Source organism: Macrococcus lamae (assembly GCF_004359545.1).
Classification (GTDB): domain Bacteria; phylum Bacillota; class Bacilli; order Staphylococcales; family Staphylococcaceae; genus Macrococcus; species Macrococcus lamae.
Window position 1 is genome coordinate 1 of the sequence record NZ_SCWB01000006.1, and the last position, 57,473, is coordinate 57,473.

General features: G+C 41.4%; 60 protein-coding genes and 1 pseudogene (1 of these 61 running past the window's edge). 25 read left to right on the forward strand and 36 right to left on the reverse strand.

Going from position 1 to position 57,473, the window contains the following annotated elements:
- Positions 1-147: 147 nt before the first annotated feature.
- Entirely contained in the window at positions 148-702 is a 555-nt protein-coding gene (locus ERX29_RS04340; protein ID WP_133443476.1) for an HAAS signaling domain-containing protein, read from the reverse strand.
- Positions 695-1,021, reverse strand: coding sequence for a PadR family transcriptional regulator (locus ERX29_RS04345; RefSeq protein ID WP_133443477.1), 327 nt, complete (start codon positions 1,019-1,021; stop codon positions 695-697). Before ERX29_RS04345 ends, ERX29_RS04340 begins: the two co-directional genes overlap by 8 nt.
- A 241-nt stretch (positions 1,022-1,262) precedes the next feature.
- Between ERX29_RS04345 and ERX29_RS04350 the strand changes: the two genes are divergently transcribed.
- Positions 1,263-1,820 (forward strand): YdcF family protein, encoded by a 558-nt coding sequence (locus ERX29_RS04350; protein ID WP_207999159.1) that lies wholly within the window; start codon positions 1,263-1,265, stop codon positions 1,818-1,820.
- A gap of 226 nt (positions 1,821-2,046) precedes the next feature.
- On the opposite strand, the gene gatD is transcribed toward ERX29_RS04350, so the two are convergent.
- Together gatD and murT are read right to left on the reverse strand one after the other, a co-directional pair.
- A complete protein-coding gene (gene gatD, locus ERX29_RS04355; RefSeq protein ID WP_133443478.1) occupies positions 2,047-2,769 on the reverse strand; it encodes a lipid II isoglutaminyl synthase subunit GatD in 723 nt (240 codons plus the stop codon).
- Positions 2,769-4,079, reverse strand: a complete 1,311-nt coding sequence (gene murT, locus ERX29_RS04360; RefSeq protein ID WP_133443479.1) for a lipid II isoglutaminyl synthase subunit MurT — start codon at positions 4,077-4,079, stop codon at positions 2,769-2,771. The genes gatD and murT overlap by 1 nt, the downstream gene beginning before the upstream one ends.
- A 131-nt stretch (positions 4,080-4,210) precedes the next feature.
- Between murT and ERX29_RS11065 the strand changes: the two are divergent.
- Together ERX29_RS11065 and ERX29_RS11070 are read left to right on the forward strand one after the other, a co-directional pair.
- A pseudogene (locus ERX29_RS11065) lies at positions 4,211-4,726 on the forward strand (3'-5' exonuclease); the annotation flags it as partial.
- 111 nt (positions 4,727-4,837) lie between these two features.
- Positions 4,838-5,104, forward strand: a complete 267-nt coding sequence (locus tag ERX29_RS11070; RefSeq protein WP_279433909.1) for a BRCT domain-containing protein — start codon at positions 4,838-4,840, stop codon at positions 5,102-5,104.
- On the opposite strand, the gene ERX29_RS04370 is transcribed toward ERX29_RS11070, so the two are convergent.
- From ERX29_RS04370 to ERX29_RS04385, 4 genes are read right to left on the reverse strand one after another with little or no spacing between them, the layout of a single operon-like run.
- Positions 5,105-5,305, reverse strand: a complete 201-nt coding sequence (locus ERX29_RS04370; protein ID WP_133443480.1) for a hypothetical protein — start codon at positions 5,303-5,305, stop codon at positions 5,105-5,107. It lies immediately after the preceding gene.
- Positions 5,306-5,322: 17 nt separating this feature from the next.
- Entirely contained in the window at positions 5,323-6,390 is a 1,068-nt protein-coding gene (gene dinB / locus ERX29_RS04375) for a DNA polymerase IV (RefSeq protein ID WP_133443481.1), read from the reverse strand.
- 4 nt (positions 6,391-6,394) lie between these two features.
- Positions 6,395-7,741 (reverse strand): 23S rRNA (uracil(1939)-C(5))-methyltransferase RlmD, encoded by a 1,347-nt coding sequence (rlmD, locus tag ERX29_RS04380; protein ID WP_133443482.1) that lies wholly within the window; start codon positions 7,739-7,741, stop codon positions 6,395-6,397.
- Positions 7,741-9,510: a 5'-nucleotidase C-terminal domain-containing protein gene (locus tag ERX29_RS04385; RefSeq protein WP_133443483.1), complete on the reverse strand. Its 1,770-nt coding sequence runs from the start codon at positions 9,508-9,510 to the stop codon at positions 7,741-7,743. Before ERX29_RS04385 ends, rlmD begins: the two co-directional genes overlap by 1 nt.
- A 110-nt stretch (positions 9,511-9,620) precedes the next feature.
- Between ERX29_RS04385 and ERX29_RS04390 the strand changes: the two genes are divergently transcribed.
- A complete protein-coding gene (locus ERX29_RS04390; RefSeq protein WP_133443484.1) occupies positions 9,621-10,439 on the forward strand; it encodes a glucose 1-dehydrogenase in 819 nt (272 codons plus the stop codon).
- Between the two features lie 95 nt (positions 10,440-10,534).
- On the opposite strand, the gene ERX29_RS04395 is transcribed toward ERX29_RS04390, so the two are convergent.
- Genes ERX29_RS04395 through ERX29_RS04410 form a run of 4 tightly spaced genes read right to left on the reverse strand, consistent with a single transcriptional unit; the run spans position 10,535 to position 13,769 of the window.
- Positions 10,535-11,512 (reverse strand): diacylglycerol kinase, encoded by a 978-nt coding sequence (locus ERX29_RS04395; RefSeq protein WP_133443485.1) that lies wholly within the window; start codon positions 11,510-11,512, stop codon positions 10,535-10,537.
- Positions 11,509-11,703, reverse strand: a complete 195-nt coding sequence (locus ERX29_RS04400; protein ID WP_133443486.1) for a hypothetical protein — start codon at positions 11,701-11,703, stop codon at positions 11,509-11,511. The genes ERX29_RS04395 and ERX29_RS04400 overlap by 4 nt, the downstream gene beginning before the upstream one ends.
- 5 nt (positions 11,704-11,708) lie before the next feature.
- A complete protein-coding gene (locus ERX29_RS04405) occupies positions 11,709-13,184 on the reverse strand; it encodes a helicase HerA-like domain-containing protein (protein ID WP_341777605.1) in 1,476 nt (491 codons plus the stop codon).
- Between the two features lie 57 nt (positions 13,185-13,241).
- Complete coding sequence (locus ERX29_RS04410; RefSeq protein WP_133443488.1) at positions 13,242-13,769, reverse strand: GrpB family protein; 528 nt, start codon at positions 13,767-13,769, stop codon at positions 13,242-13,244.
- A gap of 262 nt (positions 13,770-14,031) precedes the next feature.
- On the opposite strand from ERX29_RS04410, the gene ERX29_RS04415 reads away from it, so the two are divergent.
- Complete coding sequence (locus tag ERX29_RS04415; protein ID WP_133443489.1) at positions 14,032-14,817, forward strand: substrate-binding domain-containing protein; 786 nt, start codon at positions 14,032-14,034, stop codon at positions 14,815-14,817.
- Positions 14,818-14,864: 47 nt separating this feature from the next.
- Here the strand turns inward: ERX29_RS04415 and ERX29_RS04420 are convergent, their stop codons facing one another.
- A complete protein-coding gene (locus ERX29_RS04420; protein ID WP_133443490.1) occupies positions 14,865-15,668 on the reverse strand; it encodes a tyrosine-protein phosphatase in 804 nt (267 codons plus the stop codon).
- A gap of 178 nt (positions 15,669-15,846) precedes the next feature.
- Here ERX29_RS04420 and ERX29_RS04425 point away from each other — a divergent pair, with 178 nt between their 5' ends.
- The gene (locus ERX29_RS04425; RefSeq protein ID WP_133443491.1) at positions 15,847-16,074 is read left to right on the forward strand and encodes a hypothetical protein; all 228 of its coding nucleotides are present in this window, start codon (positions 15,847-15,849) and stop codon (positions 16,072-16,074) included.
- Positions 16,075-16,208: 134 nt separating this feature from the next.
- On the opposite strand, the gene gatB is transcribed toward ERX29_RS04425, so the two are convergent.
- Genes gatB through gatC form a run of 3 tightly spaced genes read right to left on the reverse strand, consistent with a single transcriptional unit; the run spans position 16,209 to position 19,392 of the window.
- Entirely contained in the window at positions 16,209-17,636 is a 1,428-nt protein-coding gene (gatB, locus tag ERX29_RS04430) for an Asp-tRNA(Asn)/Glu-tRNA(Gln) amidotransferase subunit GatB (protein WP_133443492.1), read from the reverse strand.
- Positions 17,637-17,648: 12 nt separating this feature from the next.
- Positions 17,649-19,094, reverse strand: a complete 1,446-nt coding sequence (gatA, locus tag ERX29_RS04435; protein WP_133443493.1) for an Asp-tRNA(Asn)/Glu-tRNA(Gln) amidotransferase subunit GatA — start codon at positions 19,092-19,094, stop codon at positions 17,649-17,651.
- Between the two features lies 1 nt (position 19,095).
- On the reverse strand, positions 19,096-19,392 hold the full coding sequence (gene gatC / locus ERX29_RS04440) for an Asp-tRNA(Asn)/Glu-tRNA(Gln) amidotransferase subunit GatC (protein ID WP_133443494.1): 297 nt from the start codon (positions 19,390-19,392) through the stop codon (positions 19,096-19,098).
- Between the two features lie 154 nt (positions 19,393-19,546).
- Between gatC and putP the strand changes: the two genes are divergently transcribed.
- Positions 19,547-21,082 (forward strand): sodium/proline symporter PutP, encoded by a 1,536-nt coding sequence (gene putP / locus ERX29_RS04445; protein ID WP_133443495.1) that lies wholly within the window; start codon positions 19,547-19,549, stop codon positions 21,080-21,082.
- A 39-nt stretch (positions 21,083-21,121) separates the two neighbouring features.
- Here putP and ERX29_RS04450 read toward each other — a convergent pair whose 3' ends face one another.
- The 11 genes from ERX29_RS04450 to ERX29_RS04495 form a co-directional block, all read right to left on the reverse strand.
- The gene (locus tag ERX29_RS04450) at positions 21,122-22,294 is read right to left on the reverse strand and encodes a CamS family sex pheromone protein (RefSeq protein ID WP_133443496.1); all 1,173 of its coding nucleotides are present in this window, start codon (positions 22,292-22,294) and stop codon (positions 21,122-21,124) included.
- 10 nt (positions 22,295-22,304) lie between these two features.
- Positions 22,305-24,296: an NAD-dependent DNA ligase LigA gene (gene ligA, locus ERX29_RS10950; protein ID WP_165981069.1), complete on the reverse strand. Its 1,992-nt coding sequence runs from the start codon at positions 24,294-24,296 to the stop codon at positions 22,305-22,307.
- A 3-nt stretch (positions 24,297-24,299) separates the two neighbouring features.
- Positions 24,300-26,453: a DNA helicase PcrA gene (pcrA, locus tag ERX29_RS10955; RefSeq protein WP_165981070.1), complete on the reverse strand. Its 2,154-nt coding sequence runs from the start codon at positions 26,451-26,453 to the stop codon at positions 24,300-24,302.
- 6 nt (positions 26,454-26,459) lie between these two features.
- Positions 26,460-27,152: a heptaprenylglyceryl phosphate synthase gene (gene pcrB, locus ERX29_RS04460; protein ID WP_133443497.1), complete on the reverse strand. Its 693-nt coding sequence runs from the start codon at positions 27,150-27,152 to the stop codon at positions 26,460-26,462.
- A gap of 97 nt (positions 27,153-27,249) precedes the next feature.
- Positions 27,250-27,939: a M15 family metallopeptidase gene (locus tag ERX29_RS04465; RefSeq protein WP_133443498.1), complete on the reverse strand. Its 690-nt coding sequence runs from the start codon at positions 27,937-27,939 to the stop codon at positions 27,250-27,252.
- Between the two features lie 69 nt (positions 27,940-28,008).
- A complete protein-coding gene (locus ERX29_RS04470; protein ID WP_133443499.1) occupies positions 28,009-28,338 on the reverse strand; it encodes a YerC/YecD family TrpR-related protein in 330 nt (109 codons plus the stop codon).
- Positions 28,339-28,594: 256 nt separating this feature from the next.
- On the reverse strand, positions 28,595-29,890 hold the full coding sequence (gene purB / locus ERX29_RS04475; protein WP_133443500.1) for an adenylosuccinate lyase: 1,296 nt from the start codon (positions 29,888-29,890) through the stop codon (positions 28,595-28,597).
- A gap of 129 nt (positions 29,891-30,019) precedes the next feature.
- Entirely contained in the window at positions 30,020-30,196 is a 177-nt protein-coding gene (locus tag ERX29_RS04480; RefSeq protein ID WP_133443577.1) for an NETI motif-containing protein, read from the reverse strand.
- A complete protein-coding gene (locus tag ERX29_RS04485; RefSeq protein WP_133443576.1) occupies positions 30,186-30,725 on the reverse strand; it encodes a DUF2179 domain-containing protein in 540 nt (179 codons plus the stop codon). The genes ERX29_RS04480 and ERX29_RS04485 overlap by 11 nt, the downstream gene beginning before the upstream one ends.
- 78 nt (positions 30,726-30,803) lie before the next feature.
- On the reverse strand, positions 30,804-31,631 hold the full coding sequence (nadE, locus tag ERX29_RS04490; RefSeq protein WP_133443501.1) for an ammonia-dependent NAD(+) synthetase: 828 nt from the start codon (positions 31,629-31,631) through the stop codon (positions 30,804-30,806).
- On the reverse strand, positions 31,632-33,089 hold the full coding sequence (locus ERX29_RS04495) for a nicotinate phosphoribosyltransferase (protein ID WP_133443502.1): 1,458 nt from the start codon (positions 33,087-33,089) through the stop codon (positions 31,632-31,634). It abuts the gene before it with no gap.
- Positions 33,090-33,200: 111 nt separating this feature from the next.
- Between ERX29_RS04495 and ERX29_RS04500 the strand changes: the two genes are divergently transcribed.
- The 3 genes from ERX29_RS04500 (at position 33,201) to ERX29_RS04510 (ending at position 36,547) form a co-directional block, all read left to right on the forward strand.
- Positions 33,201-34,367 (forward strand): MFS transporter, encoded by a 1,167-nt coding sequence (locus ERX29_RS04500; protein ID WP_133443503.1) that lies wholly within the window; start codon positions 33,201-33,203, stop codon positions 34,365-34,367.
- Between the two features lie 57 nt (positions 34,368-34,424).
- The gene (locus ERX29_RS04505) at positions 34,425-35,441 is read left to right on the forward strand and encodes a pyridoxal phosphate-dependent aminotransferase (protein WP_133443504.1); all 1,017 of its coding nucleotides are present in this window, start codon (positions 34,425-34,427) and stop codon (positions 35,439-35,441) included.
- 62 nt (positions 35,442-35,503) lie between these two features.
- On the forward strand, positions 35,504-36,547 hold the full coding sequence (locus ERX29_RS04510; protein ID WP_133443505.1) for a nitric oxide synthase oxygenase: 1,044 nt from the start codon (positions 35,504-35,506) through the stop codon (positions 36,545-36,547).
- A 30-nt stretch (positions 36,548-36,577) separates the two neighbouring features.
- Here ERX29_RS04510 and ERX29_RS04515 read toward each other — a convergent pair whose 3' ends face one another.
- Entirely contained in the window at positions 36,578-37,717 is a 1,140-nt protein-coding gene (locus ERX29_RS04515) for a glycosyl hydrolase family 28-related protein (RefSeq protein WP_133443506.1), read from the reverse strand.
- 73 nt (positions 37,718-37,790) lie between these two features.
- Between ERX29_RS04515 and ERX29_RS04520 the strand changes: the two genes are divergently transcribed.
- Genes ERX29_RS04520 through ERX29_RS04530 form a run of 3 tightly spaced genes read left to right on the forward strand, consistent with a single transcriptional unit; the run spans position 37,791 to position 39,595 of the window.
- Positions 37,791-38,348, forward strand: a complete 558-nt coding sequence (locus ERX29_RS04520) for a cysteine hydrolase family protein (protein ID WP_133443507.1) — start codon at positions 37,791-37,793, stop codon at positions 38,346-38,348.
- A 40-nt stretch (positions 38,349-38,388) separates the two neighbouring features.
- Entirely contained in the window at positions 38,389-39,309 is a 921-nt protein-coding gene (locus ERX29_RS04525) for a manganese-dependent inorganic pyrophosphatase (RefSeq protein ID WP_133443508.1), read from the forward strand.
- 16 nt (positions 39,310-39,325) lie between these two features.
- Positions 39,326-39,595: a GNAT family N-acetyltransferase gene (locus ERX29_RS04530; RefSeq protein WP_133443509.1), complete on the forward strand. Its 270-nt coding sequence runs from the start codon at positions 39,326-39,328 to the stop codon at positions 39,593-39,595.
- Positions 39,596-39,653: 58 nt separating this feature from the next.
- Here the strand turns inward: ERX29_RS04530 and ERX29_RS04535 are convergent, their stop codons facing one another.
- From ERX29_RS04535 to ERX29_RS04545, 3 genes are read right to left on the reverse strand one after another with little or no spacing between them, the layout of a single operon-like run.
- On the reverse strand, positions 39,654-39,965 hold the full coding sequence (locus ERX29_RS04535; RefSeq protein WP_133443510.1) for a DMT family transporter: 312 nt from the start codon (positions 39,963-39,965) through the stop codon (positions 39,654-39,656).
- Positions 39,962-40,303, reverse strand: a complete 342-nt coding sequence (locus tag ERX29_RS04540) for a DMT family transporter (protein ID WP_279433908.1) — start codon at positions 40,301-40,303, stop codon at positions 39,962-39,964. Before ERX29_RS04540 ends, ERX29_RS04535 begins: the two co-directional genes overlap by 4 nt.
- Positions 40,304-40,317: 14 nt before the next feature.
- A complete protein-coding gene (locus ERX29_RS04545; protein ID WP_133443511.1) occupies positions 40,318-41,277 on the reverse strand; it encodes a Gfo/Idh/MocA family protein in 960 nt (319 codons plus the stop codon).
- Between the two features lie 85 nt (positions 41,278-41,362).
- Here ERX29_RS04545 and ERX29_RS04550 point away from each other — a divergent pair, with 85 nt between their 5' ends.
- Both ERX29_RS04550 and ERX29_RS04555 read left to right on the forward strand, forming a co-directional pair.
- On the forward strand, positions 41,363-42,736 hold the full coding sequence (locus ERX29_RS04550; protein ID WP_133443512.1) for an aldehyde dehydrogenase: 1,374 nt from the start codon (positions 41,363-41,365) through the stop codon (positions 42,734-42,736).
- A 430-nt stretch (positions 42,737-43,166) separates the two neighbouring features.
- Complete coding sequence (locus ERX29_RS04555) at positions 43,167-44,060, forward strand: nuclease-related domain-containing protein (protein WP_133443513.1); 894 nt, start codon at positions 43,167-43,169, stop codon at positions 44,058-44,060.
- A gap of 157 nt (positions 44,061-44,217) precedes the next feature.
- Here ERX29_RS04555 and ERX29_RS04560 read toward each other — a convergent pair whose 3' ends face one another.
- Entirely contained in the window at positions 44,218-44,991 is a 774-nt protein-coding gene (locus tag ERX29_RS04560; protein ID WP_133443514.1) for a carbon-nitrogen family hydrolase, read from the reverse strand.
- Positions 44,991-46,022: a 6-phosphogluconolactonase gene (gene pglS / locus ERX29_RS04565; RefSeq protein ID WP_133443515.1), complete on the reverse strand. Its 1,032-nt coding sequence runs from the start codon at positions 46,020-46,022 to the stop codon at positions 44,991-44,993. The genes ERX29_RS04560 and pglS overlap by 1 nt, the downstream gene beginning before the upstream one ends.
- A 197-nt stretch (positions 46,023-46,219) precedes the next feature.
- On the opposite strand from pglS, the gene ERX29_RS04570 reads away from it, so the two are divergent.
- From ERX29_RS04570 to ERX29_RS04595, 6 genes are all read left to right on the forward strand, one after another.
- On the forward strand, positions 46,220-47,725 hold the full coding sequence (locus tag ERX29_RS04570; protein ID WP_165981071.1) for an aminotransferase class I/II-fold pyridoxal phosphate-dependent enzyme: 1,506 nt from the start codon (positions 46,220-46,222) through the stop codon (positions 47,723-47,725).
- Between the two features lie 3 nt (positions 47,726-47,728).
- Positions 47,729-48,154 (forward strand): adenosylmethionine decarboxylase, encoded by a 426-nt coding sequence (speD, locus tag ERX29_RS04575; RefSeq protein ID WP_133443517.1) that lies wholly within the window; start codon positions 47,729-47,731, stop codon positions 48,152-48,154.
- Positions 48,155-48,164: 10 nt separating this feature from the next.
- Positions 48,165-49,025: a polyamine aminopropyltransferase gene (gene speE / locus ERX29_RS04580; RefSeq protein ID WP_133443518.1), complete on the forward strand. Its 861-nt coding sequence runs from the start codon at positions 48,165-48,167 to the stop codon at positions 49,023-49,025.
- Positions 49,009-49,860 carry an agmatinase gene (gene speB, locus ERX29_RS04585; protein ID WP_133443519.1) on the forward strand — a complete coding sequence of 284 codons (852 nt, stop codon included), beginning with the start codon at positions 49,009-49,011 and terminating at the stop codon, positions 49,858-49,860. Before speE ends, speB begins: the two co-directional genes overlap by 17 nt.
- A 128-nt stretch (positions 49,861-49,988) precedes the next feature.
- Positions 49,989-51,227, forward strand: coding sequence for an MDR family MFS transporter (locus tag ERX29_RS04590; protein ID WP_133443520.1), 1,239 nt, complete (start codon positions 49,989-49,991; stop codon positions 51,225-51,227).
- Between the two features lie 160 nt (positions 51,228-51,387).
- A complete protein-coding gene (locus ERX29_RS04595) occupies positions 51,388-51,789 on the forward strand; it encodes a YolD-like family protein (protein ID WP_133443521.1) in 402 nt (133 codons plus the stop codon).
- Between the two features lie 179 nt (positions 51,790-51,968).
- On the opposite strand, the gene ERX29_RS04600 is transcribed toward ERX29_RS04595, so the two are convergent.
- Positions 51,969-52,580 (reverse strand): response regulator transcription factor, encoded by a 612-nt coding sequence (locus ERX29_RS04600; RefSeq protein ID WP_133443522.1) that lies wholly within the window; start codon positions 52,578-52,580, stop codon positions 51,969-51,971.
- A 329-nt stretch (positions 52,581-52,909) separates the two neighbouring features.
- Between ERX29_RS04600 and ERX29_RS04605 the strand changes: the two genes are divergently transcribed.
- Positions 52,910-54,199 (forward strand): prealbumin-like fold domain-containing protein, encoded by a 1,290-nt coding sequence (locus ERX29_RS04605; RefSeq protein WP_133443523.1) that lies wholly within the window; start codon positions 52,910-52,912, stop codon positions 54,197-54,199.
- Between the two features lie 18 nt (positions 54,200-54,217).
- On the opposite strand, the gene ERX29_RS04610 is transcribed toward ERX29_RS04605, so the two are convergent.
- Positions 54,218-54,697, reverse strand: a complete 480-nt coding sequence (locus tag ERX29_RS04610; RefSeq protein WP_133443524.1) for a hypothetical protein — start codon at positions 54,695-54,697, stop codon at positions 54,218-54,220.
- A gap of 57 nt (positions 54,698-54,754) precedes the next feature.
- Entirely contained in the window at positions 54,755-54,916 is a 162-nt protein-coding gene (locus ERX29_RS10960) for a hypothetical protein (RefSeq protein ID WP_165981072.1), read from the reverse strand.
- A gap of 123 nt (positions 54,917-55,039) precedes the next feature.
- Here ERX29_RS10960 and ERX29_RS04615 point away from each other — a divergent pair, with 123 nt between their 5' ends.
- From ERX29_RS04615 to ERX29_RS04625, 3 genes are all read left to right on the forward strand, one after another.
- Entirely contained in the window at positions 55,040-55,414 is a 375-nt protein-coding gene (locus ERX29_RS04615) for a hypothetical protein (RefSeq protein ID WP_165981073.1), read from the forward strand.
- A 13-nt stretch (positions 55,415-55,427) separates the two neighbouring features.
- On the forward strand, positions 55,428-56,435 hold the full coding sequence (locus ERX29_RS04620; RefSeq protein WP_133443526.1) for an NAD(P)H-dependent flavin oxidoreductase: 1,008 nt from the start codon (positions 55,428-55,430) through the stop codon (positions 56,433-56,435).
- A gap of 315 nt (positions 56,436-56,750) precedes the next feature.
- On the forward strand, positions 56,751-57,473 hold the 5' portion of the coding sequence (locus ERX29_RS04625; protein ID WP_133443527.1) for a M4 family metallopeptidase. Its footprint extends 798 nt past the window's final position; the window shows 723 of its 1,521 coding nt (coding positions 1-723); the start codon lies at positions 56,751-56,753; its stop codon lies off the right edge, out of view.

The following is a 57,473-nucleotide window of genomic DNA, read 5'->3' on the forward strand; positions in this document are numbered from 1 at the left end:
AATTCACGAAATCATATAAGTAAAAAAATGGATGATTACTACCTCTGTTTAGGTGTTTTCAAATTTTAAATTTTCGAAGAAAAGTAAATATCAGAAATTTCAGTCTTTATTTATGCAACACTAGTGATCCATAATAACTTATTCATATTATTCGCCTCCTTTAACGGTTCTAATATTCCATCTTGCATAATTAACCAGTAATTTGTTTACGGCTTTAATGACGTAGAACAGTCCGATACTTAACAATATGCCGGCACCTACTGACGCAATAACCATGAATCCTTCAAACCAGCTGACTGCTGCGACACCATTGAACAGAAAATCTAATAACAGAAATAGCGGTGATAGAATAAACATGAGTGCTGCAAATGCTGCGCTGATGACCAGTGAAATATAAATCATTAGCGGGATCGATACAAAGAATATATTCAGTACGCTCAGTCCTATTGTGGCCATAACTGCCTGCATTGCATTGGATGTCGTTGGATGTTGTTCTGCTCTTACTACTGAATAGTCGGCTTTAAGCTCTCTCGCTACTCTATCAGGATGTCCAAGCTGATCCGCAATCTGCTGCTCGCTATGACCATCCATTAATCCCTCTTCAAAATGTGATTCATAATCGAACATAATAGATTCTCTTTCTTTTTCAGGCAAACCTTTTAAGTTACGGTACAGCTGATCCAAATAGTCTTTTCTAGACATAGCGATTTCCTCCTTTATTTAATAGTTTCTCAACAGATTGTTTAAGTTCTGACCATTCATCTTCTAAATATATTAAATGTTCTTTACCGCTGCCAGTGATAGAATAATATTTTCTGGCCGGCCCTCCCGAGTTTTGACCTATATAAGTATCCAGATGACCCTCGTTCACGAGCCTTCTCAACATGGGATATAATGTACCATCCGCAATGGATAACACGCCTGAAATATTCTGTGACAGCTCATAGCCATATTGATCCCTTACAGCAATTTCGTGTAGCACCACTAGTTCCAGTACACCTTTTTTCAGCTGAATATTCATTGATTTACTCCTGACTAGTATACATACCGATATAGTTATACAAAAAATATATTACTTTTTACAACTATATCGTAACATACACTAGTGAATATAACAATATAGATAAACTATTTTTATTATAAAAAATAAGGTATTCTAGTTATACATCTTTTTCAAATCTTGAAAAAATCTATATGTTCAAACTTCGCTACTTTTAAAGAAGCAGATTTAGAAGTAATTACTACTAATTAAGGAGCCCTTTATGAAACCTATTATTCCAAAAAGTCCTGACTGCCCTGATCTATCTCATGAAGAAATTGAATTTTTAACATCTACTGTTTTCGGTCTGAAAACAGCACCTCAGACGTGTGATGCCATATTCTTATTTTCCGGGACTCATCCAGGTCATTGGGAAAAAACAATTGAAGCTTTTGATAAAGGATATTCCAGTAAAATCATCGTTACCGGGGGAAGAAGCATTACAGGAGAAGTACATAAAGATTGGAATTATGCTGATATGACGGAAGCTGAAGTGATTATTCATCATTTATTAGAAGCAGGCATACCGGAGAGTTCTATCGTTTATGAGAACAAATCAACTAACACATTAGAAAATGTTATTTTCGCAAAAGACGTCTTTGATTTCAGTTCTATCAATACACTGATGTTCATCTGTAAGAGCCATGCCACTGGAAGACAATGGCGCACGCTTACTAAACATTTACCAGATCACATTTCTTATATCCCTTACACATTTGATACTGTTTATAAAGATGTCACTGTTTCAAGAGATAACTGGATGGATTCAGAAATCGGCTGATCAAGAGTCTGGGGAGAATACTTAAGAATTCTTCATTATGGGGATAAAGGAGATATTACAAAATTAAACTGAAGCCTTTAATCTCAAAAAGATTTTCATACGAAGTCATTCACTATAAGACGATAAATAAAAAAATGAGTCCTCATATCAAATGAGGTCTCATTTTTTGTTAAGATGATTTAATATCAGTTTATTGTTGTTAATCACTTTAAAAACGTTTATCACTCTACTTCTCCGCAAGCAACCGGTCTATAATGACTTTCTTCGCATTTTCTTCTACGATATTATCGCCGTCCATTGATCCAAACTCGATGTTTTTACGTTCACAGGCGGCTTTCAGAAGGTAGTCTGTGATTTCATGGTTTTTCGGCAGAATTGGTCCGTGCAGATAAGTTCCGAGCAGATTCTTATAATGCAGACCTTCTTTTTTGTCGGTATCATTGTTGCCGTAGCCTGAGATGACGTTACCGAGTGTGCCGTATGGATGATATGTTCTACCGCCGTGGTTCTCAAAGCCGACGATCTGGCCGAATGTCTCTGATTCAATGACAATGTTGCCTGTCAGTCGGTCTTTCTTTGACTCCGTGTAGAAGTCCAGGATATTCAGTCCTGGTAGTGACTGGCCGTCCGGTGTCACATATTTTTCGCCTAAAAACTGATAGCCACCGCAGATCGTAAGCGCAGGCACACCGTCTTCAATGGCTGCTTTGAAATCGTCTTTTATTCTGAACAGCTCCTGTGTCGCAATGGCCTGTTCACGGTCGCTGCCGCCGCCGATAAAGAGTATATCCGCTTCACTGAGTGATAGTCCCGTTGTCTCTTTGACGTCGGTGACTTTGACATCGATGCCGCGCCATTTCGCACGTTTTGTCAGAGCGATGATATTCCCGATATCGCCGTATAAGTTTAATTTGTCCGGCATAAAGTGATAAATATTAATCGAAGACATCAGTTGTCCTCCTTAAAGAAGTTTGTCAGTGTACGATGCATCGGTTCAAGCGATGTATAGTTTGGTATGCATACGGTATATGATGGATGATTAAGAGCGGCTTTCGTCGCTGTCGTGATGTCTCGGATGACTTCAACAGGCACTCCGATTTCTGCATATTTCAGTCTGACTGCCAGTTCTTCTGCGCGGTTACCCGCACAGTATATGGTGCTGATGGTCTGACGTTCGAGCTTCTCAAAATCTGCATCCCAGATCCACGAAATATCACGCCCGTCTGCGCCATTATCGTTCAAGCTGATCAAGTAACTCTTCTCACCATCGATTTTCTCACCGACAGAGAGACTCGCATTCAGCCCGGCCGGGTTTTTGGCAAGATTGATGATTGCTTCTTTCTCTCCGTTCGTGAAATACTGCATGCGACCGTTATCAGAAGCATAACTTTCAAATCCCATTCTTATCGCTTCATCAGTCAATTCTAGTTCTTTCAGTACACTGTATGCTGCAATAATGTTGAATACATTGAAGTCCCCCGCGAGCTTCATATTGAATGATTCGCCGTTGATGACCGGTACTAAATACGGGTTCTCAGCTAGTGCTTCTATTTCGTAGGTCGGTTCTGCACGGCTGAAGCCGCATTCGCATGTGTAATGACCGATCTGGTTATAATGGATGGCACTGTATTCCAGTAGTCTACCGCAGTTCGGACAGTATTTGCTTTCGATCATCGTACTTTCTTCGAACTGATGAATGCCTGCTTTCATACCATAGTAAACGACATCATCACTTGCGATTTTTAGCCGTGATACAAATGGATCATCAGCATTTAATATAAGTTTGATGCCCTTATCTTTAATATGTTCAGCAATACCGTCGACTAATATATCGATCTCACCGAAGCGGTCCATCTGGTCGCGGAAGAAGTTCGTAAACACCATCATAGTCGGCGTCATTTCATTTAGGACACGCGGAATCGAACCTTCGTCGATTTCTATGATGGCAAGCTTCGTATCTTTCTTCGTCTGTGCAATGAAACTTGATGTAATCCCCGCTGCCATATTGGCACCTTCTGTATTATGAACAATCTTAATATGATTTGTCTTTAACGTATGACCGATTAAATTTGACGTTGTTGTCTTACCATTTGTTCCGGAGATAAAGACGACGGCATCGACCGAAGATGCTAACTTCCTTAAAATCTGCGGGTCTATTTTACGGGCAAGCTGTCCTGGCAGGTCTGTGCCTCGTTTCCCTGCAGCAATACTCGCGCGTCTCGCTGCTTTTGCTATTAATTTCGCTGAAAAAGTTCTCATGGCAACCTCCTTGATTAACAATTTATTATAACATTTGAGACGATAACTATGCCTTTATTTTCTCTTAAATCTCATTTAAGGCACATATCTTTATTTTTCTGTAAAATAGAGAGAAATAAGGGGGAACGTTAATGAATGAATTTATAGCGCTGGATTTTGAAACAGCAAACGGGAAACCGGCAAGCGTCTGCAGTGTCGGAATGGTTAAAGTGAAGGACAATTTGATGACAGAGACATTCTATACGTTAGTGAACCCGGAAACCTATTTCTCGAAGGGAAATATCTCTGTTCACGGGATTAAAGCAGAAGATGTTGAAGAAGCCCCACTTTTCCCTGAAGTCTATCAGCATATGCTCGACTTCATCGGCGAGCTGCCAGTTGTGGCTCACTTTGCACGGTTCGACATGAATGTGCTGCATGCCTCAATAGAACGTTACGGTCTTGAGATGCCAACTTTAAGATATTTCTGCTCATGCAATATGGCTCGTAAAACTGTCAAAAATCATAGCTACAGTCTGAAAAATATGATGGCCTACTACAACCTTGATTTTCATGGACATCACCATGCATTGAATGATGCCAAGGCGAGCGCGATGATCACAGTCAGACTGCTGAAATCTTATCCATCGCTTGATGAGTATTTGAAGAAAAACCGCTACTATTTATCTTCCATGAAAAATAAATCATCTAAACGTGCACAGCTTGACCGCTACAACAAGGATCTCGCGAGTGTCAAATCATCTGTCAGCGAGTTCGATATGACGCACCCGTTTCATGGCAAATCAATTGCCATCACCGGCACGCTTCACATGAAACGTAAAGATATCGTACAATATATCGTCGATCACGGCGGCACTTTCGAGCCTGATATTAATGAACCGGTTGATGTGTTCATCTTCGGCAAACAGAAATCTGGCAAACCATCAAAAAAAGAGACAATCATCAAAAACAAGATTGCCTCGGGTCATGAGATATTACTATTAAGCGATGATAAGCTGCAGCAGCTGATTACATTTTATCAGTAATTACTTCCTATTTCGCATATTATCTTTAATGCTTGCTCTGGAAATAGGGCGTTCCAGCTTGTGGTCCACCCAAAACAGAAATGCTGCTATTAAAATAATAGCGATCAGTTTCAATGGCTCAAATCCATTTTCAATAGTATTCATGACGAACATTGCTATCAGTACTGCTGTAATTCCTATAATAGAAAACTTGAATTTCATAATAATCACTCGTTTCCTCAAATAAAATCATAAATGGTCATATTCATGAACTGACGTTCTTCTAGATTCCCGACTGAGACCCCGACTAAACGTATCGGACGGTCGGGATTTTTGAGAGACGTATACAAATCATAACATACATTGTAAATATCTGTAGCGTCTGAGATTCGGTACGGCAGCTTCAACTGTTTCGAAGTCGCACGGAAATCAAATTCCTTCATCTTCACAGTGATGACGTCTCCTGACAAATCATATCTGCTCAATTTGTCACTAACTTGCTGAGACAGCTGTCTAATGATAGCAAGTATTTCTTCATCATCATTTTTATCGACTTCAAAGGTGGTTTCCTTACCGATAGACTTTCTAATACGTTCTGATTTGACGACAGAATGGTCAATTCCTCTGGCGTATTGATAAAGTCTTGGTCCCCGCTTTCCGAACTTCTTGATTAATTCGTTCTCAGATAGCTTAAACAGATCCTGTCCATTATGGATACCGTCCTGCTTCATCTTCTCCTCTGTCACCTGCCCGACACCGGGAAATGCACCGATCGGGAGACTCATCAGCAGGTCATGAACATTTCCGTGATGAATAACTGTCAGCCCGTCCGGCTTGTTCATGCCTGAAGACAGCTTAGCAAGAAATTTATTGTAGGAGACGCCGGCTGAACACGTAAGACACGTCGCTTCCAGAATATCACGTTTAATGAATGCAGCTATTTGTGAGGCCGGCATATCGCGTCTGACGAGATGTGTGATATCCAAATACGCTTCGTCAAATGCTACAGGTTGGACATGTTCCGTGTAACTTCTGAAGATCGCCATAATCTTCTCTGATTCCGCGCGGTACACATCAAAACGTGGCCTGACGTAATAGCCATCGGGACAGAGCTGATGAGCCCGGTTTACTGGCATCGCTGAGTGGACACCGAATTTTCTTGCCTCGTAGCTTGCTGTCGCGACTACGCCTCTTGAACTTGATTTTCCTCCTACAATGACAGGCTTGCCTTTCAGTCTTGGATTATCACGTTGTTCAATCTGCGCATAGAAGGCATCCATATCAATATGGAGTATTCTTCTTTCCATAGCATCATCCCTTTAATGTCATCTTACAGACTGCTTCGACATGGGTCGTCTGCGGGAACATGTCGACTGGAGTGATTTCTTCTATCTCATACAGCTCTGACAGACTTTGAACATCACGCATCAACGTTGACGGATTACATGAGACATAGACAATACGGTCAGGTTTCAATTCTTTAAGCGTCTCTATAAAGACCGGGTCGCAACCTTTTCTTGGTGGATCGATCATTACAACGTGAGGCATCACACCTTGTGTCTTCCAATTGATAATGACATCTTCTGCTCTGCCTGCTTCGAAATGTGTATTGCTGAGCTGATTCAATGCAGCATTGTTTTTAGCATCCTCGATTGCTTTTTCTACTATTTCGACACCATAAACCCGCTCAGCATGCGATGCCATAAATAATCCAATTGTCCCTACACCGCAGTATGAATCAATGACATTCTGACGGCCGTTCAATTCAGCATAATCAAGTGCCTGCTGATACAACTTTTCCGTCTGTTCATGATTGACCTGGTAAAAGCTCATATCCGAAATTTCGAATTTAAGGTGTGTCAATTCATCCTGAATCGTATCTTTTCCTCTGATCGTCTTTGATTGTCTGCCCATAATTACATTCGTCCGTTCCTTGTTGACGTTCTGTCTGACACTGACAACTTCCGGAAACTTCTCCATCAGGCGTGCTGCTATTTCATCTGCCTGTTCAAGACGATTATTTTTAGTGACTAAGACGACCATTGTTTCTTCGATTCTCGTACCGCTTCTGATAATGATGTGTCTTAAATTGCCGGTATGCCGCTGTTCGTCATAGATACTGACGTTCAGTTCATTTAACAGGCGGCGCAGTTCATTCATGATAACATCGTGACTTTCCTTCTGAATGATGCATTCTTCAATCGGCACAATGTCGTGAGAACGCGGCTTATAGAATCCTGTCACAACCTCTTCTGCCTGCTTCACCGGCAGCTGACTCTTATTACGATAGCGCCATGGGTTTTCCATCCCGATGATCGGACGGACAGGAATATCAAGCTTTGTCATCTTGCGCACAAGATTTCTGACTTGTTCTTCTTTCATATTAAGCTGTGCTTCGTAGGATAAATGCTGAATATTGCATCCTCCGCACTGGTAATAGTAGACGCACGGAGGAATCACTCTGTCTCCGCTCTCTTCATCGATGGATATGAGTTTACCGATACCAAATCCCTTACTTTTCTTGATGACTTTAATAGTAACTGTTTCACCTTTGGCTGTATTCGGTACAAATACAGGATATCCGTCAAACTTAATAACACCATTACCTTCATGCGTGTAATCAATGACTTGCCCTGTCAATATATCGTTTTTGTTCATTAAATTCTCTCTTTCGTATTTACTTCTACCGCTATAAAATTATCTGCGAGTTCACTGATGATTTTTGCGGGATAGTGATTGATGACATGTTGTGCATGTGCACTTGTCTTCATGCGATACACACCTTCCTCAGTGAATCTGAACGGCCAGATGGGACTGAAATCAGTGCCTTCTTCTTTGATATAGTCTATCACAGTTTCTCTGACATCAGTATCTTCTACTACTGCCGGAAAATCTTTCAGAAAAGGCGTGAAGTTCACACGGTAATCATTTGTTAAGACAGTGAATACATCATTGTCATCGACTGTCCTTCCTTCAAATGAGAGCTCCTTAATCCGTTCGCTGTCACTCACTTGAATACCTGCGTGGTTATATCTTGCCTCTTCATTCAGGTCAATTAAGTAATCAAGCTCATAGAAGATGTCCATGTTGTAGCTCGGGAATCCGGGAGCAATGGACTGATTGTCTTTCAGAAGGTACTCATCATCATAGCAGTTGAACGCAGAGGCACTCCACTCGAGCCATTCTTTCAGTATGCGGCCGTTCACTTCCACGGCTGTCAGTTTATTTGGGAACCGGTAAATACTGATGGCATCTTTAATGGTCACGTCGCCTCGTGGCACCATGACGTAGTCATTCGCACCGTCGCGTCCTGCCTTCAGCGGTGCAGATGTAGATATCAGCTGCTTAGTCTCCCCGTACTTCTTAATGTACGCATGCTTACCACTTCTTGCGACAAGCTCGACAGCCATGCTCGGTGCAAGCTGGCTGAAGAAGCTGTCGATAAAACGCGGTGTTTCACCGATTTTCTTATTGATATAGCTGAATATAGCCTGATGGGTTTCCTCGTTCAGTTCAACAAGTGTGTCATCAATCGTCGTTTTGTCTTTAAGTTCTATGACTTCAGAGTGACCTGACTTAATTTCAAATCCCGCTGCTGTGCGTTTCAAGTTCAGTTCAATCTTACCGAGATGGCTCGCAAACGAAGCCGGCTGCACTGCATAAGTATGATGGATACGGCCGTAGTCTGCTGTCACATCTTCAGACGGAAACAGCTGGTGCGTATGACCAAAGATTATCGCATCTATGTCAGAAATAGAAGCGAGCAGATGAACTTGATTTTCAAGACCCGGCTCATTAGAAGCCGACGGATCAAAGCCTGTATGACATAGACAGATGACGACATCACATAGTGATCTTAGTTCTGCTGCACACGCTTTAGCTGCTGTATACATATCTTCAACTTGCACGTTATCGCGCAGCCATTTATCGTCCCACATCATGATTTGTTCTGGTACAACTCCTGTGACACCGACCTTGACTGTTGCGCCGTCGTCAAATGTCTTCTCGATAATGGTATACGGCTGGAACAAATAATTACCGTCCATTGTTTTGACATTGCAGTTCACGACAGGAAAATTGGCCTTTGACATCGTCGTTCGTAAATAATCTAATCCATAGTTGAACTCATGGTTACCAAGGGTCATCGCATCGTAGCCGATTGCATTCATCATTTGTATCATCGGATGCATTTCCGGCCGTTTATCTGCGGCATAATCAGCAATCAGACTGCCTTGCAGAATATCTCCGTTATCGAGCACGACTGTTGCAATATTTTCTTCCGCGTTCTTCTCTTGGATTTCTCTGATTTTACTGCCAGCGAGAATAAGACCATTCGTTTCCTGCGCTGTTTCCAAAAAATAGTCATACAGACTGATATGTGCATGAACATCTGTCGTTCCTAAAATCATTAATTGATAATCTTTCATCGGTCTCCACCTTTCTATTCTATTTTATTCCAACATGAATTCATTGTCACATAGATTACATACAGGTGATATGGGTATAGGGAAGCAAGACGATTAAAAGGAGTGTATGTATGTATAATGATTTAAAAGATAAAGTAGCACTTGTCACAGGCGGATCTTCCGGTATCGGCAAAGCCATTGTCGAACGGTTTGCTAAAGAAGGAATGAAAGTTGCAGTGAATTACCACTCTGATGCTGAGGAAGCAGAAAAAATCGTTAATAAAATCAAAGCACAAGGCGGCGAAGCCATCGCTATCAAGGCTGATACAACTAAAGAAGAAGAATTTCTGGCGATGTTTAAAACAACTATTGATACATTTGGTGCGCTACATGTCATGGTCAATAACGCCGGCATCCAGAAAGATATCGTCAGTCACGAAATGACAACTGAACAGTTCGATCAAGTGATGAACGTCAACCTCCGTGGAACATTTATCGGCTGCCGAGAAGCGCTTAAACAGTTCATGAAACAGAAATACAAAGGAAATATCATCAATATTTCAAGCGTTCATGAAATCATCCCATGGCCGCATTACGCACAGTACTGTGCCAGTAAAGGCGGCGTGAAGCTATTAACGCAAAGTCTTGCAATGGAATATGCACGCGTACAGATCCGCATCAACAATATCGCTCCGGGTTCAGTAGATACACCGATCAATGCTGAAAACTTTGAGACAGAAGAAAAGAAAAAAGGTGCGGAAGACTTTGTGCCGATGGGTTATGTGGCAGAGCCGGAAGAAATGGCGAATATCGCTGCATTTCTTGCCAGCAGGGAATCGAAATACATTACCGGTCAGACGATCGTCTCAGACGGCGGCTTGTCTCTATATCCGTCTCACCGAAACTGGGAATACGACGAACTCGCTGCAGAATTTACGGATGAAATCTAATATTTATGACATAGATACTATTATTTAATAATTAAAAACTGTCCAGCCGGCGGAAAATCGCCGGCTGGACAGTTTTACGTGCTATATTCGCATGATCAATCTTCCAGGCTGCTATCAAGTATTTCTTTCTGATACTGCCCATCAATCTCTTTTTTCTTCTGGATGTTGTTTTCCTTCTCCAGTCTTTCTAGTGGACTGAATACATTGATATGCCGCTCAAGGTTAATAAAGTGCGCAGGTAAAATCCCACCGAACTCGCCATCAACGTTCAGTTGAACTTTTTCAAATGACGATACTTTCACATCTTTTGCCTTCACATAATGGACTTTCGGATGTTTCAGATGCTCACCTCTTGTCGCCAGCGTAAAAATATGACCGAATTCAGCAATATTAACTTTCTCGAGGAACAGGACGGTGAAATAGCCGTCATTGATTGACGCTTCCGGCGCTAGTTTCTCAAACCCTCCAACTGAGTTAGTGAGTCCAATTAAAAACAGCATGACTTCTCCTGTGAACACTTCTCCGTCATATTCAATGCGAACATCTGATGCTTTGATCTCAGGAAGCATTTCAAGCCCTTTGACGTAGTAAGCAAGCGGACCAATCATCGTCTTCAGTTTGCTCGGTGCCTCATAGGAGATTTCGGTAATTTTACCGCCACCTGCAATATTGATGAAATAACGATTATTCATCTTTCCGATATCTACTGGTACTGTTTCCCCGTCAATGATAATATCGACCGCTTCCATAATATCTTTCGGAATAACGAGCGCACGTCCGAAGTCATTAACAGTCCCCATCGGAATAATACCAATATCAGGTCTTTTCTCTTGTTCAGCGACACCGTTGATGACTTCGTTCAATGTTCCGTCCCCACCAGCTGCAATAATCAGATCAAAGTTTTCTTTCAGCGCAGCTCTTGCAGCTGTTGTCGCATCACCGATAGCAGTTGTCGCATGCGCACTCGTTTCAAATCCTGCCTGTTCTAACTTAATCAATACATCGGGAAGAGCCTTTTTAAATAATTCTCGTCCGGATGTTGGATTATATATGATTCTTGCTTTTCTTCTCATGATCTTTCACCATCTTTTTTGTTTTTACCGATGAATTGTCGTTCTTTCACATATGTTCTAAACAAAGTAAATGTGATGATGACAATCAGCACTTGAAGAAGCTTGTGCGACCAGCCTTCAAGCGGCTGTATTAATAAAATCGTTATCAACACTAAATTAGCAATAATCAATGTGAAATAAAATATAGTCATTTTATTCATCTTCTGCGGCCGCCAAATATATTTCTGACGATTTCCCGGCCGATTTGTCTACCGACACTCGATAAGACAGAAGTAGCGACTTTCTGAAATTCAGAAGGCTTAGCTTTTTTTGGTTTCTCTTTTTCTTTAACAGCATTTTTTTGCTCTACCGCTTCAGCTGAGTCACTGAACTTTTTCTGCAGCAGTTCATAGGCACTTTCCCGGTCCAGTACTTTGTTATACGCTGCATGCATTGGGTTAGCATCAAGCAGAGAAGCAGCGACTGCAGGATCGATGACACCAATTTTACTTTCCGGCGGTCTGACAAACGCACGTTCAACAATTGACGGCTGTCCTTCTTCGTTCAAGAATGAAACTAGAGCTTCACCTGTCTTAAGCTCGCCTATTACTGTCGCTACATCAATGTCCGGATTCTGCCTGAATGTTTCTGCAGCACTTCTGACCGCTTTCTGATCACGCGGCGTAAATGCCCGCAGAGCATGCTGAACACGGTTGCCTAGCTGGCTGAGCACTTCATCAGGTAAATCGGTTGGATTCTGAGTGATAAAGTAGACGCCCACACCTTTTGAACGAATGAGACGCACGACTTGTTCTACTTGAGTGACAAACGATTTATTCGCATCCTTAAACAGCAGGTGAGCTTCGTCAAAGAAAAAGACAAGCTTCGGCTGTTCAGCATCTCCTACTTCCGGTAGTACTTCGAACAATTCCGTCAACAGCCATAACAGGAAGGTCGTATAGAGCAAGGACTGCATATAAAGTTCGTCAGCCTTTAATACATTGATAACTCCTTTGTTATCCACTTGCGCCATAAAATCTTCAAGCTTCAAAGCAGGCTCACCAAAAAACTGATCTCCACCTTGACTCTCAAGTTCCAGCAGCTTTCTTTGAATGGCACCGATAGATTGCTTGGAAATATTACCATACTGACTAATATATTCATTGTTATTGTCAGCCATATCTCGCAGTAATGCCTGGAGGTCTTTAAGATCAAGAAGTACAAGACCTCTATCATCACTGATCTTAAACGCCATGTTCATCAATCCGGCCTGTGTATCGTTCAGCAGTAACAGTCTTGATAATAATAAAGGTCCCATCTCAGTAATAGTAGCTCTGACAGGTGTAGCATTCTTTCCGAAAACATCCCATAATCTGACCGGAAAAGTCTGAGGATTGTAATCGCTGATCTGAAGATTGTCCAGTCGCTCCTGAATCTTGTCGTTGACAGTCATAGGTTCTGCAAGACTCGCCAGATCACCTTTGACATCAGCAAGGAAGACTGGTACTCCAGCTTTTGAAAACTGTTCTGCCATTACTTTCAGCGTAATCGTCTTACCTGTCCCTGTCGCTCCCGCTATCAGACCGTGTCGATTTGCCATCTTTAAATTTAACGCTATGTCGTTTGTATTCTTTGCTATATTCAGTACCGATGTCACATGCATCACTCTTTCACATTTTATCTTTACCATCATTGTACCGAATTTATTTAATTATGCAATTTTATAAAAAAAAAGACCCGCATGCGGGTTTTATCGTTTAGTCGTTTTATACCAGTTGACAGCATCCTGTTCCAGGAAAGAAACAAATTCATCTTTAGCATTTTTGTATCCTTGATAATCACCTGTAAACTGAAAAGCAAGCTTTTGCTTTAAGTCAGCGTATGATTTGCGAATTTCCGGATGCATTCTTAAATAATCTCTGACTGCAAGTCTTCTGTCTATAGCGTCAAAGTCTGTCCTTTCAACCATCAGTATGACTCGCGTCAGACCATTGATTTCTCTTATAAATACTTTACAGCGTTCATCCGCATATACTGAAAATGTCGTCATATGATATCCGACTGACATCATCGCCTCGACATACTGCTCGATTTTCTCAATATTTTTTACGACCGGCAATATATCCAAAGATTGATTTCCTGGCAGGCCTTTAACCGCTGTGCTGCCAAAATGGTGAATTTCCACAATTTCGTTTCTAAAAATTTCAATCAGCTGCTTTGATTCATCAATAAATATCTTCTGGTAATCGGTGACATTCCACGGGGTATAATCAATCATAAATATCCTCCACTTTTTGGTATGTCTCTATTTTCCTGCTATTCTAACACAATATTTGTAAATTTTCTATTAAGAATGCGTATAATTTAATTAATATTAATTACAGATTAAGACAATAACTATTAATACCTCGTAGAAAATTAGTTAAACATTAAATCCATTATTGTAATATATTTATAATAATTAATATTCTGCTATAAATTTTTTTTAATGTTTGTTAAAATTAAGTCATTGATACAGATGTCTGGAGGAAAAAGTAGTAATGAAAAATTTACTTTTCTGGCTTTATGCTGTAATTGCTATCGTACTTATTGCATTAGGTTACACTTACTGGGAATCAAAAGTGACTGACTCAGCTGCACAGGATAACGCTATTACTCAGTCAGTAGACGAAGACTCAAGCAGCTCAAGTAATACGAAGAAAGAAAAGAAAGAAGACAGTTCTGCAAAGCCTAATAAAAATTTGTTCAAGAACAAAGAACTGCAGGGAATCTATGACGACAAGACTAAAGACGGTAAGAAAATGAATATAACGCTAGTTTCAACCCCTTACCAGACATCTGAAGAAAATACAAACGTCAAAGACGAATTGAATTATGTTTCTGATGCCTACATCAAAGTCACCGATGTCGAAGTCCCGGGAGTGTCAACATCCTTTGACACTGAGAACATTTATAAGACTAACCCTGATATTATTTTAATGGATGCTTTGACATTGAATGATTTCTACGAGGAAATTCCTATCAATGATCACATCAACACGTTAGAAAGCATTTACAATAATGCTGAAAATCAAAATAATATCCCTGTTGTCATCATCGGAACAAGACCTGAGTATAATGATTCTGATTTCAACGAATATCAACGTGCTGAAGAAGAATATTTCAGTAACAAAGACAATAATTTCAAATACATTAACCAGTCAAGTAAATGGCCGAACAATAAAGCGATCGCTGATTACTATAATGTTGATGATGGGTTATTGACAGACCGCGGTGTTAATCGCTGGGTCACATCTATTACAGATTATCTATTTAACGAAGAATAAAATTAACCCCGGACGCCTAATCAGGCATCCGGGGTATTAAATTCCAATCAAAACAGACCAAGAAATTTTTTCTTTTTCTTTGCTTTCTGCTTCTCTACTCTTTCTTCTTTCTGTACTTCAACAGGACTGATATAACGAATATCTTCTCCCGCATATATTTTGAGAGCATTTTCTTTATAATAATCTGCCTGTTCACTTCCGTAGTGATCTTCTATAAATTCAAAACATTCTTTCATAAAGAAATTTCTACCTGAGACATTATGAGCATCACTCGCAATAAAATGAATCATCTTGTGCTTCATCATCATTTCAGCGATAGACTGAGAATAATCACCTAAACGACCAACAACTACACCAGAAGTCACTTGACATAATGCACCAAGTTCAATCAGTGCCGCCAGTTTATTTGGATTTTTCTGCAGTTCACTATTACGTTCAGGATGCGCAATAACTGGAACGTAGCCTTCAAGTGCCATCTTAGTAAATAGCTGTTCTGTATATATAGGAACTTCATGAGACGGGAATTCAATCAATACATACGGTGCATCTTTCATTAACGGTAGCGCTTTCCCATTTTTCAGATCATCAATCAAGTCACCGTATATCCTTATTTCCTGGCTGGGATGGACTGTTAATGGAATGTGATGTGATTGAATCAATTCATTTACTTGTGCAGTCAGTTCAATAATTTTAGGACCGTAATTTTCGTAAACACCAATCCTATGATGAGGCGTTGCAATGATATTTGTAATGCCTTCTGCTACAGCAGCTCTTGCCATGGCTAGTGTCTCTTCAGCATTTTGAGCACCATCGTCTATACCGAATAAAATATGATTATGTATATCTATCATTGAGTCTCCTCCTTTACTTGTGATTACTTTTACTATCAATATACATCGTGTGAAACAGAATATAAAGGAAATTAATTATCTGAATATTCTTTCTTTCATGGTTGCCATATTTAATCTTATCATATACAATTACATTTAATGATAGGGACGTCAAACGAACTTCAAAGGAGGACTACTCGTGACATCAACTGAAGTAATCTTCCGGGTCAGTCGAATGGAATGCTTATACAAAAGATATTTAACTGAATCCCGAGAAGAACTATTCCATCATTTAAAAAAATATTATTATTCTCAGTGGGCAGATGACCGGGATTTTATATTTGCAGAAACAGATTTATCATATAACATCTTTCAGCCACATCGATTAAATCAGCTGATTGAGCAGAAGGAACAAATCTCTCTTTAAAATTTTATATTAATTCCTTATCATATTATAAAAAATCTTCGATTTTATTGTACATGCTTAAAGTATCAGGCATGCTTTAAAATCGAAGGTTTTTATTTATATAGATTGCATTTATTGATTAGTAAGGTAACATATCAGCGTTTTTCAAGCTCCTGCTTAAGTATCCCGTTAACCATCTGAGGATTCGCCTGCCCTTTCGACAGCTTCATAATTTGTCCCACTAAGAAGCCCATTGCTTTGCCTTTACCGTTTTTAAAGTCTTCAATCGACTGTGGATTCTGGTCAAGTGCATCATTAACAAGTTTCGTTAACTGTGCCGGGTCAGAAATCTGCACTAATCCCTGCTCTTCCATAATCACTTTTGGGGCTTTACCTGATTCAACAGTTTCCTGGAAGACTTTCTTCGCAATCTTACTAGAAATCGTACCATCACTAAGCAGCTTGATCATCTCGGCCAGGTTTTCAGGCGTCAAAGCTGTTTCACTCAAATCTTTCTGCTGTTTGTTCAAGTATTCATTAACGCCGCCCATCAGCCAGTTAGATGTCAGTTTAGCATCCGCATCAAGTTTAATCGTCTCTTCAAAGAAGTCAGACATTTCTTTAGTCAGCGTCAGGACATGTGCGTCATAAGCCGGTAAACCAAATTCACTGACGTATTTTGCTTTACGTACGTCCGGCAGTTCAGGGATTGATGCACGTACGCGTTCTTTCCATGCCTCGTCAATAAACAATGGTACTAAGTCCGGCTCTGGGAAATAACGGTAATCATCTGAGCCTTCTTTAACACGCATCAAAATCGTTTTACCCGTCGACTCGTCAAAGCGACGCGTCTCCTGCAGAATTTCTCCGCCTGCTAACAGCACTTCTGCCTGGCGTTTTTCTTCGTGCTCAAGACCGCGCTTTACATAGTTAAATGAGTTCAAGTTTTTAAGTTCTGCTTTCGTACCAAATTCCTCGCGACCGACAGGACGTAATGAGATATTTGCGTCACATCGTAATGAGCCTTCTTCCATCTTACAGTCGGATACACCAGTGTACTGGATAATGGATTTAAGTTTTTCAAGATAAGCATAAGCTTCTTCAGGCGTACGAATATCGGGTTCAGATACAATCTCAACAAGAGGCGTACCTTGTCTGTTTAAATCAACTAAAGAATAACCGTCTTTATGCGAGAGCTTACCTGCATCTTCTTCCATGTGAAGACGCGTAATACCGATGCGCTTTGTTTCACCGTTCACTTCGATATCAATATAACCATTTTCACCGATCGGCTCATCAAATTGCGAGATTTGATAAGCTTTCGGGTTATCTGGATAGAAATAGTTCTTACGGTCAAACTTTGTCTCAGTTCTAATATCCATGTTCAGTGCCATCGCAGCACGCATTGCCCAGTCTACAGCCGTTTTGTTGACGACTGGCAGCACTCCTGGGTATCCGAGGTCAATGACGCTGACGTTTGTATTCGGTTCTGCACCGAAATGCGCAGGAGAACCGGAGAACATCTTAGATTCAGTTTTTAATTCAACGTGGACTTCTAGTCCGATTACTGTTTCGAAATGCATATCATCGTCTCCTTATAACGTTTGATAACGGTCGTGTAAGTTAAATTTTTGTTCGTATTGATAAGCAACATTGTAAATCTTCTGCTCATCGAATGGTTTACCGATGATTTGAAGCCCGATTGGTCGACCGTTATGCTCGCCGCATGGTACAGAGATGGAAGGCAGGCCAGCTAAATTCACTGGAATGGTCAAGATATCATTCGCATACATCGTCAGTGGGTCATCAATTTTTTCACCGATATTGAATGCAGTGGTCGGTGCTACAGGTCCGACAATGACATCATAGTCACTGAATACTTTTTCAAAATCCTGTTTAATTAACGTTCTCACTTTCTGTGCTTTTTTATAATAGGCGTCATAGAAACCTGAACTTAATGAATACGTTCCAAGCATAATCCGGCGTTTAACTTCATCACCGAATCCTTCCTGACGTGTTTTTTTATATAATTCTTCTAAGTTAGCTGCGCCTTCAACCTGATAGCCGTAACGGATACCATCAAATCGTGCTAAGTTAGCTGAAGCTTCTGATGAGGCAATAATATAATACGTTGCTACGCCGTATTGAGAATTAGGAAGCGATACTTCTTCAACGACTGCACCCATGGCACTTAATTCTTTAATTGCTGCTTCTACACTTGCTCTCACCTCAGGCTGTACACCTTCTCCTAAATATTCTTTAGGTACAGCAACGCGTAGACCTGTCAACTCTTGTTCAAGGCCTGATGTGAAATCAGTATTATTTACCGGTGCACTCGTAGAGTCCATTGGATCAACACCTGAAATAATTTCAAGCACTGTCGCATTGTCTTTAACGTTACGAGTAATCGGTCCAATCTGATCAAGTGACGAAGCAAATGCAACGAGGCCGTACCGTGAAACACGTCCGTATGTCGGTTTCATGCCGACAACACCGCAGTATGAAGCCGGCTGACGAATAGAACCACCTGTATCTGAACCGAGCGCGAACGGCACAAGACTTGCTGCAACTGCTGCTGCGCTGCCGCCTGAAGACCCGCCAGGTACCGCACTATGATCAAACGGATTGACAGTCTTTTTATAGAACGAATTTTCTGTAGAGCCGCCCATTGCGAATTCATCCATGTTTAGTTTACCGACAAGAATACCGTTTTCAGCATTCAACTTCTGCATGACAGTTGCATCGTATACAGGATTAAAACCAGTCAGAATTTTACTGGCACAAGTGGTCTCAACATTTTTAGTGACAATATTATCTTTAATACCCATAGGAATACCAAACAGCCGGCCGGATGGTGTCTGGTGATCAAGCTCCGCCGCTTTAGTCAGTGCCTGTTCTTTATCAAGTGTCAGGAATGACTGTATCTTATCATCATCTTGTTCAATATTTTTAAATGTATCAGCAATGAGCTCTGACGGTTTGATTTCTTTGTTATGAATCATCTGTGATAATGATTCAATCGATTCGTATCTTAACGACATATTATTCTCCTCCTAAAATTGAAGGCACGCGGAACTGACCGTCTTCTTTGACAGGTGCATTCTTCAGTACTTCTTCTTGTGTCAGGCTGTTATGTGCCACATCGTCACGTAATACATTTTGCAGGTCTAGCACATGGAAAGTCGGCTCAACGCCTGTTGTATCTACTTCTTCCAACTGATCCGCAAAATTAAGAATGGCTTCTAACTGTGTGCTGAACTTTTCCGCTTCTTCTTCGTTGATCGCAAGACGCGCAAGGTGTGCTACGTGTTTAACTTGTTCATTTGAAATCGTCGTCATGTTAATCCTCCTAAACGTATATAACATCTATAAATTTTATCAAACTTCGAAATAAAAATCTAAAGAAACTGAAAATAGTTATATGAAAACGCTTTAACGCAGTATATAATAAACAAATAAATATTATGATTTAAAATATTAAGGAGGATCTTTTATGATACTTGCTTCAACCTTTCAAAACATCAAGATCGAAGCGACCTGGATGACATATGTCATGATTGCCTTTTACTTTCTTATTTTACTTGGCATCGGTTACTATGCTTACAAGCAGTCAACCAGTACACTTGATGAATATATGCTTGGCGGCAGAAGTCTAGGACCACTTGTCACTGCACTATCAGCCGGTGCTGCCGACATGAGTGGCTGGATGCTGATGGGATTACCGGGTTCCGTATACTCGACAGGCCTTTCAGCGACATGGATTGCGATCGGACTTACAATCGGGGCATGGCTGAACTATATTTTAGTAGCGCCGCGTCTTCGCGTTTATACAGAACTTGCAGATAATGCCATTACGATTCCTGATTTCTTTGAAAAGCGAGTCAGCGATCACACAAGAATTTTAAAAATCGTGTCAGGATTGATCATTGTTATTTTCTTTACGCTTTATACACAAGCCGGTATGGTTTCAGGGGGCGTATTGTTCGAAAGCGCATTTGGTCTTAACTATCACTGGGGTCTTATTCTAACAGCAGGCATTGTCATTCTGTATACGTTATTCGGTGGTTATCTTGCTGTATCCCTGACAGACTTCTTCCAAGGGGTCATCATGTTGATTGCGCTTGTCATCGTTCCTATCGTCGCACTGCTTAAATTAAACGGTCTTGATACATTCGATACAGTCGTTGACTTAAAACCGACAAACCTCGACTGGTTCAAAGGTACGACGACAGTCGGCATCATATCACTACTCGCCTGGGGACTCGGTTATTTCGGTCAACCGCATATTATCGTCAGATTTATGTCTATTAGATCACATAAACTATTACCAGCTGCTCGTCGCATCGGTATTTCATGGATGGCGATCTCTTTACTCGGTGCATGTATGACAGGATTAATCGGTATCGCATTTGTCCATGAAACAGGACAGAAACTGGATAACCCTGAAACGATCTTCGTTGTCATGAGCCAGATTCTGTTTCACCCGTTAATCGCCGGCTTCTTCCTGGCAGCCATACTCGCAGCTATTATGAGTACAATTTCTTCACAGCTGCTCGTGACATCAAGTTCATTAACACAGGACTTCTATATGTTATTCCGTAAGACGAATCTTCAGGATAAGTCCCGCGAGAAAGAATTCGTGTTAGTCGGTCGTCTATCAGTACTGCTCGTTGCACTTATTGCAGGAGCAATCGCCTGGACACCGAACGATACGATTCTGAACCTGGTCGGTAATGCATGGGCTGGATTCGGTGCTGCATTTGGCCCGTTAGTCCTGTTATCATTATTCTGGAAAGGTCTGACAAAAGAAGGGGCTATTACGGGAATGATTCTCGGTGCCTTAACAGTCATCTTCTGGATTGTGATGAAGTCACCGAAAGATCACGCAGATATTTTCAACTGGTATGAAATCATTCCTGGTTTCCTTATTAGTCTACTCGCTACTATTATAGTGAGCATGATGACTAAAAAACCAGAACAGCGCGTTCTCGATGAATTCGATGAAATGGAACGTATTGTAAAAAGCTAAAAAAATGAGCTGTAGACGATTTCGTCTGCAGCTCATTTTTTATTGCTGATAAATATGAATCACGGGCTCTTTATCTTTCTTCTTTTTAGTAATCAATGCGAGTGGTTTATTATTGTCGACAATCGAAATTTCAAGGCTGGGTACGCTACTGAAGTATTTCATGGATAGGTCACTGATATACTGAGTGACACCGATGACTTCTGCTTTACCATTGTAATCGAGTGGTACATTAATTGTGACTTCCTGCATTTTGTCATCGACAAAGTAGCCTGTACCGATTGCCTGTGTGAAGTTCGGGAAGAAGCTCTGCAGCGAATCATTGAACTGTTTGAAATCACTATTTAATTTCTTGTTCAGTTTTTCTGCATCACTTGACGGCAGCAATGCATATTCCTCGTTGATTTTCTTCCACTTGTCAATCGATTTACTGCCTTTATCACTGACCGTATAGGACACAAATTCACCAGGAACAATACTTTCTTCTGAGCTCTGCAAGAAAATCGCAAAAGTAATCGGTATATCTTTCAGCTCTGTTTTTACTCTCAGTCTTGATAAGATCTCCTCAGCCATTTCCTTACCTTTTTTCTCACTCGTTTTAGGATCCAGATTTTTGCTGTATGTCTCTCCGTACTGTTCTTTTTGGTAGTAGTAGACGCTGTTCATCGCAAGTCCGATGGTCATACCGGAGATTTTCTCTTTCTTCGCGTCTCTTTCCGTATAATAATCCTGCTCCAGAATATGAGATAAGTAGGCAGGAGAATTATCGGCAATTTTCTCTGGATTCGTTTCTCCTTTATGAGAAGGATTCAGTCCGAAGTTAGCGTAGGCGTTTCTTTCAATACGCGTATCTTCATCCATTGCGTCAATTTCCTGCTTTGTGAATTGCGGCTCAAGATAGCTTTCCACCGCATTTTTAGTCAATAGCTGACCGTCTCTGAATAAATAGTCATCCGGTGAAAATACTTTTCTGCTGATTCTAAGCAGTCCTGATTCAAATGCTTCACCGTTATAAGCATTAGCCATGTTTGAACTGGTGAGACCGCGCGCCTGACTTTCTTTGAAAGGAAGCAGCGTACGGTAGTAGTCTCCAGATATCTGCACATCTGTGGCAATCTGCTTTTCATCTGTTTTCTGTTGTGACGCTGTATTATCATTGGAACCGCAAGCTGTGAGCAGTAGTGCTGACAGCAGGACAATTGATACTTTCTTCATAATTGTCTCCTTAATTCATTTCCTGTAGTTTACTGACCAGTTCTTCTTCGGTCCAGACTTCTATACCAAGACTCTCTGCCTTCTCAAGCTTACTTCCTGCATCTTCCCCGGCTATCAGCAGATCAGTTTTCTTCGTTACGCTGCTCGTTACTTTAGCCCCGAGCTTTGTCAGCTGTTCAGTCGCTTCAGTACGGGTCATGATAGATAATTTACCTGTCAGAACGATCGTCTTGTCCTGAAACTCCGGGTTGAATGCTGTTTCATCTATCACAGCACCAGTATACGTCATATTGACACCTGCTGCATTCAGTTTTTCAATCAGCGCTTTGATATCTTCATTGCTTAAATAGGTCATAAGCGATTGCGCCATTTTATGCCCGATATCATGAATCATTGTCAGCTCTTCTTCTGAAGCGGAAACGAGCTGTTCCATTGTTCTATATTCAGCTGCAAGGATGCTGCTTGCCTTTGTGCCAAGATGTCTGATACCTAGACCGAACAACAGCCGCTCAAGCGAGTTTTTCTTAGATTCACTGATTGCAGTAAGTAGTTTATCGACTTTTTTATCTGCCATACGCTCAAGCGGAAGTAAATCTTCACGCTTTAAATAATAGATGTCAGCCACGTCTTTAATCAATCCTGCTTCAAATAACTGCGCAACGATTTTCTCACCTAATCCTTCGATGTTCATCGCCTGTCTTGACACAAAGTGAATCACACCTTCAATGAGCTGAGCCTGACACGTCGGATTGATACATCGCAGAGCGACTTCATCTTCAAGACGTACCAGTTCATGGCCGCATGCCGGACAGTTGTCTGGCATGTGATAGGGCTCTGCGTTATCAGGGCGTCTGTCAAGAATCGGACGGACCACTTCTGGAATGATGTCTCCTGCTTTACGAACGACAACTGCATCGCCAATTCGGATGTCCTTATCACGAATTAAATCTTCATTATGCAGTGATGCCCGTCCGACTGTTGTGCCCGCTACTTTGACTGGCTCAAGTATGGCAGTCGGTGTGACGACCCCTGTTCTACCGACCGATAGTTCGATATCATTCAGTTTCGTAATGACTTCTTCTGCCGGGAACTTATAGGCAATAGCCCAGCGCGGAGATTTCGCTGTGAATCCGAGTTCTTCCTGTGTCGTCAGATCATTGACTTTAATCACAATACCATCAATATCATAAGCAAGTTTGTTACGCTCTTTCGTCCAGTGATTGATGTAGTCAAGCACTTCATCAATAGATGCACATAGTCGACGTTCATGATTCGTCTTGAAGCCAATTTTATCAAGCGTATCCAGCGCCTCACTTTGCGATGCGGCGTTCAGTTCTCTTAAATCATTGACACTGTATAAGAAAATATCCAGTTTTCTCTTTGCGGCAAGCTTGGAATCCAGCTGTCTCAGAGAACCTGCAGCAGCGTTTCTTGGATTCGCAGCGAGCTGCTCACCATTACGTTCTTTCTCTTCATTGAGCTTAAGAAATGATTGACGCGGCATATACGCTTCACCGCGTACTTCGACAGTCAGTGGTTCCTTAATGACAAGCGGGATCGCATAGATGGTCTTTAAGTTTTCAGTAATGTTCTCACCAGTCGTCCCATCGCCGCGTGTCAATCCTTGAACAAATCTGCCATCCTCATATTTAAGCGATACAGCAAGACCGTCGATTTTCAGTTCGACCATATATTCGATCTGTCCGACATTGTCAGTGACCCGTTTATCAAACGCTCTTAAATCCGCTTCGTTGAAAGCATTGCCAAGACTAAGCATCGGTGTATCATGACGTACTTTGTCAAATGCAGAAACTGGTGTGCCACCGACGCGTACAGTCGGAGAATCCACTGTCTTCAAGTCTGGATACTGTTCTTCTATCGCGATGAGTTCGTGAAGCATTTTATCGTACTCACTATCGGGAACGGATGGTTGATCTAGCACGTGATATTCATAGTTATATTGATGCAGTAACTTATGTAATTCATCGACTCTCTGCTGCATAACCTACTCCTTCTTCTCGATAGGTGCAAACTGACTGAGCAGTCGTTTCATTCCTACCGATTTAAAAATGATATCCAGCTCAAGTGAACCGGATTTTTCTGTAACATTGCTGACAAGGCCTTCACCCCACGACTTATGAATGACTTTATCACCAACTTTATAGGACGTCTGATTGCCGGCAGCTGATGTTGTTCTATGTGACGGCTTTCTTTTCGTACCGAAGACTGGACGTGGTTTAACACCATCTAACAGATCAGCCGGGATTTCGTCAAGAAAGCGGGATTTACGGTTAGCCTGACTGCGACCGAACAGCGTTCTTGAATCAGCATGCGTCATGTGCAGATGTTCTTCCGCTCTTGTAATGGCCACATACATCAAGCGTCGCTCTTCTTCCATTTCGCTTTCGTCCGCGAGACTTCTTGAATGCGGGAAGATAGTTTCTTCAAGCCCTGCAATGAAGACCACTTTAAATTCCAGTCCTTTTGCTGAATGCATCGTCATCAAGGTAATGCCTGTTCCTAAATCTGCTTTATCTACGTCACTGACAAGCGACAGATCTGTCAGAAAGTTGACGAGAGACTGCTCTTCAATCGGTGTCATCTTCTCATAATCTGTCGGTACACTTAAAAACTCTTCCAGGTTCTCAAGTCTCGACTGGGCTTCAAGTGAACGGTCAGCCTTCAGCATATCAGTGTAGCCTGTCTTCTCCATAATCTGTTCGACAAGTTCAGTGATCGAAAGAAATTCCTGCTGTTTCATAAAGCCGTCCATCATGTCGTAAAATTGTACGAGCGTTTCAGTCGTCTTACGCGGCAGACCGATAAAATCCACTTCTGCCAATGCATCAAAATAGCTGAGCTCGTTAGCTGTTGCATAGGCTGCGATCTTATCAAGAGCTCCAGGACCAACCCCACGTTTCGGTGTATTAATGACACGTGTGAAACTGATATCCTCATTACTATTTGCGACAAGTCTGAGATAGCTCAAAATATCTTTAATCTCTTTACGGTCGTAGAACTTTGTTCCTCCAACCATCGTATAGTTGATGTTAGATTTCAGCAGTGTCTCCTCGAGCACACGGGACTGTGCATTCGTCCGGTAAAGAATCGCCATATCACTCAGCTTATAGTCATCTCTCTGCTTCTTCTGGATTTCAGAGACAATATATTCTGCTTCGTGACGCTCTGACTGAGCTTTAAAATACTGAATCTTACTGCCGTCATCGTTATCGGTCCAAAGCGCTTTCGGTTTACGTTCTGTATTGTTTCTGATGACCTCATTCGCTGCATGCAGGATGTTTTTAGTTGAGCGGTAGTTCCGTTCAAGAAAAATAGTACGGGCGTTCTTATAATCTTCTTCAAAACTTAAAATATTGTAAATATCCGCACCGCGCCAGCCGTAGATGGACTGATCAGAGTCACCGACGACACACAGGTTCTCAAACTTCTCTGCAAGCATTTTAACGAGCAGATACTGCGCTCTATTCGTATCCTGGTACTCATCCACGTGAATATACTGAAATTTATTCTGATAATATTCCAGTGCTTCCGGCACGCGTTCGAACAGTTGAATCGTGGTCATAATCAAATCGTCAAAATCCAGCGCGTGGTTTTTAAGTAAGATGTTCTGATAGCGCTTATATGCTTTGGCGACAGTTAGTGACATGAAATCATTGGCTTCACGGTCGGCATCGTCCGCTGACTTTAATTCATTCTTCAAGTTCGAAATCTGCGCCAATATAGACCGGGGCTCATATTTCTTCGGATCCAGATTTTCCTGTTTCAGCACTTCCTTCATGACAGAGCGCTGGTCAGTCGGATCAAGTATAGTGAAGTTACGTTCAATGCCGATACGGTCAATATCACGTCTTAGTATTCTAACGCACATAGAGTGAAACGTTGAAATCCATACTGCTTCTGCCTCAGCACCAATCAACTGTTCAACCCGCTCCTTCATTTCCTTTGCTGCTTTGTTGGTAAATGTAATAGCCAGGATATTATAGGGATTGACTGATTTTTCTCTGATTAAGTAGGCGATTCGGTGCGTCAGCACACGTGTTTTACCAGAACCGGCACCTGCCATAATCAAGAGCGGTCCTTCTGTCGCCTGAACAGCTGCTCGCTGTTCATCATTCATTCTGTTCAATAATTCATTCACTATAAGTTATCCTTTCTGTGCTTTGATTTTCACTGTTTCAAGTGCGCGCTTCAAGTCTTTATAAATAACATTTCCTACTACGATAGTATCCGCATATTGCTTCATTTCCAGTGCCTGACTCAAGTTCTCAATGCCTCCACCGTAAATCAACCGGGTATCAGGACATGCAGCCTTTAAGGTCTTGAGCATAGTCACATCGCCATATGTTCCACTGTATTCTAAGTAACAGACCGGAAATTTATAAAAATGATTAACCATCTGTCCATACGCATACATATCATCTTCACTCAAAGTCGTATCTGCTGCTGTCAGCTTCGCGACTTTACTATCCGGATTCATAACGATATAGCCTTCCATCGTAAACTCCTCAAAATCAATCATATGCCCATACTGCTTGAGTGCTTCAATCAACAGACCGTTATGAAACGTAACGTTCGAACTGTTAAGCACCGCTGGCACTAAATAACGGTCAAATCCGGGAATAACACTCTCAAGGTTCGAAATTTCAAGCGCACAAGGCACGGTATAGCGTCTGACACGGGACATTAAATCGAGCACATTATCTAGGGTGACATTATCTGTTCCACCGATAATGATGGCATCTGTACCTGACTCACACACTTGTTGAAGCGTGCTGTCATCAATTTCATTCGCAGGATCCAGTTTAAAAACATGTTCCCAATCTTTCACTTCATACATGGAAATACTCCTTTGCAGACATATTTATAATTATAACATTTTTATCGCTGATCTTTGCCTGTGAAACAAAAAAGCCAGTGATGCCTCACTGACTTCCTTACTTATATAGACCTAAGTATTCTTCGAGCGTCTTATTATTTTTATAGAATTCTGAAGCAAGACGTTTTCCAACATATCTCACATGCCACGGTTCATACTGGTAACCTGTAATATGTTCTTTTCCTTCCGGATAGCGAATGATAAATCCGTATTCATGAGCATGATTTTTAAGCCATGCACCTTCTGGCGTATCACCAAATGATATTCTAAAGTCATTCGCTGATGCAACGCTCCCGATATCATACGTCAAACCGGTCTGATGTTCAGAATGGCCAGGCTTTGCGCTGTATTTATCTGCTGCCTGCTCGCCATCCCGCGCAACATATTCCCGATATAAGTTCTGCTGATAATCATATGTACGATAGCCACTGCGGATAACGAACTGCATACCTTCCTTATCCCCATCAGCAATCAACCATTCCACTGCCTGACGGGCAACTTTATTTTCTCCTGGTGCATAATCAGCAGGTAAAGCAATTGTTTTATTTACGATTAGAATTCCATCGATATAAGTGACGCCATCTTTAACTTCTTTTTCGTGTTCGTGTGTAAATATTTTCTTCAGAGGCTTAGTTTTTAAAGCCGTATTCAATGACTTAACAGATGATTCAGAAACAGTCGAATCATCAGCTGCACTGCAACCAGTTAAAACCATTACAGATATGGCAGAAATCAGTAATTTTTTCATCATAACCCTCGTTTCACTGTTATTATATGACAAAAAAAGTGCTGAATCAAATTGATTCAGCACTCTCGTTCACTTATCCTGATTGTCTGACTTAACGTCATCGACAGCCGTATCATTCATCCTCTGAATGACCATTGTATAAGCATCATTTCCCCACTGCAGTGAACGCTTGACACGGGAAATCGTCGCTGTAGAAGCACCAGATTCCTTCTCAATCGCTGCATATGTATGACCTTGCTTGATCATCATAGCCACTTGAAGACGCTGTGACAGTGAATGAATTTCATTAACTGTACATAAATCATCGAAAAATTCGTAGCATTCCTCACGATTTTCAAGCGTAAGAATCGCATCGAATAAATCATCAAGACGCTTACCCTTTAACTTTTCAATCTGCATCCTTTCAACCCCTTGACTTAATATAAGTTAATATTAACGCATTAAATTACTAAAGTACAGTTTAACATCATATTCCATATTGATTCGTATATCGACATATTATTTTCTCATGAATTTAATTAATTGTCGAATTAAATAGCTTAAGTCTTATATGTTTTATTATTTTAATTATTTGAAGAATCATTTGAGTATGTGTACTTAAATACAATAAAAAAAGCACACTTTTAAAAGTGTACTTTAACTCTTAAGAGCATAATTACTCGAGCCCTGCTCTTCTAAACAACGTATTTACCTGGTTCAGATGGTGCGTTTCATCAAAGCAACTGTCCAAATCTTCTGCTGTTAATAATGATGTGACTCGTTCGTCCTGTTCAAGCAGAGTTCTGAACGGCGTTTCTGTTTCCCATGATTCCATCGCTTTCGGCTGCACTAGGTCATATGCTTCTTCACGGACCATTCCTTTGTCAATCAGCGTCAGTAAGACACGCTGTGAATAAATGAGGCCGAACGTCTTATCCATATTGCGTTTCATATTGTTCTCATATACAGTCAGATTTTCAATGATGTTCGAAAAACGGTTCAGTGCATAATCCAGTGCAATGGTCACGTCAGGCAGCATAATTCGCTCTGCTGATGAATGTGAAATGTCACGTTCATGCCATAACGGTACGTTCTCATAAGCGGTTGTCACGTATCCACGGATCACACGTGACAGTCCTGTGATGTTCTCTGAACCGATCGGATTACGTTTATGCGGCATCGCTGAAGAGCCTTTCTGACCTTTCGCAAATGCTTCTTCGACTTCCCGCGTTTCTGTCTTCTGCAGATTTCTTACTTCTACAGCGAACTTCTCAAGAGAAGTTGCGATTAATGCAAGCGTCGCGACGTAATACGCATGACGGTCACGCTGCAATGTCTGCGTTGAAATTTCAGCGAATCCGAGACCGAGTTCCTTGCACACGTATTCTTCGATTTCAGGTGGAATGTTCGCAAACGTTCCGACTGCACCGCTCATCTTACCGACTTCAATTTCCGTTCGTACTTCTTTAAAGCGTTTCATATTACGCTGCATCTCCATATACCAGAGCGCCATCTTAAGACCAAATGTCGTGGGTTCTGCATGGACACCGTGCGTGCGGCCCATCATCAATGTTGTTTTATATTTCAGTGCTTTCTGCTTCAGTACTTCAAGGAATCGTTCAATGTCTTGTTCAATGATGTCATTCGCCTGTTTGATCACATAGCTGAGAGCCGTATCAACAACATCTGTACTTGTCAGACCGTAGTGCACCCATTTGCGTTCTTCGCCTAATGTCTCGCTGACTTGACGAGTAAAGGCAACAACATCATGACGTGTCTCCTGCTCAATTTCTTTTGCGCGCTCAACATCGACACGTGCATTCTGACGAATTAACTTCACATCTTCTTCCGGAATCACGCCTAACTTGCTCCATGCTTCACATGCCAGGATCTCTACCTCAAGCCATGCTTCAAATCTGTTCTGCTCACTCCATATAGCGGCCATCTCTTTGCGGGAATAACGCTCGATCATCAATTTAACTCCTTTATATTTAATTTCTCTTTTATTATAACAAAAACCGTACATTAAATACATGAAATTCTAAAATGTACGTTATTAAAACAAAGAGGCTCAGCATTAAAAGTTTGCTGAGCCTGTTGATTATTCTTCTATCTTTTTACCGACAAACACAATCTGCTGCTGCAATACTTCAACCTTACCGTCTTTCGTTTCGTGAAAAATAGGTTTTTCCATCCGTCTGACAGGCGTATAACCTGCTTCTTTCATACGGTTCAGACAGTCTACAATTGTTTCATTTGCTTCGACTTCAAATTTCATCTGTATCATACGCTTTCAGTTGTTTACTCCGTACACCTTTGACCCAGAAGCCGCCATGAATATTTTTAGGTTCATAAGCAATGATAAACGCCTTTGGATCAAGCTGTTTAACTGTGTCCATCAGTTTCAGTTCGTATTTACGCGGTGTTAAAATCTGCATGATCATCCGTTGACCGTCACGACCATTTGCTGCATAGTGAGTGACGCCATAACCAAGATCGCGCAGCTTTCTCGGTATGTCTTTCTCATAATCCGCTGTGGTCACATTGACTACTATATAACCTAATGCAATCCATTCTTCCAGTTTCATTCCGATAATAATTCCGACACCAAAGCCTAATGCATAAGCCAGAACATTCTCTATTTTGTCGAGACTGTTCAGCACAAGTCCAAGCCCTACTACGTAAATCATCGTTTCAATGACTGACACTCCTGCTGCATAATAGCGGTAACCTTTAAGCGTCAGAATCATTCTCATCGTCAGACATGTAACATAAATGACGTTGATCAAAAAAATGACGGCTATCATAATGATTGGATTTTCTATCAAAGGTGCACCTCCTCAATTCTTTAGGAATTCTACCAAAGAATAAGGAAGTATGCAATATTACTTAATCAAATCGTTAAAAGAATAACGTGAAATAGGCATCATTCGCTTATGCTGTGTCTTCAGATAATGTTTTTCGATCGTTTCTTTTGCTTCTGTACTAACCTGCTTACCTTCAAGATAATCGTCAATCGCTTCATAGGAGACACCGAGCGCTGTTTCGTCAGGCAGCTGCGGCTTGTCTTCTTCAAGATCTGCTGTCGGTTTCTTATTGTATAAGTGTTCTGGACAGTCTAAATGTTTTAAAATTGCACGTCCTTGACGTTTGTTCAGACCGAATAAAGGCAGAATATCCGCCCCTCCGTCACCGAACTTCGTATAGAATCCGGTGATGCTTTCAGCAGCGTGATCTGTGCCGAGTACAATACCATTGTTTGCTGCTGCGACAGAATATTGAACTTTCATTCGTTCCCGTGCTTTTTCGTTTCCTTTTTGGAAATCAGTCAGTTCAATCCCCGCATCTTTCAATGCTTTGATACTTTCATCAACACTCGCTTTGATGTTCACTGTCAGTTCTTTAGATGCTTCAATATAATCAAGCGCATCCTGACAGTCCTGTTCGTCTTTTTGGATGCCGTGAGGGAGACGGATAGCAATAAATGAATAGCCGCCATCAGTTTCTTCATTCAGTTCATTGACTGCCAGCTGAGCAAGTTTACCGGCAAGCGTTGAGTCTTGACCGCCAGATATCCCGAGCACCATTGACTTCAGGAAACCATACTGCTTCATATAAGTTTTTAAAAAGTCGATAATAGCGCGTGATTCCTGTTCAGGGTCGATTTCGGGCTTAACATGCATTTCCTGGATAATCGTTTCCTGTAATGTCATTTATTCCACGTCCTCTACTTTGCTAGATACTTCGTGTATCTTATCATTTTTATTGTTCCAGCAAGCTGTACTTAAATCGACAGGGTACTCCTGAGGATTTAAATAACGCTTCGTCTCTTCCCAGATTAATTCCAGGTTGTCCTGATGATATGCTGCTATTTCTTCAAGGTCCGGTGTCGTGTAGACAAGTTCACCTTCTTTAAAGATATCAACGTGCAAATCTTTTGCTGTAAAATTCTTTACCCGTTTTTTCTTGTAAGTAAAGATAGGATGGAACATGTTTAATTCTTTTTCTGAAGCAGGGTCTTCGTGGTCAAGTGTGATGTAGTCTCCTTCAGATTTCCCGGTTTTATTGTTAATAATCCGGTAGACATTCTTCTTGCCAGGCGTTGTCACTTTTTCTGCGTTATTGGAAATTTTGATGCGGTCCTGAAGTACACCATTTTCATCAGCAATGGCAACGAGTTTGTATACGGCTCCAAGTGCAGGCTGGTCGTAAGCAGTAATCAGTTTCGTTCCGATTCCCCATGCCGTTACTTTGCTGCCCTGCTGTTTCAGACTGATGATGGTTTCTTCGTCCAGATCATTCGATGCAAAGATTTTAGCGTCCGGAAATCCCGCTTCGTCGAGCATTTTACGTGCCTCTTTTGACAGGTAGCTTAAGTCTCCTGAATCAAGACGGATACCGACAAAGTTAATCGTGTCTCCTAATTCTTTCGCGACACGTATGGCATTAGGAACACCGCTTTTTAACGTATGGAATGTGTCAACAAGGAATACGCAGTCTTTATGACGTTCCGCATACTTTTTAAAAGCGATATACTCATCATCATATGCTTGGACCATCGCATGGGCATGAGTTCCTGAGATTGGAATACCGAATAACTTTCCTGCGCGGACATTGCTTGTTGAATCGAACCCGGCAATATAGGCTGCACGGGCTCCCCAGATTGCCGCGTCCATTTCCTGAGCGCGTCTCGTTCCGAATTCCATTAGAATTTCGTCTTTTACCACTTGTTTGATGCGACTTGCTTTAGTGGCAATCAACGTCTGGAAATTGACGATATTCAAAACGGCAGTTTCAATCAGCTGCGCCTGTATAAGCGGTGCTTCCACACGTAGCAGTGGTTCGTTATTGAAACAGATCTCTCCTTCACGCATGGACCGGATATTACCAGTAAAACGAAGTTCTTTCAAGTAAGACAGGTAATCTTCCTGGTAACCCTGCTCTCTCAAATAATCAATATCTGATTCTGAGAACTTCAGACGTTTGATGTATTCAATAATACGTTCAAGACCAGCAAATACAGCGTAACCTGAATCAAACGGCATACTGCGGAAATACACGTCAAATACTGCTGTATTTTCATGTATGCCATCAAACCAGTAAGTCTCTCCCATATTAATCTGATATAAATCGGTGTGAAGCATTAAACTATCGTCTTCTCTTAGAAACATTCCAATCCCTCATTTACATTTGATGTATTTAGTTTATCATAACTCAATTATATTCAAAATCTAGTGAAATCAATGCTAAACTATAGCTAATAATAGAAAATGGAGCACTATATGGAACAGAAAAAACTAATTACCATACTCACAATCATTGTTTCTATTTCCGGATTATCTCAAGGAATGCTGTTACCATTGATTGCTTATATATTTGAACAGAACAACGTACCAAGCCACATCAACGGGCTGCATGCGACATCTCTCTATATTGGAATCTTTGCTTCTTCTTTGTTTCTGGAGCAGGTTCTCAGGAAGATTGGCTATAGAACATTGATTGTCTGCGGCGGATTACTCGTCTTCCTGTCTCTCGTTCTATTTCCTGTTTCCGATTCGATGACGCTTTGGTTTATTCTGCGGCTGATCGTCGGAATCGGGGATAATGCCCTGCACTTTTCCACTCAGTCCTGGCTGACAGAAATCATTCCTAGACAGAAGCTCGGTAAAACAATGGCTGTCTATGGCCTTAGTTTTTCGCTGGGTTTTATGCTTGGACCTGTACTTGCCAAGCTAATTGAATACAATGCGGCATTACCGTTTTTGGTCAGTGCAGCGATGACGTTATGCGCTTTCCTGCTCGTTCTGACATTGAAAAACAGTTTCCCACTATCAGATCAGCAGACCATCTCCTTGAAATCAACCGTCAGTAATTTCGGCCGGGTCATTAAAATATCATGGATTGCTTTGATGTTTCCTTTGACGTTCGGCGTCATCGAAAGTACACTGAACAGCAATTTCCCTGTCTTCGCTCTCAAGAATCAGCTTGAGCTTGATGATATTACGTGGATTCTACCAGCCTTCAGCTTAGGATCCATTCTGTTCCAGGTACCGATTGGCGGGCTGACGGACAGATATAAGCGGAGTCATGTCATGGCTGGGTTAACACTTCTTGGAGGATTAGCGTTTATGTCCGCGGATTTTTTCGTTACCAGCAGATGGAGCTTGATGCTGATATTCTTTATCACCGGTATATTTGTAGGTTCCCTCTATTCATTAGGCGTCAGCTATATGGCAGATATTACACCAGGCGCACTGCTGCCTGCCGGTAATCTGATGTGCGGCATCTCCTTCAGCATTGGTAGTATCGCAGGACCAGTTATCGGCGGAATGACGATTCATTACTCGCATAACCATTTTTATTTTATTTTTATCAGCTTATTGATTCTGTTGACCAGTTTAGCGACATTCATTTATATCAGTAAAGCACCAGACGAGATTGCACCGTGATAATTCACATGGTATATTAATTTTCAAATCATTTTGTACGCTGAAAGGGTGGCCGCGATGATCAGAATCAATAAAAATGAAAGTCCAATCCGTGCATTTTCAGACGATACTTTAAAGGAGATCGTTCTGAAATCCAGATTTTTTGAATATCCGGATGAAGAATATGATGAATTCATACAGGCTTATGCAGACTATAACGGTTTTAATAAAAATCAGCTGTCCGCGGCGAATGGCTCTGATGAGTGGATACAAAAATGCATGATTGCACTTGGCAGTGGATCCGTGCTCACAATCAATCCTGATTTTTTTATGTATACTGACTATGCGGCTCAAATAAAACGGTCGATTCATTACGTCAACTGTAAAGAAGATTTCACTTTTAATCTGACTGACATTTTATCAGCAATGGATGAACTGCAGCCGTCATTTTTCATACTGAGTCAGCCTAACAATCCGACAGGTGTACTGTTCAGCGATGAATTTATCCAGCAGTGCAGTGATAAAATGCAATCAATCGGTGGTTATATTGTACTCGACGAAGCTTATATTGAATTCAGCGAATCTTACAAAGTGCCAAAAGGCAGACATGTCATTCAAATGCGTACGATGAGTAAGATTTATGGTTTTGCCGGACTCCGCATTGGTATTGTTATTTCTCACCCTGACACTATTAAGCTGCTGAACAGCATCCAGCACCCTTATCCAATCAATACACTTAGTCTGCAGCTAGCGACACATTTGTTAAAAGATAAGCCGCATCTTGACGAGTTCTTCAGTTATCAGCGCGCGCGGGCAGCACAACTTCATGCTATATTTCTGCAGCAGTCAGATGTGATTAACGTCATTCCGTCCCATACTAATTTCATCATGACGTATGGTAAGAATGCGTTGTCGCTCGGACGCTATATTGAGGCACGAGGGTTTCTGCCGAGAACTTATCCAAATAATGACACCTTGAAGGAAGTCGTCCGTTATTCCATTGCTACAGAAGATAACCTCAATCATCTGGCAGAGATCACCGCAGACTGGCGTGCTGAATATGACCATTCAATCCAGTCAAAGTTAAAAAAATAGTAACAAATCTCAAGTCCCTCTCAGTTTTCTTCATGCTATGATGAAAAAAGAGGTGATTTTTTTTGTACGAAGAAGCTGTCGAATTCATTAATGTGATGCATCATGAACTGGGTATCAGCGAGGAGATTACAGCAGAGCGATTAAGCCGCATCAAGACCGCAATCGATACAACTGGAACGTATCACCATACATCTGAAGAGCTGGAATATGGTGCGAAAGTCGCATGGCGTAACAGCAATCGATGCATTGGGAGACTGTTCTGGGATAAGCTCCACGTACTGGACAGAAGACATCTGACTAATGAAGATGAACTGCTGGGCGCAGTGGTTCATCACATTAAATATGCGACTAACAACGGAAAAATTAGACCAACCATTACGATATTTCCTCAAGGAACATCAATCGAGGCACCATTCATTATCGTCAATGATCAGCTTGTAAGATACACTGACGATCCAATTGCAGCTAAGTTAAAGCAGCAAATTGAACAAGTGTCATCTATTCGCTCAAAGATTTTGCCGCTCCTCTATCAATTCAATCAGCAAATAAAAACATTTCACATCCCGGAAGAACTTATTATGGAAGTGCCGCTTATTCATCCGTCATGTCCTGCATTCTCAAATCTCGGATTAACATGGTATGCCGTACCGATGATTTCCTCGATGAACCTTAAAATCGGTGGCATTACTTATTCGTGTGCACCTTTCAACGGCTGGTACATGGAGTCAGAAATTGCGAGCCGTAATATGCTAGACAGCTACAGATATGACTTGCTGGAACCTATAGCTGATGCGTTCAATTTCGACCGTTCGTCGACGACGACATACTGGCGTGACAGAACACTGATCGAACTGAACTATGTCGTCTACCATTCTTTTAAAGCAGCAGGCGTGTCGATTGTCGATCATCACACAGCAAGCAGACAATTTGAGAAGTTCGAGCAGAATGAAAGAGAAGCTGGACGCTCTGTCACTGGTGACTGGACATGGCTCATCCCTCCGATATCACCGTCCCTTGTTCATAACTTCCATAAAGGATATGACAACACGTATAACAATCCGAATTTCTACCATCGAAAGTGTCCGTTTCTCAGCAATAAGCAGTAAATGCCTGTCCGATATTGGACAGGCATTTCGCTATTTCTCACCCTTATTTTCTTCCTTGGTCATCAGTTCATCATAAAAATTCTCTACTTCTTCTCTTTTCACTTTCTTCAGATGGCTGTTCTTTGCACAGACGACTCCGCTTGCAGACCCTATCTTCACGCGACAGCTTTCGTCTTCGCTGAAAGTATTATTGATGATATAAATATCTTTGTTCTTCACACCTTCAAAGCTCTGGAACAAAATTGAATACTTTGAATTGATGGAATGAAAATGATTGTTATCAATCATCGTCATCTCTCCCGCCTGCACGCCGCGGTCAATACCTGACAAGTCATACGAATACTTTCCCTGCTTGACCGCAAGGTATCTTACACCACCTTCGCAGTCGTTAAACGTATTACCAGTAATGCGCAGCACTTTGCTTTTCAGAAATGTCAGTGCATAGTCTCCCATCCGGTCAAATGTATTATTTTCAATGAAAATGTTTTCGTAATAGATTTCATAGCTGCTCGCATGTGAGCCGATTGCTCTGTTCCATGGCTTCATCATCGGTTCATCAGAATTTCCGAAGTAACAGCCTGAGATAATAACATTTTTCGTCGGTGTACCATCGTATTCACCGAACTTAGGAAATGAATCTTTCAGCTGCAAATCTATTTGCACTGCTTCAGAAAATGCTCGCATGCCAGTGTCATCACGGAACCCAAGAAATTTACAATCCCGCACTTCAAAGCCATCGATTCCACATGCATCAATCGCATGACCCTGGACGACATTTTTAAAAGTGACATTTTCAATCATAATTTCTCTCGCATGACCGAGTGACATGATACTATTATTAAAGTTCAACACATGCCCGTACTGATCAAATGTTCCGCCTCTGATGGTGATATGACCGTTACCGTCGTAGCCTTTATAGCCCGGTTTTGTGCCATTTTTCAGCATCGCAAACGGACTCATGCGACGGAGCACAGCTTGTTCATGAAGTACTAGTGTCGTATGAGCATAGATAACCAGCTCTTTACCGATATAGTAAGTACCCGCCGGCACATAAACTTCTACCGGTCCTTTTTTTGCTTCATTCAGCGCATGCTGTATTCCTATTGTATCGAATAAGACATTCCGTCCTTGCGCACCATAATTTTTTACGTTGATTTGATTTTTTGTCACGTTTTACACCTACATATCCTCTATAATGAAATTAACACGATTGTTATATTATACCCTGTTGGAGGCTGATTAGATGAAAAAAGCTCTGCTTATCATTGATTATTCTTATGACTTTGTTGCTGATGATGGCAGACTGACCTGCGGAAAGCCGGGTCAGTCTATTGAAGATGCCATTGCTGCTAAGTTCAATGATTACATTGCAGCAAAGCTACCGGTTTTCATTATGATGGACTTGCATCATAATGATGATTACTATCACCCTGAGACAAAATTGTTCCCACCCCATAACATTGAAGGGACACATGGCCGTGAGCTTTATGGAAAAGTAAAACAAGTTTATGCCCTAAATGAAGATAATCCTCTTGTCATATGGATTGATAAAACTCGCTACAGTGCATTTGCTGGTACTAATCTGCATCAATTGCTTGCTGAACGGCATATTCAATCGATTGAACTTACGGGGGTATGTACTGATATTTGTGTTTTCCACACTGCTGTTGACGGCTATAACTTGGGTTATGATATGACCGTCGATGCATCCGCTGTACAGTCATTCAACAGTGAAGGACACCGCTACGCGCTCTCTCACTTCAAGAACACACTCGGCATGACGGTTCATAGTGAATCATGATAAACTATAATTATCTTTTTAAAGGAGTAGGAGAAGAACTATGACTAAAATTTTGACTTTCGGACATCAAAATCCCGATACAGATACGATTACATCGGCTCTTGTCATGCAGGACCTGCAGCAGCAGGCTGGTAAAGACGTTGAGGCGGTAAGGCTCGGTGAAATCAATGGAGAAACTGCATTCGCTTTGGAACAGTTTAAAGTAGCAGCACCTCGTTTAATCGATAAAATTGACGGTGAACAGGTGATTTTAGTTGATCATAACGAATTTCAGCAATCTGCCCCGGGTATTGAAACAGCGACAGTACTGATGGTTGTTGACCATCACCGTATCTCAAACTTCGAAACGTCTGCACCATTATACTACCGTGCAGAACCAGTCGGCTGTACAGCAACGATTCTAAACAAAATGTACAAAGAGAATAATCTTGAGGTTAAACCTGAAATTGCCGGGTTGATGTTATCAGCGATTATTTCTGATACGCTGCTGTTTAAATCACCGACCTGTACAGAAGAAGATATTCAGGCAGCAGAGGAGCTTGAACAGATTGCCGGCATCAATAAAGAATCCTATGGTCTCGACATGTTAAAAGCCGGTGCTTCTACTGCAGATAAATCTGCTGAAGAACTGTTGAACATCGATGCAAAATCCTTCTCTATGGGAGAAAAAGAGGTTCGTGTCGCGCAGGTCAATACAGTTGATATTGACGAAGTGTTCGCTCGTCAGGAAGAAATTGAAAATGCCATCAATGCAGAAACAGCTCAAAACGGCTATGACTTATTTGTGTTAGTCGTGACAGACATCATCAATTCAGACTCAAAAGTATTGGCACTCGGTCAGCATCAGGCGGCAGTTGAGAAAGCATTCAACGTTGCTCTTGATAAAAATACTGCGATTCTTAAAGGTGTTGTTTCCCGTAAGAAGCAGGTCGTTCCGCAGCTGACTGACGTATTGTCATAATCAGGAGGTCATCTTAATGGAAATCAAACAAGGCGAAAATCGCTTCTTTATCGGTGAAGGTTCGGCATTTAAAGCAGAAATTACTTTTATCCAGCAGAATGATACATTAGTGATCGACCATACATTTGTTGATCCGTCTCTACGCGGTGAAGGAATTGCCAAGCAGCTCGTCAACAAAGTTGTAGATTACGCACGTCAGGAAAACAAGAAGATTCTTCCTGTATGTTCTTATGCCCGTGTGGTAATGGAACGCGATAAATCAATGCATGACGTACTAAAAAAATAATTACACATAAAGAGGACCGGCTGATGTCGGTCCTCTTTGTCTGTAACTTTTAGAATTTTTATACTAGCTTCAGGCCAGCAATTGAAATAATGATTAATGTGATTAATATGATTTTCTGTATGCTGACCTTCTCCCCGAAGAAGAGCATGCCGATGACCACACTGCCCATCGCGCCAATTCCGGTCCACACACCATAGGCAGTGCCCAGTGGAATATCCTTAATAGCAAGCGATAATAGAAACAGACTTGCGAGACTCAGCAGAAACCAGATGACACTCCACTTCTTGTTTTTAAAGCTTTCACTGTTCTTAAGTGCAATGACCATCAGCACTTCCATTATACCGGCACCAATTAATATGACCCAGCTCATTCTGCCTCAGCTCCTTCCACCAGCTTCAGTCCGATGATGGAACCGATTAATGTTATAAGGAACAATGCTTTTAACACGCTCATTCCTTCTGCCAGAAAGAAGTAGCCGTATAATACTGTACCTATTGCACCAATTCCCGTATAGATAGCATAAGCTGTACCGATTTCAAGACGTGATAGACTATAAGCAAAAAAGTAGAACGACACGGCCATTACGACCAGCGTAAAAACTGTCCATGGTATATTCGTAAATCCATGCGCATATTTCAGTCCGACTGCCCACACTACTTCCATCAGCCCGCCAATGACTAAAAATAGCCATGCTTTATTGTTTCCCAACCTGTGACCTCCTGTTAAAATGACAGACCAAGCTGCTGTTTCACTGCTTCCACTACTCGTAATGTATCGAGACTTGTCTGTTCATTATTATTATTCAGCTGCATTGTACTGCATGCTTCAATAAAATTCGCTACTTCATATGACATAGGAGGAGCAGTATGTGTAAACTCATCCATACGCTCTCCCGCTCTGTTCAGCTTAACGATATGACTCGGTGCTGAAATCTTATCAATCGTGATAATTCCATTTTCTCCGATGATTTCTGACGGCAGATGGCTGTCTGCAATTTTACTGAAGCTGAGCACTGCTGTCATATCAGCATACTGACAGAGCACCGTCCCTTGTCCGTCCGCTCCTGTTGATAACTTTTCAGCGACTGCATGCAGCGTGTCCGGCATACCGAACAGTTTGACGAGCGGCGCAATGGTGTAGACACCGAGATCCATCAATGCACCGTTACCAAGCTCAGGTTTGAAGGCATTTTCAATAATACCGTCCTTCAGCTTGTCATAGCGCGAGGAATACTGATTATAATGGAAGTTGACACGGCGGATTTTACCGATTTCACCAATCCATTGTTCCAGTCTTTTAAAGGCTTTAGATTCTGTTGACTTCATCGCTTCCATTAAGATGACACGGTTGTCACGTGCTGCCTGAAACATTAATTCTGCTGTTTCCACTGTCAATGTCAGCGGCTTTTCGCATAATACATGCTTGCCATGATTCATTGCATCCATTGACTGCTGTGCATGAAGCAAATTCGGTGTTGCAATGTAGACCGCTTCATATGAGTCGCTTTCCAGAAAAGCGCTCCAGTCATCAAAACGATGTTCAATGTTGTGTCTATCAGCGAACTGATCAGCTGTCGTGATTGCTCTTGAATACACTGCTGTCACTTCAAATCCTTGTACTGTCTGACCTGCCTCTATCATCCTGTCAGTAATCCAGTTCGTCCCTACTATTCCAAACTTCATATCGTCACCTCTTCTTAAGCTGTATTAATTTTAACATGTTTTAGTTTGATGTAAACTTAAGACAAACTTGAATGGAGTGAAGAAGATGTCCTATAAATCTCAAATTGACGCAATGAATACCTTTTTTTATACAGATGCTACAAAAGAAATCAAGTTCCGGAAGAAACAGCTGAAATCTTTGCGAAAAGAAATCAAAAGACGAGAAGCTGATATTTTACATGCGCTCAAACTTGATCTTGGAAAAGGGAAAGTAGAAGGCTATGCTTCTGAAATAGGCATTATATTGAAATCCATCGGTATGTTCATCAAAGAAATGAAAACATACAGCAAAGTAGAATCCATCAGTACACCGATGATGCAGTTTCCTGGTAAAAGTTATGTCATGCGTGAACCTCTTGGTACTGTTTTGATTATCGGACCGTTCAACTATCCATTTCAACTGGTCATGGAGCCACTGGTCGGCGCAATCGCTGCCGGCAACTGTGCTATTGTCAAACCATCTGAGTTGACGCCACATACGAGCCAGGTCATCAGTGAAATCATCGCAGCTACGTTTGAAACGAATTATGTAACGACCGTACTCGGTGAGAAAGAAGTGACGTCTGACCTCTTGAAAGAAAAATTTGATTTCATCTTCTTTACGGGCAGCACTAAAGTCGGCCAGATTGTATACGAGGCAGCGAGTAAACATTTGACACCTGTCGCTCTTGAACTCGGAGGTAAAAGTCCAACCATCATCGATGCAACAGCGAATATTAAAGTCGCAGCAGAACGCATTACATTCGGTAAATTCATCAATGCCGGCCAGACTTGTGTCGCACCGGACTATATTTTAATCGACCGGCAAGTGAAAGATAAATTTATCCGGGCGATGCAGACTACTATTAAAGAATTTTATGGTGAAGATCCAGAGCGGAGCGATGACTTCGGCCGCATTGTCAACGACAATCACTTTAAACGTCTAAGCGGTCTGCTGGAAGCTTCTCTTGACCGTGTAATAGTCGGTGGTAAAACAAACATCGAAACACGATATATCGAGCCGACAATCTTAGATCACGTCACACTTGACGACGAAGTAATGAAAGAAGAAATCTTCGGCCCTATTCTACCGATTATTACATTTGACTCAAGCGATGAAGTGTTTGATATCATCCGCAGTTTTGAAAAGCCGCTTGCATTATACGTCTTCAGTGAAGACAGCGACTACGTTAAAACAGTGTTCAAACGACTGTCATTTGGCGGTGGCTGCATTAATGATACATTGATGCATGTCTCTAACCCATATTTACCGTTCGGCGGTGTCGGAGCATCAGGCATCGGAACGTATCACGGCAAATATTCATTCGACTTGTTTAGTCATCAGAAAGCCTATATGACAAAAGGCACGAAGCTTGAGACAGGATTGATGTTTCCGCCTTATAAAGGGAAATTCAAGTACATCAGACAGATATATAAATAGGTTTAAGATGAACTGCTGAGCAATCAGCGGTCTTTTTTTGTAAATTTTTAGAATAGCATTTTTTTATTAATAAAAATAAAAACTTTCCAATTTGGAAAGTTTCCACAAATCGATTTCTATTTGTGATATAATAAAGGATTTAAAATCTATTATATTATAAATCATATTTAAAATTTTTAATTTATCATGAAAACATTCATAAAATAAAAAAGTTTCCAAGTTGGGAATTTTCCGCAATTTCAAACAAAACTATGATATAATAAACGATTTTATTAAATAACTGATTTTCGTAAAATTAATTAAATTTTATACTGAATCTGATGAAATGATAGTTTTTTATCATTTTCTGCAGAATTTTCGAGGTTTTTTATCTTTTTCTGTTATTTGATTTCCTTTAGCTCTGTCGTTATATTTATTCCGAGGTGAATCCATGTTCGTCAAACTACACGAGCCGAATGACTATCAGAAATTTCTGCTTGCTGCAGAACATCGTATGAATCTAAATGATCATGATTATCACAAATTATTTACTTATATCAAAGGCTTTGAGGGAGAATCTTATTTTTATAAGCTGATCAATGACACTGAATGCGTGAAACTCTGGGATATCAGTCTGGATTATCGTAAAGGCAGTCAGTACGATTTCCTTATTTTTGATAAAGGGACGCTCTATCATTTTGATGTAAAAAACTTTACCGGATCTTATCAACTAGTAGACCGGCAGTTTGTTTCCGAGAAAGGAAATGTGCATACAGACGTTGTCTCACAATTAAGTAAAGCCCATCATAAGCTGGAATCGTTTTTGAAAAGTCAACAGATTAAATATCAGTTAGTGAGCAGGGTGCTGTTTGTAAATCACGATTACAGACTATCAACTGACACTATCCCTAAAAGTGTGTTGCTGCCTCATCAAGTTGACGAAGTTGTGCACTATATTCAATCTATTGAACCTTTACAGGAGCATCGGGCTGCCGCCGAAAAAATTTTGGCTTATCATAATAATGAACTAGTTCAAGAACGCATTCATTATTATCCTTTTGATAATTTTAAAGGAGGCATACGATGTGGTAAATGCAGGCGATTGTCGATGATACCTGATTTAAAGAAAAAATATATTTGTTGTACCAATTGCCATCACCGAGTGAATAATAAAACGGCTTTATGTTCATTAATATTAGAAATGTCTTTACTTAAAAATGATTCATTATCAGCGGCAGAAGTGAGGAAATGGAGCGGCATGCCTCTTAGAACAGTCCAGCGAATGATGTCTGACAGTTGCCATAAGCAAGGTCAATATAAAAATATGAGATATCATTTGAAGTAGCTGTTTCGTTGTGGCGCGTATTTCGCTGTTACGCGCCACTTCTCGTGCCTCCGCCCACTTTCCTCTCCGTTGTGGCGCGTATTTCACTGTTACACGCCACTTCTCGTGCGCCTGCCAAAAAACCGTTCCTCATTTGAGGAACGGTTCCAGTTACTACTTAATATAAGTCAGTTCTTCGTGATTCAAATACAGGAATTGCCTGACGAATCACTTCAGACTCTTCGATATCAATTTCTACAACAACTGTTTCTTCACTTACCGCTGCTTCCACTGCTACTTCTCCCGATGGATCAATCACCATCGACCGGCCGCCGAATACTGTGCCGCCGCACTCACCTACTGCGTTACATGCAACGATATAACATTGGTTCTCTATCGCGCGGGCTTTCAGAAGCGCCAAAAAATGATCGATGCGCACATGCGGCCATTCCGCCACAACATAAATTATCTCTGCACCTTCGAGCGCAAGTTTTCTTGTCATCTCAGGAAACCTGAGATCATAGCAGATGATAATACCCATCTTGCTATCAGCAAGCTCAAAGGTTCCAAAGTGATCGCCCGATTCCAGAAACAATGGTTCATCCAGCATCGGCACTAAATGAACTTTGTCATAGTGATAAATCACCTGTCCATTACAGTCGATGATTATCGCTCGGTTTCTGAATTTCTCACCGGACTTTACCGCAATAGAACCTGCAACGATATTTAAATTTCTCAACCGCGCAATTTCCTTAAGTGCCCTAAGTTCTCTATGGCCTTCATCATCAATAATCTCATTCAACATATCCAGCGTATACGACGTGTTCCACATTTCCGGAAGGGCGGCGATGTCTATACCTTCAGGAAGCTGATTGAGCCAGTTTGTCACTTTTTTCAAGTTTTTCGCCGGCTCGCCAGGTATAACTGCCATCTGATAAAGTGCTAATTTCATTACAGAAACTGCACACAGACACCTTCTGCTGCCTGCTTATCATTTTCCAGCAACGTCAGTTTACCCGTTTGTACATCTCTTTCAAATAACGACACATTGCCGCTTACTTCATGTGCACATACTAAAAACTTGTCACTCGGCGTAATGTTGAAATCACGCGGCCAGTCTCCGCCGCAGTCCGTGATTTCTACAAGCGACAGCTTGCTGCCATCGTCCTCCACTTTGAACACGGCAATGCTTTGATGCCCGCGGTTGGATGCATAGACGAACTTATTGTCGTGGCTCATACGAATCGCTGCGCCTTGTGTGTTCTCAGCAAAGTCATCAGGTACAGCGTGATGTTGTTCTACCATTTCAAATACACCGTCGTTATATTTAAGAACAAATACGTCGTTGCTGAGTTCCGTGAACAGATAGGCATACTGACCGTTGTCGTTGAATATTAAGTGTCTCGGACCCACTCCTGCCGGCAGCTTCAGTTCGCCGACTCTAGTTAATCCATTGTCGCTGAACTTGAAAGTAATGACTTCATCTGCGCCGAGGTCAACGGCTACTGCATACTTCAAATCAGGCGTCTGTTGGATATAATGCGTATGCGCTTTATCCTGACGGTCTTCGTTCGGTCCTTTGCCTTCCTGTACGACCGTATCAATCAGCTGCAGTACTTCACCTGTTTTAGGTTGCAAGCTGTAAAGACGTGCTTCTCCCGCTCCATATACCGCTTCCATCAAATATTTCCCGTCTGCTGTCACCCATATATGGCAACCGCTTTCTGCTGACTCAAGACAGTCATTGATCAGTTCAAGTCTGCCTTCATCGTCGATTCTGTACGCGGCTACTCCTGCTTTATCGTTTTCTTTCTTGATACCGTATAAATAATCACCGTGTTTGACTACATATGTTGACGCCTGTACTTCGTAGCCTGTTTCAACTGATTCCAGTTGTTTCGCCTCTTCATTAAGTACAAAGCGGTAGATTCCTTTGCCATCTTTCTTTGTATATGACCCAATATAACCAACCGTGTTCGCCATGTTTTTCCCTCCTCTTGTTTTCTTCATTCTATCAGACTATTCCCCCTTCAAAAAAACATATGCAAATTGAAATTTTTTTCTTGCTTATAGTTTAGTAATACATTACAATTTGTTTGGTAAAAATAAATTAACAGGTATACAAAACCTCCAGTTAAGTATTACTATTTTACAATTCGTCCAATCATGTGAGGTGCAGATTGATTAAACCTTTAGATATTAAGTCATTTACAGCGATTGATACAGACAAACATCGTTTTACACCGCTGTTCGATGCGCTTAAATTATATGAATCGCAGAAAGTTACAAGTTTTGACGTCCCTGGTCATAAGCGCGGGCTGGATGAACAGTCTGAACTTTACTATTATGGCAGTTCAGTATTAAGACATGATGTCAACTCAATGCCACAGCTGGACAACTATGATAATCCGAAAGGTGTCATCAAAGAAGCTCAGGCGCTACTTGCTGATCTTTACTTAGCAGACGAGGCTCATTTCCTTGTCAACGGTACTACCGAAGGCATTCAGACGATGATTTTTTCCATCTGTAAACCGGGCGATAAACTGATTCTGCCACGCAATGTACATAAATCTGTGCTCAATGCGATGGCTCTTGCAGATGTCACACCTATTTACGTATCCCCAGAATTTGATATTAAATTCGGAATTGCTCATAACTTAAGCTACGACCATGTCAAAGCTGCTATCGATAACCATCCGGATGCCCGTGCAATCTTTATCATGAATCCGACTTATTTCGGTGCCGTGAGTGATTTAAAAGCTATTACAGAGCTTGCTCATCAACATGATATGCCGGTACTCGTTGACGAGGCGCATGGGGCGCACTTTAGATTTTCGCCGCACTTGCCGATCTCAAGTATGGAAGCTGGTGCAGATATGGCAGCAACAAGTCTTCATAAGACAGGCGGATCCTTCACTCAGTCCAGTGCCCTGCTTGTCAGAGGAGACCTGATAGACAAGCGCAAAGTAAAAAGCGTCATCAATATGCTGACATCGACGAGTGCCTCTTACCTTTTAATGTCCTCCTTGGATATCGCACGGAAGAATCTGGCGCTCAATGGTCCGCGGAAATTCGAACAACTGATGCCTGTCATTCAGACGTTCAAACAAGCTGTCAATGCGATTCCCGGGTTCCATATGCTTGACGGTAAAGCATTTAAAGAACTCTATCAGCAGCAGCTTGATGAATCGAAGCTGACCATCTATATCGATTCTACGATTGATTTATCAGGCTTTGAAGTATACAGACTGCTCCGAAGTGATTACAACATTCAGATGGAGCTTGCCGAACCTAACTTAATCATGGGAATCGTCTCCATCGCTGATAATGAAGAGGTGTTGAACCGTCTGTTGAATGCGCTCCAGTCTATCAGCAAGCTTCACCACCAGGCAGATAGAGAAGTACATTCTCCGGTGCTGAAACAGCTTGCTATCCCGGAACAGGCAATGAGTCTAAGGGAAGTACTGTATGCGGATAAGCGCGCGATAAACATCGAAGAGGCTTTAGGTGAAATCTGTGCGGAATCACTGATGATTTACCCGCCGGGCATTCCGATTGTCATGGCCGGAGAATGCATCAGTCAGGAAATTGTCGACTACTGGCAGTTCATCAACAACCAGCCGATCATTAAAATCGGCACTGAAAATTCAAATCAAGTCTATATAATAGAGAAAAGAGGACAATAATAAATGAAATTAACGACTTTAGGAAGACACGTATTAATCGAGTACTACAACTGTGACAAAGATATTTTAAAAGACCATGACAAGATTGAGGAAATCATGAACGAGGCAGCTCGTGTATCAGGCGCAACAATCGTTGAAAGCTGTTTCCATACATTCAATCCGTACGGTGTGTCAGGCGCAGTCATCATCTCTGAATCACATTTGACCATTCATACATGGCCGGAATATGGCTATGCTTCAGTTGATGTCTTTACATGTGGTGATACAGTAGATCCATGGAGAGCTGAAGATCACTTAGAGAAAGCATTAAAAGCTGAGCTGTCTGATTCATACGAAATAGGCCGCGGCATGGCTGATAAAATCCATAAATATTCTAAAGGCGAGATTGTCGTCGAATCATTTAAACCAATCGAAGTAGAAGTAAAATAGGAGGATTATTATGTTAGATCTTTGGTACACAGAAAATCATACAGACAACGTTCGTTTCTCAATCAAGACAAATAAGCATATCCACTCAGAGAAATCTGATTTCCAGCAGATTGATTTCTTTGAATCAGATGAATTCGGTACATTCTTTACACTGGACGGCTTAATGATGGTCAACGAGAAAGACGAATTCGTCTATCATGATATGATCACACACGTAGCGATGGCTACTAATCCAAACATCAAGAAAGTCCTCGTTATCGGTGGTGGTGACGGTGGTACAGTTCGCGAGCTGACGCGCTACGAATCTATCGAACAGATCGATATGGTTGAAATTGACGAACGTGTCGTCCGCCTGTCACAGGAATATTTACCAATCACTGCAGGCAAACTGGAAGACCCGCGCGTGACGCTTCTATTCGAAGATGGTCTTGCTTACGTGAAGAACAAAGAAGATGGCTACTATGATCTCATCTTAGTGGATTCAACAGATCCGATCGGTCCTGGTGAAGGGTTATTCTCTCATGACTTCTACAACAACTGTTTCCGTGTATTGACAGACGACGGTATTCTGATCAACCAGCACGAATCACCATATTACCCAAGCTACGCACATGAAATGAAACGTGCCCATTCTAAGATCAAAGGCTTGTTCCCTATCACACGCGTGTATCAGTTCCATATGCCGACTTATCCATCTGGTCACTGGTTATTCGGTTTCGCTTCCAAGAAATACGACCCACTGAAAGACGTAGACCTTGATGCATGGAACAAACTAGGCCTCAAAACAAAATACTATAACACTGATATCCATACAGGTGCATTTGCACTACCGACATTCGTGAAAGAGATGCTTGATGATGCAACCGAATAAACATGTCTTCATGAGCTGCGAGGCGACATTTGAAGAAGCATCAACTGTCATTTACGGCGCACCGTTTGACGGCACGGTGTCGAACCGACCAGGTACACGTTTTGCAGCAGATGCCATCCGTTCAGAATCTTATGGCCTTGAAACTTATAGCCCGTATCTTGATAAAGATCTAGAAGACGTTAAAATCATGGATTCAGGGGACGTCGATATTACAATCGGCAACAAAGTGAAAGTGCTCGATGAACTGGAAGAGACAGCTCGCGAGATTCTAGATTCCGGCAAGCTGCCATTTATGATCGGCGGCGAGCACTTAGTGACGCTCGGCCCTTTCCGTGCGGTCCACGCGAAATATCCGGACGTCGTTCTCGTTCAGCTCGATGCCCACACGGACTTACGCGATGATTATATGGGCGAGCCGCTCAGCCACGCGACCGTCGTGCGCCGCATCCACGACATCACAGGTGACGGCCGCATCTATCAGTACGGTATCCGTTCAGGTACGAAAGAAGAATTCGACTGGAGTAATGAACATACCACACTTGAGAAATTCTCCATCGACACTCTGAAAGATCTGCCGGGTATTCTCAAAGATACACCGGTCTATGTGACGATTGATCTGGACTGTCTGGATCCATCTATATTTCCTGGCACAGGTACACCGGAACCCGGTGGCCTGACTTACAAAGAACTTCAACCCGCGTTCAAAATCTTTGAACAGCTGAATGTCGTCGCAGCAGATATCGTGGAACTCTCTCCACCATATGATGCGTCAGGTGTATCCAATGCTGTCGCAGCGAAAGTCGCGCGTGAACTGATGCTCGCCATTACTAAATAATCAGCCTCATACTTATAACAGTGTGAGGTTTTTTCGTACATCCAGCGAAAAATATGAGAAAATTTCAACTATTCTCTTTTCATTATAGGTATAATGTATTTATTCTATAGAACAAAGAGGATACAGCTATGAAGTTTTCACAATTCCCCTCCAACGTCAAACTTCGTATCATCTGCGGTTTCTTTGACCATATGGCAAGCATGAGTGTCATGCCTTTTATGGTCCTTTATATCGCCGATGAACTCGGTAAAGTGACGTCCGGTATTCTGCTCAGCATCAATGTCGTTTTCGGACTGATCTGCGGACTATGTGGTGGCTATTTCGCTGACCGCTTCAGCCGGAAAAGGCTTCTCGTGACCGGTCAGTTATTATTTGCTATCTTGATGATACTGATGACTATTTTTATTCATCCCGCTATCAATATGCCATGGGTTGTGGCATTTCTATATATGTTGACTGCTGTCAGCGGCGCCATGATTTTCCCGGCTCTTGAAGCACTCATCATCGATTCCACGACTGAAGAGATGCGCAAGTCAGTTTATGTCACGTCCTACTGGGCTAATAATCTGGCTACTGCGTTTGGCACAGCAATCGGCGGGTTGTTCTATAAAGACCACCGCGTCCTCCTGTTTGCTTTGATCGTTATCATTATGCTGATTAATACAGCTGTCTTCCAGCGTTATCTGATTGACCCGACAGTCAATAAAGTACGTAAAGTCGTTGAAGCGCATTGGATCAGAGACCTCCTCAGCAGTTACTATGTTGCTCTGAAAGATACGCGCTTCGTTGTCTTCACGATGGCAGCAGTCTTCATCTTCTCCTCGGAATTTGCACTGACCAACTATATCGGTGTCCGGCTGCATGACGAGTTCAAGCCGGTCGAGTTATTTGGTATTCATGTAGACGGTGTGCGGATGATGAGTCTGATGTTGATTGAAAATACGGTGCTTGTTGTTACGGTGACCTTCCTTATCGCTAAAATCACTGAGAAGAGAAACCAGGTGGCTGTTCTGCTGCTCGGTACGCTCATGTATACAAGCGGCTATGGTCTTGCCCATCACTTGACGACATGGTATTTACTGATGCTGGTCGTACTGATGGCCACAATTGGTGAATTGATGCAGACGCCTATTATTTCTGTCTTTCAGGCGAAACTGATGCCTGAGGACAAAAGAGCAAGTTATATTGCCTTTAGTTCACTCGGCTATAGCGGTGCCGGTCTCGTCGCAAGTTCCGGTCTTATTGTCGGCACGGTGCTGAACAGTATGATGATGTCTATCTATGTCATTACACTTGGATTGATCGGTATGCTGCTGCTTTATCTCTCCATCCACTCAAATATTTTCAAGCAGAAGATTCCATCTTAAAAAGACTGAGAAAACCCTTATTATCACTGGGTTTTTCTCAGTCTTTTTTTATAGTGGACTATTAAATTAATAGAGATAAATTAATTAATTATATTAAATATCTTGAAATAGCGAACATATGTTCTTATAATGAGGGTACATCCACGAAAGAAGTGATGTTATGATTCATCCTATTTACGGGGAGACTGACTATCGCAAAATTGAACGAAGCAAGCTGAATCCGAATATTCCGAAAGGACGCGGTATGATCAAATGGGCACCATTTGCCACTATGCCTGAACAATATGTGGGTATTAAAAAACAGATTGAACAGCAGAATAAAATTGAAAGACCTGTTTTATGTGATGATCGACTGGAAGAGATCAATATGACCTTACAGGAAGCTATGCAGCGAAACTGCCCCCTTTTGATTGAATTCTATCACGACGGTTACATTAAGTACTTGAAATTAACTGTCGAAAAGATCGATCATTGGGCTATGCTGATCATCGGTGTCAATCTGGATAACCAGCAGATGTGTTTCGTTTCTTTCATTGATGTCATCAATCTCTCACTCCAGTAAAAAAGCTATCTGACTGCAATCAGATAGCTTTCTACCATTTAATCTATTATCCTGTCAGGGGTAAGAATGAATGCATTAAATGATAGAATAACCCACCCTTCTTTCTCTCTACGAATGAGCTATTACTTTTATCATATAGAATAACAGCGCTGAATACATCCGTATTTAGCGCAAAGTTATTACATTGTAATATCTTCTTCAATAATTCCGAGCTTCAATCCTTTAATAACAGCACCGACCCGCGATTCTACTTCCAGTTTCCTGATAAGGCTGGACACCTGGTATTCAACAGTCCGCTTACTGACAAACAATGCCTCACTGATTTCCTTATTCGTCATATCCTGAGCGACAAGTGCCAGTATTTCCCGTTCTCTTACTGTCAATAATTGATGCTCCAGTTTGACCTCTGTCCGCAGATTACGGTTGAAGTAATAGACTTTCCTCAACGCATCGATTAAATAATCGGCTGATTCTTCTTTCGAGATGAAAGCCACTGCGCCACTATCATAAGCTCTCGCTTTATATTCCTCAATATTATAGCCCGTTACAATCATGAACCGGGCTTTATCATATTTATCGACCAGCGTTCTTAAATTGTTCAGAATATTGGTCCCTTTCACCTTAGCCTCAGAAAGCACAATGTCAGGCAGCATCGTTTCGATATAATATTCCAGATGATTGAGTTCAGAGAACACCTTCAATACTTCCATATCTGTTTCAGCTGACAGAAGATGCGCGATTCCCTGTCCTACCATTTCCTGATCATCCAGTATAATAATCCTGATTGTCATCACCTACTTTAGTATGCCATCGCTGAAACGATTCAGCAGTTTCTATACAGTTTTCATAATCATACCTTAAAATTCAGACAAGTTCGATAAGTTTTTTTAATTTTATTACACCTTTTATTTACATGTTAGATGATTTCACAATCAACTTTACAATTATTGTAATATATCACTTCAATAATTTTTACATAGACTATAAAGATTTAAAAACTAATTAATTTCATAAATATTGGATGACGGTTATGATGTTGTTGTGAATTATTGGAAATGACATAGAGTAACCCTCTATTTTGTGTCATAATGATGGTAATCATATATAAAGGAGCAGACCGATGAAACGTTTAGCAAGAGCTTTGGCATTAACGGTAGTCATCATTACTATCCCTGTTACAGCATCTGCAGCCGGAAAACCTCTAATCATCAAACTTATCGACGAAGAAGGTCGCCCCCTTAAAGACCAGCCGTTTCAGCTAGTAGATCAGCACGGAAACATCGTGCATTATGAAACACTTGATGATAGTCTGTTTATTATGCAACAGCCTGCTGCAGATTATTCTCTTATAACAGGAGAGCAGGAGATTCCGCTGACTACAGCTGATATCAACGAAATAAATGTCCCTACAGAAGAGGCAGAACCGCTGCTGGAAGAGAAAACAACTCAACCCGATGAAGAAACATCGTCTATGCTGATTAAGATTCAGGCAGTATTTTCTGACCATACCGTTGCAGGCGGTGTGACTATCCAGCTGCTGAAAGATGATGAAATCATCGACGAAGTACAGACAGATGACGATGGAACTGCAGTGTTCAGCAATCTTGCAGCTGGCGATTATAACGTTCAGTATGATGAGGAAACACTTGATATTGCGGCTGGAGAAGAGAAATACTTTGTGGTTCCAGAACACGGAGTGATGGAAACACCGGTAGAGACAGAAGATAAGTCCATTACTGCCTCTTCATCTCCTAACCCGCAAATAGAACAGACCACTGTACCGCGTACTCCGAGCGTACAGATTCAGCATTATAAAAGCAGAAATCAGACAATTGAACCGAAAGCAGAAAAAACGACTGACGTTGTAAGTAGAATCATTTCAACTGAGCGGAAGGAAACCAAACAGAAAGAGATTGAAAAACCTGTAAAGTCTGAACGTGAGACTGCCGTGAAAGATAAATCAGCACAGCTCCCTGTGGAGAAACCGACCGTAAGTCCTGGCGACAAAGAGGATCAACTGCCTGGCAAATCCACTACCGCTAAAACTACCAGCAAAGTAACAAGACAGCTGCCTGTGGAGAAACCTGCTGTTGATTCTAATAGCGGCAGTCTGTATTCAGATGCAGGATCCGATGATTCACCTTCAACAGATGACAGTAATAATGATTCGTCTAACAGCATAAACAACAAACGTTCAACCGGCAGCTATTCGTCTGCCGGCACTTCAACAAACAGTTCTGACAACAGTACGACTGATAGCAGCAAATCATCAGCTAGCAGCTCAGATCAATCGCTGCCGGTAACCGGTGAACATCCTATTAGTATCCAGCTCGCTGGTTACATCACTTTATTAATAGGGTTCACACTCCTATTCCTGCCTAAAAGAAAAGACAGCAGCAGTCCACTTTAAGACTGCTGCTGTCTTTTTTTATGTAATAGACTGTAGACACGACAACTTCCATGTTTCGCCGAATTGATTTACACCACTGAGCTGATCAGAGAATAATGAATCTAATGTTTCGTCACAGTCACCAAGGACATAGGTCTTTTCAGCAGTCAGCTCAGAAAAGCGATGCAGCCGTCTATTGATTTCCTTAAACCCTTGAGTGATCCCAACAACAACAAACGCATCAGGATGATGACGCATAATACGTTGACAGTATTTATTGAACGAACTGGACTCATCGTTCCAGCATACGATATCAAGGACCGTTCCACCTTCTCTATTAAATCCACCCTCTTGTTCCCAGGCTTCCTTAATCTGCACTGCAAGCAAATAATCTTCATGTGTTCTTCGACAACCAATTACAATGTCTTCAATACAAGGATGTTTCAAGCTCATCAACTTCAATAATTGTTCAAGTGCTTGTTCTTCCACTAAAGATACATCTGGTATTGTCGCTAACAAATGTCCGCCTCCTAGTCTTTAGTTTAACAAAAAAAGAACTCACCATAACGGCAAGTTCTAGACGTTTTCTGATTCAATTTTAGAGACGATATCCTGAGTACGACGCTCGATGTCTTCAAAGTCAGCTTTGAAGCGCACGAATAAAATAGCTGCACCAGCTGTTACAATGATTGCTAATAAAAATACGATGAAAAATAAACCTCTCAATACATCTTTCATTCTCATTTCACCTCTTATTTTCTTATAATCTTATATTACCATACAAAATTCTTGTAAAGAAATGTTTTATCCCCTGCTTCGTGCTATAATAAGTCTTAATCAATTAAATAGCCGAAAAGGAACGTGAACACCTTGCCACATGTCCATCTATTAGCCGCATGGCAGAATCAGAACCTCGAAAAAATCAGTGAAATTTTATATCCGGGGATGATTGCCACCTTTGTACTTCCTGACGGCACAGAAAAGCGTTTTAATTATGACGAGATCATTGCTGTTTTCAAGGAACGTTTTAAACAGCACCAGGAATGGCGATTTGATGTCATCTACAAAACAGAGCGAGAAGATGATACTATCGTCGTGATCCGAATCTTCAGAGAAGATGAAAACTACAATCTATTAGAAGCCTCTTCTTTAGCTGTCATGACATTCAAAACTCTAGATGATAAACGTTACCTTATCCGAACATATATAGAAATGGGTATTACAGGCACTGCTTAAAGGAGGGATTCCTTTGCTCAATATTACTTTTCCAATTATACAGGCACCGATGGCAGGCGGCATCATCACTCCTTCATTCGCAGCGTCAGTATCAAATAATGGCTGCCTCGGCTCTATAGCTGCAGGCGGCCTTTCTATTGAAACGCTGACTCAGCAGATCAAGGAAGTTCAGGTGCTGACGAGTCATCCTTATGCAGTTAATATTTTTGCGCATCCTCGTATTTCTGACTTATCCTATGATATGAAGACTGTTAACGCGGCACTCAACGAAATCAGAAAAATATTAAATATCCCACAAGTGACTGATGTTGCTCTCATAGAAGAACCATCTGTCGAAGAATATGTTGAACTGTGTATTCAGCTGCATGTGCCCGTTGTCAGTTTTACTTTCGGCTGCCCGGATAAGCATCTTGTTGCTCTACTAAAAGATGCCGGCATTAAAGTGATAGGAACAGCGACTAATGTTGCAGAAGCCCTCATGATAGAAGACCATTGTATGGATTTCGTCATTGCCCAAGGTTATGAAGCAGGTGGTCATCAAGGAGGATTTCTTAAAAAACCTCCTATTGGTTTAATGAGTCTCATTCCTCAAGTCGTTGATGCCGTGAACATCCCCGTTATCGCGGCCGGTGGGATTTCTGACCGGCGCGGCATTAAGGCAGCTGCAGCACTAGGCGCTGATTATGTACAGATAGGCACTCGTTTTCTCAATACTTATGAAAGTAATGCTCATCCGCTTCATAAAGAATCCATCAATCAGGCAGCTGAAACATCTGCTGTGCTTACAGCTGCTTTTACAGGGAAACAAGCTCGAGGTATTGAAAACAAAATGATGCAGTTAATGACATATCACTCTATCCCTCCTTATCCTATCATGAATCAATTAACAGCAGACATTAGAGCTGCAGCCAAAGCACAGAACAACGCAGAATTTATGAGTAACTGGGCAGGACAGAACATAAGAACTGCTCAGACTGTTTCTCTGCATACACTGCTTAATGAATTAACGACTGACAGATGATTCTCTTTATTAATTAGTAGAATTTCAGGAGCTGAAATAATTATTTCAGTTCTTTTTTTATTTTAATTAGCTTTTAGAAAGTTATACTTTATTAATTTTTAACATTTTGTAAAATTAATTTTTGTTTAAAATACTATTATATCGACGAAAAATTAATGACATTAATCATATTATTTATTAATATAATCATAATTTAAGATAATTGTTAACATACCTCCTTAAAAACTTTGCGTTATATACAGATGTCTAATTATTCAGAATATTTATAATAAGACTTAGCTTTTAAAAAACCAAACTATTTAAGGAGTGTCTCACATGTCGAAAAAACTCATCATCCCTGCTGTACTATCAACTGCATTACTGGCGTCACTTGTTCCAGCAAATGATTCTTTTGCAAAATCTGAAGGATCTAAATCACTTCTGAAACTTGAGAAAGTACAAGGCAAACAAGATGCAAAGAACACACTTAAAAATTTACCAGGTTCAAAAGAAGTCAAAAAAAATTACAAGCAATACGACGTTGTGTCTGTTGATACAGATGACTTAGGATTCACTCACTACACTTTGAAGCCAAAAGCCAACGGTAAAGCAGGACTATACACTGAAGTCAAAGTCCACGTCAATCCAGAAGGGCAAGTCACTTTTGTCAATGGAGACCTGAATCAGAAAAAACTAGCACCTACCAATACTCAAAAAATTTCAGCTGAAGAAGCTGTAGACAGAGCTTATGCAGCTGCTGGTGTTGATAAAGATGAAGTTAAGAACCAGGACCGTAAAGTTGTGAAGAAAGCTGATTTAGTAGTCAATGCAGACGTTAATAAATTAGTGTATGACGTGCAATTGATCTATCTGACGCCTGAAGCTGCTAACTGGAAAGTACAGATTGATGCTGAAACAGGAGAAGTCGTTAAGAAACAGAATGCTTTAACAGAAGCAGGCGCTGCGACTGGTAGTGGAGTAGGTACAAAAGGTGATACTAAAACATTGAACCTGTATCAGGAAAACGGTAATTACTATTTATCTGATGTCACTCATACA

Excerpts from the sequence above, each read along its gene's own strand:
- ERX29_RS04495 (WP_133443502.1), bottom strand. The coding sequence starts at position 33,089 with ATGTTTCTAAGAGAAGACGATAGTTTAATGCTTCACACCGATTTATAT.
- ERX29_RS04415 (WP_133443489.1), top strand. The coding sequence starts at position 14,032 with ATGAAAAATTTACTTTTCTGGCTTTATGCTGTAATTGCTATCGTACTT.
- putP (WP_133443495.1), top strand. The coding sequence starts at position 19,547 with ATGATACTTGCTTCAACCTTTCAAAACATCAAGATCGAAGCGACCTGG.
- ERX29_RS04560 (WP_133443514.1), bottom strand. The coding sequence starts at position 44,991 with ATGAAATTAGCACTTTATCAGATGGCAGTTATACCTGGCGAGCCGGCG.
- ERX29_RS04590 (WP_133443520.1), top strand. The coding sequence starts at position 49,989 with ATGAAGTTTTCACAATTCCCCTCCAACGTCAAACTTCGTATCATCTGC.
- ERX29_RS04410 (WP_133443488.1), bottom strand. The coding sequence starts at position 13,769 with ATGATTGATTATACCCCGTGGAATGTCACCGATTACCAGAAGATATTT.
- ERX29_RS04505 (WP_133443504.1), top strand. The coding sequence starts at position 34,425 with ATGATCAGAATCAATAAAAATGAAAGTCCAATCCGTGCATTTTCAGAC.
- ERX29_RS04535 (WP_133443510.1), bottom strand. The coding sequence starts at position 39,965 with ATGAGCTGGGTCATATTAATTGGTGCCGGTATAATGGAAGTGCTGATG.
- ERX29_RS04370 (WP_133443480.1), bottom strand. The coding sequence starts at position 5,305 with ATGAAATTCAAGTTTTCTATTATAGGAATTACAGCAGTACTGATAGCA.
- ERX29_RS04345 (WP_133443477.1), bottom strand. The coding sequence starts at position 1,021 with ATGAATATTCAGCTGAAAAAAGGTGTACTGGAACTAGTGGTGCTACAC.
- ERX29_RS04350 (WP_207999159.1), top strand. The coding sequence starts at position 1,263 with ATGAAACCTATTATTCCAAAAAGTCCTGACTGCCCTGATCTATCTCAT.
- ERX29_RS04525 (WP_133443508.1), top strand. The coding sequence starts at position 38,389 with ATGACTAAAATTTTGACTTTCGGACATCAAAATCCCGATACAGATACG.
- ERX29_RS04395 (WP_133443485.1), bottom strand. The coding sequence starts at position 11,512 with ATGAGAAGAAAAGCAAGAATCATATATAATCCAACATCCGGACGAGAA.
- ERX29_RS04450 (WP_133443496.1), bottom strand. The coding sequence starts at position 22,294 with ATGAAGAAAGTATCAATTGTCCTGCTGTCAGCACTACTGCTCACAGCT.
- ERX29_RS11070 (WP_279433909.1), top strand. The coding sequence starts at position 4,838 with ATGACGCACCCGTTTCATGGCAAATCAATTGCCATCACCGGCACGCTT.
- nadE (WP_133443501.1), bottom strand. The coding sequence starts at position 31,631 with ATGACATTACAGGAAACGATTATCCAGGAAATGCATGTTAAGCCCGAA.
- ERX29_RS04500 (WP_133443503.1), top strand. The coding sequence starts at position 33,201 with ATGGAACAGAAAAAACTAATTACCATACTCACAATCATTGTTTCTATT.
- gatA (WP_133443493.1), bottom strand. The coding sequence starts at position 19,094 with ATGTCGTTAAGATACGAATCGATTGAATCATTATCACAGATGATTCAT.
- purB (WP_133443500.1), bottom strand. The coding sequence starts at position 29,890 with ATGATCGAGCGTTATTCCCGCAAAGAGATGGCCGCTATATGGAGTGAG.
- gatD (WP_133443478.1), bottom strand. The coding sequence starts at position 2,769 with ATGTCTTCGATTAATATTTATCACTTTATGCCGGACAAATTAAACTTA.
- ERX29_RS04600 (WP_133443522.1), bottom strand. The coding sequence starts at position 52,580 with ATGACAATCAGGATTATTATACTGGATGATCAGGAAATGGTAGGACAG.
- ERX29_RS04530 (WP_133443509.1), top strand. The coding sequence starts at position 39,326 with ATGGAAATCAAACAAGGCGAAAATCGCTTCTTTATCGGTGAAGGTTCG.
- ERX29_RS04485 (WP_133443576.1), bottom strand. The coding sequence starts at position 30,725 with ATGATAGCCGTCATTTTTTTGATCAACGTCATTTATGTTACATGTCTG.
- ERX29_RS04405 (WP_341777605.1), bottom strand. The coding sequence starts at position 13,184 with ATGATGGTAAAGATAAAATGTGAAAGAGTGATGCATGTGACATCGGTA.
- ERX29_RS04520 (WP_133443507.1), top strand. The coding sequence starts at position 37,791 with ATGAAAAAAGCTCTGCTTATCATTGATTATTCTTATGACTTTGTTGCT.
- ligA (WP_165981069.1), bottom strand. The coding sequence starts at position 24,296 with ATGCAGCAGAGAGTCGATGAATTACATAAGTTACTGCATCAATATAAC.
- dinB (WP_133443481.1), bottom strand. The coding sequence starts at position 6,390 with ATGGAAAGAAGAATACTCCATATTGATATGGATGCCTTCTATGCGCAG.
- speE (WP_133443518.1), top strand. The coding sequence starts at position 48,165 with ATGTTAGATCTTTGGTACACAGAAAATCATACAGACAACGTTCGTTTC.
- ERX29_RS04420 (WP_133443490.1), bottom strand. The coding sequence starts at position 15,668 with ATGATAGATATACATAATCATATTTTATTCGGTATAGACGATGGTGCT.
- ERX29_RS04555 (WP_133443513.1), top strand. The coding sequence starts at position 43,167 with ATGTTCGTCAAACTACACGAGCCGAATGACTATCAGAAATTTCTGCTT.
- gatB (WP_133443492.1), bottom strand. The coding sequence starts at position 17,636 with ATGCATTTCGAAACAGTAATCGGACTAGAAGTCCACGTTGAATTAAAA.
- ERX29_RS04340 (WP_133443476.1), bottom strand. The coding sequence starts at position 702 with ATGTCTAGAAAAGACTATTTGGATCAGCTGTACCGTAACTTAAAAGGT.
- pglS (WP_133443515.1), bottom strand. The coding sequence starts at position 46,022 with ATGGCGAACACGGTTGGTTATATTGGGTCATATACAAAGAAAGATGGC.
- ERX29_RS10960 (WP_165981072.1), bottom strand. The coding sequence starts at position 54,916 with ATGAAAGATGTATTGAGAGGTTTATTTTTCATCGTATTTTTATTAGCA.
- ERX29_RS04545 (WP_133443511.1), bottom strand. The coding sequence starts at position 41,277 with ATGAAGTTTGGAATAGTAGGGACGAACTGGATTACTGACAGGATGATA.
- pcrB (WP_133443497.1), bottom strand. The coding sequence starts at position 27,152 with ATGTATGAAGTGAAAGATTGGGAACATGTTTTTAAACTGGATCCTGCG.
- speD (WP_133443517.1), top strand. The coding sequence starts at position 47,729 with ATGAAATTAACGACTTTAGGAAGACACGTATTAATCGAGTACTACAAC.
- murT (WP_133443479.1), bottom strand. The coding sequence starts at position 4,079 with ATGAGAACTTTTTCAGCGAAATTAATAGCAAAAGCAGCGAGACGCGCG.
- ERX29_RS04595 (WP_133443521.1), top strand. The coding sequence starts at position 51,388 with ATGATTCATCCTATTTACGGGGAGACTGACTATCGCAAAATTGAACGA.
- ERX29_RS04550 (WP_133443512.1), top strand. The coding sequence starts at position 41,363 with ATGTCCTATAAATCTCAAATTGACGCAATGAATACCTTTTTTTATACA.
- ERX29_RS04480 (WP_133443577.1), bottom strand. The coding sequence starts at position 30,196 with ATGAAATTTGAAGTCGAAGCAAATGAAACAATTGTAGACTGTCTGAAC.
- ERX29_RS04470 (WP_133443499.1), bottom strand. The coding sequence starts at position 28,338 with ATGCAGATTGAAAAGTTAAAGGGTAAGCGTCTTGATGATTTATTCGAT.
- ERX29_RS04385 (WP_133443483.1), bottom strand. The coding sequence starts at position 9,510 with ATGAAAGATTATCAATTAATGATTTTAGGAACGACAGATGTTCATGCA.
- rlmD (WP_133443482.1), bottom strand. The coding sequence starts at position 7,741 with ATGAACAAAAACGATATATTGACAGGGCAAGTCATTGATTACACGCAT.
- ERX29_RS04605 (WP_133443523.1), top strand. The coding sequence starts at position 52,910 with ATGAAACGTTTAGCAAGAGCTTTGGCATTAACGGTAGTCATCATTACT.
- gatC (WP_133443494.1), bottom strand. The coding sequence starts at position 19,392 with ATGACGACGATTTCAAATGAACAAGTTAAACACGTAGCACACCTTGCG.
- ERX29_RS04390 (WP_133443484.1), top strand. The coding sequence starts at position 9,621 with ATGTATAATGATTTAAAAGATAAAGTAGCACTTGTCACAGGCGGATCT.
- speB (WP_133443519.1), top strand. The coding sequence starts at position 49,009 with ATGATGCAACCGAATAAACATGTCTTCATGAGCTGCGAGGCGACATTT.
- ERX29_RS04400 (WP_133443486.1), bottom strand. The coding sequence starts at position 11,703 with ATGACTATATTTTATTTCACATTGATTATTGCTAATTTAGTGTTGATA.
- ERX29_RS04465 (WP_133443498.1), bottom strand. The coding sequence starts at position 27,939 with ATGAAAAAATTACTGATTTCTGCCATATCTGTAATGGTTTTAACTGGT.